The 40,922-nt window shown below is 32.1% G+C and carries 30 protein-coding genes, 7 tRNA genes and 1 pseudogene; 20 read left to right on the top strand and 18 right to left on the bottom strand.

Annotation, left to right across the window (positions count from 1 at the left end; all coding sequences use genetic code 11):
• Positions 1-698 (top strand): transposase (locus tag M2475_RS06300; protein WP_277490315.1); only part of this gene is annotated, 698 nt, incomplete at its 5' end.
• A 53-nt stretch (positions 699-751) separates the two neighbouring features.
• Here M2475_RS06300 and M2475_RS06305 read toward each other — a convergent pair.
• Positions 752-2,095 carry an ISL3 family transposase gene (locus tag M2475_RS06305; protein ID WP_346780382.1) on the bottom strand — a complete coding sequence of 448 codons (1,344 nt, stop codon included), beginning with the start codon at positions 2,093-2,095 and terminating at the stop codon, positions 752-754.
• Positions 2,096-2,348: 253 nt separating this feature from the next.
• Here M2475_RS06305 and M2475_RS06310 point away from each other — a divergent pair, with 253 nt between their 5' ends.
• From M2475_RS06310 to M2475_RS06365, 12 genes are all read left to right on the top strand, one after another.
• A complete protein-coding gene (locus M2475_RS06310) occupies positions 2,349-7,040 on the top strand; it encodes a dockerin type I repeat-containing protein (RefSeq protein WP_277490316.1) in 4,692 nt (1,563 codons plus the stop codon).
• Positions 7,041-7,358: 318 nt separating this feature from the next.
• Complete coding sequence (locus M2475_RS06315; protein WP_277490317.1) at positions 7,359-8,162, top strand: ABC transporter permease; 804 nt, start codon at positions 7,359-7,361, stop codon at positions 8,160-8,162.
• A gap of 8 nt (positions 8,163-8,170) precedes the next feature.
• On the top strand, positions 8,171-8,947 hold the full coding sequence (locus M2475_RS06320) for an ATP-binding cassette domain-containing protein (protein ID WP_277490318.1): 777 nt from the start codon (positions 8,171-8,173) through the stop codon (positions 8,945-8,947).
• On the top strand, positions 8,944-9,342 hold the full coding sequence (tagD, locus tag M2475_RS06325; RefSeq protein ID WP_277490319.1) for a glycerol-3-phosphate cytidylyltransferase: 399 nt from the start codon (positions 8,944-8,946) through the stop codon (positions 9,340-9,342). The genes M2475_RS06320 and tagD overlap by 4 nt, the downstream gene beginning before the upstream one ends.
• 58 nt (positions 9,343-9,400) lie before the next feature.
• Entirely contained in the window at positions 9,401-10,579 is a 1,179-nt protein-coding gene (locus tag M2475_RS06330; protein WP_277490320.1) for a CDP-glycerol glycerophosphotransferase family protein, read from the top strand.
• A gap of 14 nt (positions 10,580-10,593) precedes the next feature.
• Entirely contained in the window at positions 10,594-11,712 is a 1,119-nt protein-coding gene (locus M2475_RS06335) for a CDP-glycerol glycerophosphotransferase family protein (protein WP_277490321.1), read from the top strand.
• On the top strand, positions 11,699-12,163 hold the full coding sequence (locus tag M2475_RS06340; protein WP_277490322.1) for a hypothetical protein: 465 nt from the start codon (positions 11,699-11,701) through the stop codon (positions 12,161-12,163). Before M2475_RS06335 ends, M2475_RS06340 begins: the two co-directional genes overlap by 14 nt.
• Positions 12,164-12,465: 302 nt before the next feature.
• Complete coding sequence (locus M2475_RS06345) at positions 12,466-14,985, top strand: ribonucleoside-diphosphate reductase subunit alpha (protein WP_277490324.1); 2,520 nt, start codon at positions 12,466-12,468, stop codon at positions 14,983-14,985.
• A gap of 13 nt (positions 14,986-14,998) precedes the next feature.
• On the top strand, positions 14,999-16,042 hold the full coding sequence (locus M2475_RS06350; RefSeq protein WP_277490325.1) for a ribonucleotide-diphosphate reductase subunit beta: 1,044 nt from the start codon (positions 14,999-15,001) through the stop codon (positions 16,040-16,042).
• A gap of 62 nt (positions 16,043-16,104) precedes the next feature.
• Positions 16,105-17,169 carry an A/G-specific adenine glycosylase gene (gene mutY / locus M2475_RS06355; RefSeq protein ID WP_277490326.1) on the top strand — a complete coding sequence of 355 codons (1,065 nt, stop codon included), beginning with the start codon at positions 16,105-16,107 and terminating at the stop codon, positions 17,167-17,169.
• Positions 17,156-17,746: an NUDIX hydrolase gene (locus M2475_RS06360; RefSeq protein WP_277490328.1), complete on the top strand. Its 591-nt coding sequence runs from the start codon at positions 17,156-17,158 to the stop codon at positions 17,744-17,746. Before mutY ends, M2475_RS06360 begins: the two co-directional genes overlap by 14 nt.
• A 223-nt stretch (positions 17,747-17,969) precedes the next feature.
• Positions 17,970-18,845 carry a DegV family protein gene (locus tag M2475_RS06365; protein ID WP_277490329.1) on the top strand — a complete coding sequence of 292 codons (876 nt, stop codon included), beginning with the start codon at positions 17,970-17,972 and terminating at the stop codon, positions 18,843-18,845.
• A gap of 37 nt (positions 18,846-18,882) precedes the next feature.
• On the opposite strand, the gene M2475_RS06370 is transcribed toward M2475_RS06365, so the two are convergent.
• From M2475_RS06370 to M2475_RS06400, 7 genes are all read right to left on the bottom strand, one after another.
• Complete coding sequence (locus tag M2475_RS06370) at positions 18,883-20,187, bottom strand: sugar ABC transporter substrate-binding protein (protein ID WP_277490330.1); 1,305 nt, start codon at positions 20,185-20,187, stop codon at positions 18,883-18,885.
• On the bottom strand, positions 20,184-20,858 hold the full coding sequence (locus M2475_RS06375; protein ID WP_277490331.1) for a response regulator transcription factor: 675 nt from the start codon (positions 20,856-20,858) through the stop codon (positions 20,184-20,186). Before M2475_RS06375 ends, M2475_RS06370 begins: the two co-directional genes overlap by 4 nt.
• On the bottom strand, positions 20,851-22,167 hold the full coding sequence (locus M2475_RS06380; RefSeq protein ID WP_277490332.1) for a sensor histidine kinase: 1,317 nt from the start codon (positions 22,165-22,167) through the stop codon (positions 20,851-20,853). Before M2475_RS06380 ends, M2475_RS06375 begins: the two co-directional genes overlap by 8 nt.
• A gap of 2 nt (positions 22,168-22,169) precedes the next feature.
• Positions 22,170-23,180, bottom strand: coding sequence for a sugar ABC transporter substrate-binding protein (locus M2475_RS06385; protein ID WP_277490333.1), 1,011 nt, complete (start codon positions 23,178-23,180; stop codon positions 22,170-22,172).
• A gap of 557 nt (positions 23,181-23,737) precedes the next feature.
• On the bottom strand, positions 23,738-23,947 hold the full coding sequence (locus M2475_RS06390; RefSeq protein WP_277490334.1) for a zinc ribbon domain-containing protein: 210 nt from the start codon (positions 23,945-23,947) through the stop codon (positions 23,738-23,740).
• Between the two features lie 55 nt (positions 23,948-24,002).
• Complete coding sequence (locus M2475_RS06395) at positions 24,003-24,923, bottom strand: DMT family transporter (protein WP_277490335.1); 921 nt, start codon at positions 24,921-24,923, stop codon at positions 24,003-24,005.
• A 97-nt stretch (positions 24,924-25,020) separates the two neighbouring features.
• Positions 25,021-25,356, bottom strand: a complete 336-nt coding sequence (locus tag M2475_RS06400; RefSeq protein WP_277490336.1) for a hypothetical protein — start codon at positions 25,354-25,356, stop codon at positions 25,021-25,023.
• A gap of 370 nt (positions 25,357-25,726) precedes the next feature.
• Here M2475_RS06400 and M2475_RS06405 point away from each other — a divergent pair, with 370 nt between their 5' ends.
• Positions 25,727-26,398, top strand: coding sequence for an MmcQ/YjbR family DNA-binding protein (locus tag M2475_RS06405; RefSeq protein WP_277490338.1), 672 nt, complete (start codon positions 25,727-25,729; stop codon positions 26,396-26,398).
• Positions 26,399-26,879: 481 nt separating this feature from the next.
• Here M2475_RS06405 and M2475_RS06410 read toward each other — a convergent pair whose 3' ends face one another.
• Entirely contained in the window at positions 26,880-27,296 is a 417-nt protein-coding gene (locus M2475_RS06410) for a hypothetical protein (RefSeq protein ID WP_277490340.1), read from the bottom strand.
• A gap of 400 nt (positions 27,297-27,696) precedes the next feature.
• On the opposite strand from M2475_RS06410, the gene M2475_RS06415 reads away from it, so the two are divergent.
• Both M2475_RS06415 and M2475_RS06420 read left to right on the top strand, forming a co-directional pair.
• Positions 27,697-28,710: a hypothetical protein gene (locus tag M2475_RS06415; protein WP_277490341.1), complete on the top strand. Its 1,014-nt coding sequence runs from the start codon at positions 27,697-27,699 to the stop codon at positions 28,708-28,710.
• A 548-nt stretch (positions 28,711-29,258) separates the two neighbouring features.
• A complete protein-coding gene (locus tag M2475_RS06420) occupies positions 29,259-29,390 on the top strand; it encodes a hypothetical protein (RefSeq protein ID WP_277490342.1) in 132 nt (43 codons plus the stop codon).
• 251 nt (positions 29,391-29,641) lie between these two features.
• Here the strand turns inward: M2475_RS06420 and M2475_RS06425 are convergent.
• From M2475_RS06425 to M2475_RS06455, 7 genes are all read right to left on the bottom strand, one after another.
• Positions 29,642-29,717, bottom strand: a tRNA-Phe gene (locus M2475_RS06425).
• 3 nt (positions 29,718-29,720) lie between these two features.
• Positions 29,721-29,797: transfer RNA gene (locus M2475_RS06430), tRNA-Met, on the bottom strand.
• A gap of 26 nt (positions 29,798-29,823) precedes the next feature.
• Positions 29,824-29,914 (bottom strand) — tRNA-Ser (locus M2475_RS06435).
• A gap of 20 nt (positions 29,915-29,934) precedes the next feature.
• Positions 29,935-30,011 (bottom strand) — tRNA-Ile (locus M2475_RS06440).
• Positions 30,012-30,031: 20 nt separating this feature from the next.
• Positions 30,032-30,108 (bottom strand) — tRNA-Met (locus tag M2475_RS06445).
• 10 nt (positions 30,109-30,118) lie between these two features.
• Positions 30,119-30,195 (bottom strand) — tRNA-Pro (locus tag M2475_RS06450).
• A gap of 19 nt (positions 30,196-30,214) precedes the next feature.
• Positions 30,215-30,291 (bottom strand) — tRNA-Arg (locus M2475_RS06455).
• A gap of 149 nt (positions 30,292-30,440) precedes the next feature.
• Between M2475_RS06455 and M2475_RS06460 the strand changes: the two genes are divergently transcribed.
• Positions 30,441-31,334 carry a diacylglycerol kinase family protein gene (locus tag M2475_RS06460; RefSeq protein ID WP_277490343.1) on the top strand — a complete coding sequence of 298 codons (894 nt, stop codon included), beginning with the start codon at positions 30,441-30,443 and terminating at the stop codon, positions 31,332-31,334.
• A gap of 14 nt (positions 31,335-31,348) precedes the next feature.
• Here M2475_RS06460 and M2475_RS06465 read toward each other — a convergent pair whose 3' ends face one another.
• Both M2475_RS06465 and proB read right to left on the bottom strand, forming a co-directional pair.
• Complete coding sequence (locus M2475_RS06465) at positions 31,349-32,593, bottom strand: glutamate-5-semialdehyde dehydrogenase (protein ID WP_277490344.1); 1,245 nt, start codon at positions 32,591-32,593, stop codon at positions 31,349-31,351.
• A gap of 1 nt (position 32,594) precedes the next feature.
• Positions 32,595-33,365: a glutamate 5-kinase gene (proB, locus tag M2475_RS06470; RefSeq protein ID WP_277490345.1), complete on the bottom strand. Its 771-nt coding sequence runs from the start codon at positions 33,363-33,365 to the stop codon at positions 32,595-32,597.
• Positions 33,366-33,916: 551 nt separating this feature from the next.
• Here proB and M2475_RS06475 point away from each other — a divergent pair.
• The 3 genes and pseudogenes from M2475_RS06475 to M2475_RS06485 form a co-directional block, all read left to right on the top strand.
• Positions 33,917-34,972, top strand: a complete 1,056-nt coding sequence (locus tag M2475_RS06475) for a polymer-forming cytoskeletal protein (protein WP_277490346.1) — start codon at positions 33,917-33,919, stop codon at positions 34,970-34,972.
• A 97-nt stretch (positions 34,973-35,069) separates the two neighbouring features.
• On the top strand, positions 35,070-36,437 hold the full coding sequence (locus M2475_RS06480; RefSeq protein WP_277490347.1) for a sigma-70 family RNA polymerase sigma factor: 1,368 nt from the start codon (positions 35,070-35,072) through the stop codon (positions 36,435-36,437).
• Positions 36,438-36,522: 85 nt separating this feature from the next.
• Positions 36,523-40,922: pseudogene (locus M2475_RS06485) on the top strand (hypothetical protein); the annotation flags it as partial.

Here is a 40,922-nt window from a genome sequence, read left to right on the forward strand (position 1 = left end):
ATAACTATGAGGCAAAAGAATATGCAGTATACACAATACTAGGAATCAATTTAAAAGGTCAGAAAGATATTCTAGGGCTGTGGTTAAGTGAAAGCAAAAGCAAGAATCAATGGATGCAGATATTTGATGAGATAAAGAATCGAGGAGTAGAAGATATATTCTTCATTTCTATGGATGGAGTAAGTGGGTTGGAAGCAGGAGCAAAATCGATATTTCCAAATGCATTGGTACAACGATATATCGTACACTTAATTCGCAATTCCTTAAACTATGTACCAAGTAAAGATTATAAGAAATACACACAAGCATTGAAGAAAGTATATGGAGCACCAAACTTAAAAGCAGCGCAAGTAGCATTCGATAATTTTAGGAAAGAGTTCTCCTCTTATCCAGGAGCAATTGATGTATGGGAGCGAAATTTTAAACACGTAGAACAGTTATTTGATTATGGAAGTGACATACGAAAAGTAATGTATACGACAAATGCAATTGAAGCAATTCATTCTAGTTTTCGTAAAGTCACAAAAAAAGGAGCATTCCCAAATGAGAACGCTCTCTTCAAAGTACTCTATTTACGAGTTTGTGAGTTACAAGATAAGTGGCAAGGTGGAACGATTCATAACTGGTCAATGGTAATGAATCAGTTGCTGATCAACGATAAAATCGCTGAACGTATCCGCAAATACTCAGCATTCTAAAAACTACTTACACACTTTTCTTGACAAACCCAGGAGTTCCATCTTTTTGCGACCTATTTTTTGTTGTATGGACCTCGTTTACGTCCTTCCTGTTTGTCGGACTCTAAACGATCACTTATTGAATAAAACACTTTTTTATTAAGTGCTAATAAAACTCTCTTTCGTAATCTTTGAAAGTTCACTGCTCCATAAATCAAGGCTAAGTATGAACGTATTTTACCGTTGATATTTTCTGCTAGTGCATTTGATTGTTTTCTATTATGATAGGGTCTTTCAAATGAGTTAATAATCTGGTCATGCCAGTTAATAAGTGTATTTGTACACTCATTAAGTTCACTTATCCCTGATTCTTGAAACTCTTTAATTAAATGATCTAACCACACTTCACAGTTTTCAATTGTAGCTGTATCATTGAAAAATTGATAGTTGCTTTTTAATTCATATGTAATTTTTAACCTATCAGAAACCTCTAGAAGCATATTGAATAGTTGTCGTTTATTAACTTTTCTTTTAAAGTGTTGATTGTGTTGTGGTTCATTATCTAGATTTATATCCTTTATCTCTAGAAGCTTATGCCAATTTTTCAATAAATAATAGGCATCACTTCCATATGGCGTTTGATTCATAATATTTAATCTCATTCGAGAAAAAGCATCACATACTCCCTTTACCACATGAAAAGGGTCGACAGCTATTTTTGCCTTAGGAAAATGTTTCTTAGCTATATCATAATAAGCTAGCCACATATCAATAGTTACGAATTTCACCTTACTTTTCTCCTTTGATGAATACATTTGAAAATACCGCTCTAACTTACGTTTTGATCTTGAGTTTAAAATATCAATAGGATAACGGTTTGCGTTATCTATGAGAACGCATAAATAAGCGCTGTTAGAAGCAGACATTTTTTTAGAGTGTAGTTCATCAATTCCTAAACATTTAGGGAGAGTGGGTTTCAAAATGCTCACATAACTGTCTAAATATAATTGTACAGAAGTAGGAGATATCTCAGTGAGTTCTGCTATTCGCTTAAATGCTAAATCTAGATCAGCTAAATATCTTATAACACGATTAATTACAGCGAAGCTATTATTGAATCCTTCAAAAGTAAAATGATTCTGTTCAAAAAAGGTCTTTGAACAGTGTTTACAGATATAGCGTCTTGCATGATAATGAATCACGCCATCAAAGTCATGTAGATTAGGATGGTGAATAATACGTTCTTTTTTTCCGTGAGGATTACATGGACCACCACAATATTTACATTCATGCTTTTTAATATGAAGCGTAATATGATAATGAAATGTATTGCCAACTTGATAGCAACTATAATTTTCAATGGTATCAGGGTGGACATTAAAAAGTGCTGTGATAAAATCTTTATTAGGAATATTGATTCCTCCCTTCGTATAATTTTAGATCACAACTATAAATTAGCACGAAGGTTTTTTCTTTTTCAAGGTTACTAGCCACACGATATTTTAGGCATATTAAAAAATGGCCACACTCTATTTTAGAGTCCAACCACAACCACACGATATTTTGGGCGCCATTATTATTATTTTCTATGGTTTCATAGAACGTAAATTATTTTCATTTCGTCATAAATTGTAGGGCGAAAATTATTATAAAGTTTTAAGGAGGAAAAAAATGAAAAAGATTAGTTTATTAACTGTGTTTAAGAAAATATTTCTAGTTTGTATGATTATGTTTATTTCATTATCAGCAATCAGTATACCGCAAAGTGTACAAGCGAATGAAGAAGCATCAGAAACTGAAATAAACGAAGAAACACAAACAGAGCGGAATGAAGTAAAGGAAATTGAAGATACTGTTGAATTAACAGCAAGTGATGGCACAATAAGTGTTTCGCAAGCACAAGATTTGGATAATTTAGGAAGTTTAAAATCGTTCAATAATGTTCATGCGACATTGAATGCGGTAGATAAGACAAGCGAAGTGAGTGTGAGAACCTCTTATGAAACAGCTATTTTATCTGGAGTACCAGGAATTTATAGTGTTATTTATAGTTTTGAAGGCCAAAGTAAAACAGTAAATATAACTGTTTTAAAGAATAGAAACGCAAGAGCAAATGTTATAACAGCAACGAACGCAACTGTAAATTCATTAGAAATGCTTTATACGAATAGAGGGGATATGATATATTATGAAGCATATCTAATACGATCATGTCATAATGTAAAAGTTAATGGAGAGGATACAAGTACTTGGAATCAAAAATTAGTAGAGACAATTGTATCAGAGGCAGATTGGTATTCAATAAAAATGGGAAAAGTAGGAACTTACAACATCACGTTTCAATATAACCCTGTTTCAGAGACGCCAGTAAGTACTACAGTAAAACTTACAATTGAAAATAAAAGTCATAAATATACTTTAGATGCGAAGGATGGGATAATAACTGATTATTATGCGAGATCCTATAGGGAACCTGGGCCATTGCCAATTCCAATAAATGATAATAAGGTTGTTGCTACTAAGGATGGTGTTGATAATACACATCTTGTTGCAGCAAAATTTGATACTTATGAAAATCGCGATAATTTTCGAGCAGGAAAATCAGGAACTTATAGTATAACGTATATCAATGCAAACATAACGAAAACAGTAAAGATTACTGTCGTACCTAGATTTGCTACCATTATAGAAGCAAGCAATGGAACAATAAGTGATACACAAGCAAAAACATTAGGTAATTTGAAAAATTTAAAATCATATAATAAAGTAAGTGGAAGAATAGATGATTATGGACGAAGTGGTGTTTTAAATCCGAACAAAGCAATAGATAGAACACGTGAGGTAATTGTAGAATCAAAGGATACTGATGCTATTTTGGCAGGAATACCAGGAACCTATAGTGTAACTTATACAACGGAAGCATCAAATTATACATATAATAATTCATCCAAAACCGTAACGATTACAGTTACTAAAACAGATTCCTATATTTTAAATGCGAGCAATGGAACAATGAGTGATACGCAAGCGAAAGCACTAGGAAATATAAGTAATCTAAAATCATATAATAATGTAAGTGCAAGTTTGAATGGAGTAAATAAAATAAATGAAGTAAGTGTAAGTACGAGTAATAACAGTGCGATATTAGCAGGGACCCCAGGAACATATAATGTAACATATGGTTATGGAGGACAAAGTAAAACCGTAAGTATCACTGTATCGAAAGATCCAGATGTGATTACTTTAAATGCAATAAATGGAACACTAACATCATCGCAAGCGAAGGCATTAGGAGTTTTAAGTAACTTAAAACCATACAATCAAGTAAGTGCAAGTTTGAATGGAAATGATGTTACATCTTCAGTAAATGTGAGTTCCACAAGTACAAGTGCAATCTTGAGTGGAATTGTAGGAACGTACAGTGTAACGTATACATATGGAGGACAAAGTAAGACCGTAAATATTACAGTGGTAGCAGATCCAGATGTAATTGTATTGAATGCAAGTGATGGAAGCATAAGTGTAAGTGAAGTAAAGAAATACGTAAGTTTAGATAGTTTAAGGAAATATAATAATGTAAAAGCGACACTAAACGGAACTATTGTGACAGGGCAAGTAACAGCAACATCACCAAATGAAATAGATATTTTATTGGGGAAATTAGGAACCTATCCAATAACATATAGTTATGGAGGACAAAGTAAGACCGTAAATATTACAGTGGTAGCAGATCCAGATGTGATTACTTTAAATGCAATAAATGGAACACTAACATCATCGCAAGCGAAGGCATTAGGAGTTTTAAGTAACTTAAAACCATACAATCAAGTGAGTGCAAGTTTGAATGGAAATGATGTTACATCTTCAGTAAATGTGAGCTCTACAAGTACAAGTGCAATCTTGAGTGGAATTGTAGGAACGTACAGTGTAACGTATACATATGGAGGACAAAGTAAGACCGTAAGTATCACTGTATCGAAGGATCCAGATGTAATTGTATTGAATGCAAGTGATGGAACAATGAGTGATACGCAAGCGAAAGCATTGGGTAATTTAAGTAATCTAAAACCATATAATGGAGTCATCGCAAGATTAAATGGAGTGGATAAAACAAGTGAAGTAAATGTAAGTGCAAGTAGCAGTGTAGCAATTTTATCAGGAACTCCAGGAACGTATAGTGTGACATACAGTTATGGAGGGCAAAGTAAAACAGTAAGTATAACAATAACGAAAAGTGAAGAGATAATAGTAATAAGTGCCAAGGATGCGGTGATTACACAAAGTGAAGCGCAAGCATTAAAAGATGAACAAGCATTATTAGCATATAACGATGCAAGAGCAAGTGTAAATGGAACAAGTGTAACACCAATCGCAACAGTAGCAAGTTGGTCAGCAATAAAAGCAGGAATCTTGGGAACGTATAAAGTAGAGTATAGTTATAAAGGACAAAGTAAAACAGTAAATGTAAGAGTAGTTGAAGATGGAGGAGTAATTCCACCGGATCGTTCATTTGTAATCTATGCGAATACAGCAGTAATGCATGCAGCGGAAGCAAAGCAGTTAACGAATAGAAATGAATTGATATCAGTCCATCAAGCAAGAGTAGAATTAGCAAATGGAGGAAGTGGACAACCAAGTGTTTCGGTATTAACAGCAAGTAAAGATAAAGAAGCATGGGGAGAAGTGACACAAGGGAAAGTAGGGCTGTATGCGGTTATATTTGGATATGGAAGTGGAAGCAATCAGGAAACTAAGGAAGTAGGATTATTTGTCATTGAAATAGCAGTAAGCGTGGAAGCGCAAGATGGAATTATGAGCCCAAGTGAAGCACAAGCCTTAGCCGATTTAAATGGAGTAAAGATATATAATAAAGTAACAGCAAAAGAAGGTAGTATAGATAAAACAAGTGAAGTAAGTGCAAGTTCACCATATGAGTCAATGATTTTAGCAGGAGTAGAAGGAACATATCCGATTACATATACATATGGGAATGTGAGTAGAGGAGTGAAGATAACCATCAAGGATGGGAAGATATCACCAGATCGCAAGTTTGTAGTATCAGCAAAAAATAAAGTGATAACCCAAGAGCAAGCAAGAGCATTGAATGTGAAAGAAGATTTAATCGCATACAATGAAGCAGCAGTAACATTTGCAGATGGAACAACTACCGATCCAGTAGTACGAGCACCAGAATTTGCATTGATTCAATCAGGAAACTCATTAGAAAAACCACATATGAATTATTATAGTTATGGAAGTGGAGCGAATGCCGTAGAAGTAGCGGCAAGTGTCACTGTAGTGAAGGGACAAATATCTCCAGATGAAGACTTTATTTTGAAAGCGCAAGATGCATTGATGAGTCAAAGTGAAGCCAAAGCATTATTAGGAAAACAAGAATTGCTACAAATCAATAAAGCAGAGGTAGTCTTTACAGATGGAAGTGGTTCAACGGTACCGAATGTAGATATATTAACATCAAAATGGACAGAGTTAAATAATGGAGTTGTAGGAGTATATGAAGTTACATATAGTTATGGAAACGGGAATAACTATACACAAAAGAAGGTGAAAGTAACAGTATGTCCAGATGGAAGTGAGATATCCCCAGAAAGAACCTTTGCAGTATATGCCAAAGATGCAGTAATTACACAAAGTGAAGCTAAAGGAATAGCGAATGAAAATGGTTTAATAAGATATAATGCAGCGATGGTATATTTTGGTGATGGAACAACAACCAATCCAAGTGTAACGACAAGTGAGTTGGCGAAGATAAAAGCAGGAACTTTGGGAAGTTACAATGTGAAATATTCCTATGTGGAAGATGGAGTAAGTGTAGCGAAGGATGTAAAAGTAACTGTCGTAAAAGATGGGGCACAAATCGGGCCAGAAAGAGATTTAGCAATTTATGCAGAAGATGCAACATTGAGTGTAGACGAAGCAAAAGGGTTGAATGTGAAGGAAGATTTAATTACAAAATGTAAAGCAGAAGTATATTATGCTGATGGAAGAAAAGGAATCCCAGATGTAGTAGCAAGTAAGTTTACAACAATCAAAAATGGAACAGAAGGGAAATATGATGTAAGTTTTGAAAAAGGAAGTGTAAGTAAGGATGTAGTGGTAAGTGTGAGTGTAGATTACTATGAAGCATATTTATTTGACTACAACGGGAATGGAGTTGTAGACTCTTATGATAATGCAATGTTTAATAATTATTTAATGGGAAATATAGCAATGACACCAGAAGCATTATTATTGAGTGATGCGAATGGGAATGGAATGATAGATTCTTATGATTCAGCGAGATTAAGTTATTTCTTGATGAATCCACAAGTAACACCACCAATTGTAAGAATTCCTAAATAGATGAGAAAAGGGATTGGAGAGTAATGAGTAGAATATAAGTATCAAAAGGGCATTGGCCATTTCACAAAGAGGCTAATGTCTTTTTTGTGCAATGATTAACTCATTTTTATAAGTAAAATTAATACATTAAGAAGAATTGAAATTTGCTTCATCAGCCTATCTTTTTTTAATTAAATTAAAATTAGCTTTTATAATTTACAGTTATTATAGAACGTTTTTTCATTTATAGCACTTTCTATTCTAAAAACTTGTTGATATTGTAAATATATAGCAAATAGTATAAAATAAATAGGTGAGGGATTTTGAAAAGGTGAGAAAATGAAAAGTGTTTTTTTTGTTTTAAAAGAGAATATCACAAATCTATATCGGATTTTTTCGATTGCGAAATATGAACTATTAGCAGATATGAGAGACTCTAAATTAGGGATATTCTGGAATATAGCAAATCCACTTATCCAAATGGCAACCTTTTGGTTTGTTTTTGGTATTGGAATACGTAAGGGACGTGGAGTAGGAATCGTTAGTTTTTTACCTTGGATGATTGTTGGAATTACAGTCTGGTTCTTTATAAGTCCATGTATAACAAAAGGGGTAAGTTGTATTTATGAAAAACGTAATATTATAACAAAAATGAAATTTCCTGTTAGTATATTACCAGCTACCATTGTATTGAAAGAGTTATTTAACCATATAATTATGATTACACTAGTGATAACCATTTTGTTTGTCAGAGGTCATCAACCTAACCTAATGTGGTTTCAAATCTTATATTATATGTTCTGTGCAATTTGTTTTTCGATTTCTTTAGGAATGATTACAAGTGTTTTAAACATGTTCACAAGAGATGTGAAAAAATTAGTAACAGCATGTATGCGAATGTTGATGTATTTAACTCCTATTTTATGGACAATGGAAAATATACCTGAGAAATATCAAATTATTATGAAAATGAATCCATTATATTATATTGTTGAAGGGTATCGAGGAAGTTTGTTTTTTCAAGATAGTTTTATGAATCATCCTGCACAGACAGCATTTTTCTGGGGGTTGATTATTGTTATGTTTGTGATAGGTAGTAACTTGATGTATCGTTTTAAACACAAGTTTATCGATATGCTGTAGGTGATAATATGAATGAAAAATATATCGTAGAGTTTAAAAATGTAGATAAAATCTATAAATTAGAAAATAAGAGTAAACGGAGATTTGCTCCTAAAAAACAATTTTATGCATTAAAGGATGTATCCTTTAATATAAAAAAAGGAAGCATTGTTGGTATTTTAGGAACAAATGGTAGTGGGAAAAGTACTTTATCGAATATTTTGGCAGGGATTTCATCACCAACAAATGGAAGTGTTAGCATTCGTGGAGAACAAGCACTTATTGCTATTAAAGCTGGATTGAATAACCAATTGACAGGATTGGAAAATATTAAAGTAAAAGGGGCCCTTTTAGGATTGAGTAAAAAAAGAATTCAAGAGATTACAGAGGGTGTTATAGAGTTTGCTGAATTGGGGGAATTTTTATACCAACCAGTAAAAAAGTATTCTAGTGGAATGAAATCCAGATTGGGATTTTCAATTTCAATATGTCTTGATCCAGATATTATTATTGTTGATGAAGCACTATCTGTTGGAGATAAAGCTTTTGCAGCAAAATGTATGGATAAGATGAATGAACTCAGAACCACAGGAAAAACTATTTTCTTCATTTCCCATTCAATTAATCAAATACGTGAGTTTTGTGAAGATGGTATTTGGATTGAAGGTGGGGAATTAAAAGCACAAGGAAAAATGCAAGAAATTGCAGATTTATATGAAAATTATGTAGAAGACTTTAAAAAGAAAAGTAAGAAAGAGCAAAAACAATTCAAAGAGGAATTGTTTGAAGAGAGGATCGTAAAATGAAAACAGTGATTACATATGGAACATATGATTTATTTCATGTAGGTCATTTAAATATGTTGAAAAGAGCAAAAGAACTAGGTGACTATTTGATTGTTGCTGTTTCTAGCGACCGGTTTAATAAAGAAGAAAAAGATAAAACATGTTATGTTAAAGATGTTGATCGTGCAGCAATAGTAGAAGCAATTAAATATGTAGATAAAGTAATTTTTGAAGATTCTTGGGATCAAAAGGTTGAGGATGTTCAAAAATACAATGCGGATGTCTTTGTCATTGGAGACGACTGGAAAGGAGAATTTGACTTTTTAGAAGAATACTGTGAAGTTGTATATTTACCTCGTACAGAGGGAGTAAGTACAACTCAGATAAAAGCAGAGCTAAAAAATCAAGGGGAGTAATACTTTGAGAATCATTAGGAGAACAAAAAGAAAAATACGGAAAACACTACGGAAAATAATGCGATTTATTAGACGGTGTGTTACTAAAATTTCAAAAATCATTTATAAGAAAATAAATCCAAGAATTTCTGTAGATGATAAAACAATTATTTTTATTGCTTATCATGGGCGCGGATACGCATGTAATCCAAAATATTTGCATAAGTATATGATGAGTCAAGAACGATTTAAAGATTATAAGATGGTGTGGGCAGTAAAAAAATTTAAGATTACCAAAATCGAAGGTGCTAAAATCGTTCGATATAATGGATTAAAATATTTCTATTATATGTCTAAAGCAAAATATTGGGTTATTAATTGTAAGATGCCAAAGCATATTGTTAAAAAACCAGAACAAGTATATTTACAAACATGGCATGGAACACCATTGAAACGTTTGGCTCATGACATTCAAGTAAAAGAAGATACAACGTTCTATCGTAGTGAAATGTCATTTGAACAAATGGCAAACACGTATGATAATGATGTTAAAAAATACAATTATATGATTTCACCAAATCATTTCAGTACGAAAGTATTTCAAAGTGCATTTCGTATTGATCGCAAACGTTTGATTGAAACAGGGTATCCAAGAAATGATTATCTGACAAATATTACGCAAGAAGAAATAGAAGTATTAAAAGAAAAATATCATATTCCTGAAGGAAAAAAAGTTATCTTATATGCTCCAACATGGCGAGATAATACCTATAATGCACGTGGATATACGTTTGAATTGCAGGCAGATTTTCATAAATGGATGGAAGTGCTTGGGGATGAATATGTAGTGTTATTTAAACCTCATTATCTTATTGTTAATAAATTCAAGCGAGATGAAGAAATTCGCGAATTTGTGAAAAATGTGCGAGCTGGAAGAGATATCAATGAATTATATGTTATCGCAGATGTATTAATTACTGATTATTCTAGTGTTTTCTTTGATTATGCGAATTTAAATCGTCCAATGTATTTCTACATGTTTGATTTGGATGCATATGCAGAAGAATTACGGGGATTCTATTTTGATATTTATAAAACTTTACCTGGGGATATTATCAAGAATGAAGATGAACTTTTAATGAAAATTAAAAGTGGTAACTATGATTATAAACGACTTGCGAAGTTTAATGAAGAATTTAATGATTTACAAGATGGACATTGTTGTGAAAAGGTTGTAAATATTATGTTTAATGATTAGAAAGAGGTGTGGCTATGAAACTTAGAAAGATGGTAATCTATTGTATTTTAAGTTTTTGTCGCCTCTTTTTAGTTTTTTATAAAATAAATCCTAAAAAGATAACCTTTATATCTCTGGAGAGTGAGGAACTAACTGGTGACTTTGCTTTATTAAGTAAAGCGTTAGAGCGCGAAGGAACATATGAATTAAATTATGTATTGGTTAAATTTGAAAAGACTTTGAGTGGAAATTTAAAATATTTATTTGTTTGTATTAAACAATTATTTGAAATTAACACATCAAAATTGGTTATCTTAGATTATAACAATTATGTAGTTTCAAAGTTTAAACGAAAAAATGTAAAAGTTTTACAATTGTGGCATGCAACAGGTGCAATTAAGAAGTTTGGAAATGCAGTAAATCGGGATTATCTTATTTCAAATTATGATTATGTGATTAGTAATTGTGATTATTTTGTAGAACCTTTTAGTGAAGCTTTTAATGTAAGACCAGAACAAGTAAGAGTGACCGGTATACCTAAGACAGATCGTTTGTTTGATCGAAAGCGAATTCGTAAAGATGTTCGCAGAATGCAAAATCGTTTTCCTCAAATTATAGGAAAAAAAGTTATCCTTTATGCACCTACATTTAGAGGTCGGTTAATGAAAGGGTTTCAAGATGGATATATTAATTTAGATAAAATTCAAGAAAACCTTGGCGATGATTATGTTTTACTTTATAAGATGCATCCATTATTGGAAGATAAAATAATATCAGAGAACAAAGAAATTATATGTTGTAATGGAATGAGTATCAAACAATTATTCTCAGTTACAGATATCTTGATTTCTGATTATTCTGCCATTATTTTAGATTTCTCAGTATTTGTTAAACCTATGTTATTCTATGTTCCTGATTTAGAGGAATATCGTCATGAAGTAGGCTTGTATGTAGATTATGAAAAAGAAATGCCAGGACCAATCTGCAAAAATGAAACAGAGGTTATTGAGACAATTGTAAAAAATAAGTTTGATATGGGTGATATACAAAGGTTTAAAGATAGGTTCTTTAAATATCAAGATGGGAAATCATTAACAAGAGTAATGAAATTAATAAATGAAATCATGGGTGGTGAGAAGTATGAAAAGAATTAGAAATGTGATTTTATCAATACTTGTAGTTTGTATCACTAGTGGTTGCTTCCTATTAGAAAATGAAAATTTAATGGTTTGTGAATATCAACCATTAAAGGATTATTTAGATTATGAAGTATATTATTCGGATGATGAGATTACAAAGGTTAAAATTATTACGGTTATGAACTATAAAGATTTATCAAAAAAAGAATTAGAAGAAAAAAAAGATGATTGGAAAAAAATCATCAAAAGTTATAATGAAGAAGATGGGATAGATGCCGAAATACAAGTAGATTTGGCAATCATTACAACGACAGTACAAGTCAATATTGATAAATACGATGCAATTAAGGATCCACTGCAAGTATTTAATTTAACATTTGAAGAAAAGGATTTTGAATCTGTTGAATCTTTTAGAAAAAAAGTACAAGATAATTACTTTAAATGTGATCAACTTGTAGAAAATTAAAGAAAAAAAGAAAAGAAGCACATAATTATGAGGAGCGCTTCTTTTCTTTTTGTGTGTGTTTATAAGGGGATAGAAATGTATGTAATAGGGATAACATACATGCAAGGTAACTACCTTGCACTATTACTATATAAAATTGAAACCTTTCAATTATCTTAGCTTTTTGTGAAAGTATGGGAAATGAAATTTTTAATTATGAAAAAAGTATGAAAGAAAATGGAAATCATAAAAAGTTTACAGTGCAAGTCAGTAGAAGGCACATATATACTTTAGTATACTTGATATAAGAATGGAGTATGGATATGAAAATAAAAAAGCGAGATAATACATTACAAGATTATAATAAAGAAAAAATTATGAAAGCGATTAAAGCAGCATTTGCAAGTCAGAATAATGATATTGATGAAACGGTGCTAATAGAAATTGTAAAGTCAATTGAAGATATTCTTATGAATGATAGAACTTTGCACAATGTAGAACACATTCAGGATTTAGTAGAAGAGAAGTTAATGGAGCATCAGTTTTATAAAGAAGCCAAAGCATATATTTTATATCGCCAAAAGCATACGGAAGAGCGTGAACTATTAGTAAAATTTGAAGCGATTGTGAAAGATGAACAATTGATAGAAGTAATGAGAAAAATACAGCGAGATTTTGGAGATGAAGTGTATTCTTTGGAACTTTTGTATCAAAAATTTCAATCTTTTATTAAAGTGGATATGAGTAAAGATGAACAATTGGAAATGTTGATGAAAGCCAGTGCTGAATTGATTAGTAAGCAAGCACCAAAATGGGAATTTATTGCAGCACGGTTTTTAACTTATCAATTAAATGCACAAATTGACTCACAAATGATGAAATTGAATATTCATAGTTTTGCTGAAAAGATAGCATATCTTGAAAGTGAAGGGTACTATGGAAAGTATATAAGAGAAGCATATCAAGATGATGAGATAGCTGAATTGGAAACTTATATGAAAGAAGAACGTAATTATTTATTTACATATAGTGGTTTAGAACTTGTTGTGAAACGTTATCTTATTCAAAATAATGATCATGATGTGCTTGAGAAAGTACAAGAGATGTTTATGGGGATCGCTATGCATTTAGCAATTCCCGAGAAAGAAAAGAAGGTATCGTGGGCGAAAGAAATTTATGACATTCTTAGTACTTTAAAAGTAACGATGGCAACACCAACAATGTCAAATGCTAGAAAGCCTTATCACCAATTGTCTTCTTGCTTTATTGATACAGTGGGAGATTCTTTAACGAATATCTATAAGAGTATAGATAACTTTGCACAAGTATCAAAGTTTGGTGGTGGTATGGGATTGTACTTTGGAAAAGTGCGAGCAATTGGTTCTGATATCCGAGGCTTCAAAGGAGCCGCTGGAGGGGTTATTCGTTGGATTAAGTTAGTGAATGACACAGCAACAGCTGTTGATCAACTAGGAATGCGCCAAGGTGCTGTAGCTGTATATTTGGATGCATGGCATAAAGATTTACCAGAGTTTTTATCATTACGCACAAACAACGGAGACGATCGTATGAAAGCGCATGATGTATTTCCAGCGGTTTGTTATCCTGATTTGTTTTGGAAGCTAGCAAAAGAAAATATTGATGCTGAATGGTCATTGATGTGTCCTCATGAAATTTTGAAAGTAAAAGGCTATGCATTAGAAGATTCTTTTGGCAAAGAGTGGGAAGAAAAGTACTGGGATTGTGTACAAGATATAAGAATTTCAAAAAGAGTAATGAAGGTTAAAGATTTGATTCGTTTAATTTTAAAGTCTGCAGTTGAAACAGGAACACCTTTTACCTTTAATCGTGACCATGTAAATGCTATGAATCCCAATCCTCATCAAGGAATGATTTATTGTAGCAATTTATGTACAGAAATTGCACAAAATATGCATGAAATTGAAATGCTTCCTAAAGAGATTATCAAGGTAGATGATGAAGAAATCATTGTAGAGAAAAGTAAGCCTGGGGATTTTGTAGTTTGTAATCTAGCATCATTAATTTTAGGTAATATTGATGTTGAAAATCAAACAGAATTAAAGCATACAATTGATGTAGTAGTAAGAGCACTTGATAATGTAATTGATTTAAATTATTATCCAGTCCCATATGCTGAGGTAACCAATCAAAAATATCGTTCAATTGGATTGGGAACGAGTGGGTATCATCACATGTTGAGTAAACATGGGATTGCATTTGAATCAGAAGAACATTTAACCTTTGTTGATAAAGTATATGATGATATCAACTATTATACAATTCATGCTAGTATGGAATTAGCAAAAGAAAAAGACTACTATTCGTTATTTAAGGGTAGTGATTGGGATAATGGTGCATATTTTGATAAACGAAATTATACAAGTGAAAGATGGACAGAATTAAGAGCTGATGTAAAACAATATGGAATTCGTAATGCATATCTTATGGCTATTGCTCCTACAAGTTCTACGTCTATTATTGCGGGAACAACAGCTGCGGTAGATCCAATTATGAATAAATACTTTTTAGAAGAAAAGAAAGGTAGCATGATTGCTAGAGTTGCACCAGATCTTGATGGTAAAACATATTGGTTATATAAAAATGCTCATCAGATTGACCAACGATGGGTAATTGATGCGGCAGGAATTCGTCAACGTCATATCGATCAAGCACAATCTGTGAATTTATATGTTACTAATGAGTATCGAATGTCAGAGCTTTTAAATCTATATATTAGAGCATGGGAACGTGGTGTGAAGACAATTTATTATGTTAGAAGTAAAGCATTAGAAGTAGAAGAATGTGAATCATGTGCATCATAATAGGAGGAAAACAATGAGCGACTTACACAAGAAGGCATTATTTAATGAGAATGGAGATAGCAATGTCTTACATCGAAGAATGATCAATGGTAATACTACCAATTTAAATGATTTTAATAATATGAAATATACATGGGTATCAAATTGGTATCGCCAAGCAATGAATAATTTTTGGGTACCAGAAGAAATTAATATGAATCAGGATATTAAAGATTATCGAAATCTTAATGAAGCGGAAAGGACAGCATATGATAAAACGCTCTCATTCTTGATTTTCTTGGATAGCATTCAAACCGCGAATTTACCAAACGTGGCTGAATATGTTACAGCAAATGAAGTAAATTTGTGTTTAACAATACAAGCCTTTCAAGAAGCTGTTCATTCACAAAGCTATAGTTATATGTTAGATACGATTTGTTCTCCAGAAGAACGTAGCGATATCTTGTATCAATGGAAAAACGATGAACATTTGCTATCGCGAAATAAATTTATTGGGGATCTTTATAATGATTTTCAACTTCATAAAGATCGCTTTCATTTAATGAAAACAATAATTGCAAATTATATTTTGGAAGGCATTTATTTTTATTCAGGATTTATGTTTTTCTATAATCTTGGAAGAATGGGAAAGATGCCTGGATCAGTGCAGGAAATTCGTTATATTAATCGGGATGAAAATACACATTTATGGTTATTTAGATCAATTATTTTAGAATTGAAGAAAGAAGAACCAGATTTATTCACTGATGAAAAAGTTGAATATTACAAAGATATGATGCGTGAAGGTGTCGAGCAAGAAATCAAATGGGGAAAATATGTTATAGGTGATAAGATTGAAGGATTAACCATGCAAATGGTTGAAGATTATATTCGCTACCTTGGTAATTTAAGGAGTACGGGTTTAGAGTTTGGTCCTTTATATGAAGGTTATGAAAATGAACCTTCTTCTATGGAATGGGTAAGTATGTATGCGAATGCAAATCTAATCAAAACCGATTTCTTTGAAGCAAAATCGAGTGCATATGCAAAATCAAGTGCTTTGGAGGATGATCTATAAGAAAAGAACATTGTTACAGATACTGTAGCAATGTTTTTAGTCTTATATGGTATAATTTTAATATGCGACATAATAAGGAAACATTTACAGAAAATTTATTACAATGGTATGATGAGAATGCTCGAATATTGCCTTGGCGTAGTGAACCAACGCCTTATCGTGTATGGGTTAGTGAAATCATGTTACAGCAGACAAGAGTAGAAGCTGTGAGGCCATATTTTGAAAGGTTTATGAAAGCATTTCCTTCACTTTATGACTTAGCAGAGGCAACAGATGAGAAGTTGCATAAGATGTGGGAAGGTTTGGGATACTATAATCGAGTGAAAAATATGAAGAAGTGTGCCATTGTTTGTGTTGAACAATATGATGGTAAATTACCAAGCGATTATGAGATGCTATTAACGCTTCCAGGGATTGGAAGCTATACTGCAGGTGCCATTGCGTCTATTGCTTTTAAACAGCCTGTAGCGGCTGTAGATGGGAATGTATTGCGGGTTTTCTCAAGAGTTCTTGTAAGTGAAGATGATATTTTAAAAGAAGCAACTAAAAAGAAGTTTCAAACTATTATAAAATCTTACATTCCAAAAAATCATGCAGATGCATTTAATCAAGCGTTAATGGAAATTGGAGCACTCATCTGTGTGCCAAATGCAGCACCACGATGTAATATATGTCCTCTTGCAAAGGATTGCCTAGGGTATCAAAGTGGAAAAGCTCCACATCTTCCTAACAAAAGCCCTAAGAAAAGACGTAGAATTGAAAAAAGAAGTGTTTTTGTATTTGTTTATAAAAATAAATTACAAATTCAAAAACGCGAAGATAAAGGTTTGCTAGCAGGATTATATGAATTTCCAAACATTAATCAACACTACACTAAAAAAGCATTAGAAGAATATGTAGTAGAAAACTATCCTATGGAAAAAATAATACCTTTAACGAAAGCTAAACATATTTTTTCACATATCGAGTGGCATATGAAAGGGTATTTGATAGTATTAGAAAAACCAAATAAAGGTTTATTTATTACAATAGATGAATTGGAAACAATGTATGCATTACCAACAGCATTTAAAGTTTATTGTGAAGCAGTGATACAATATTTGGAGGATAAAAATGAAACAGATTGATAATATTATAAAAGCTATAGTAGACTATCAGCCCTTTAATGAACAAGAGCAAAAAGATAAAAATTATTTTTTGGATAAGCTACAATATGAAAAGGATTTACTCACTAGGACAAATGAGAACTTTCATCTAAGTGCTTCTGCTTGGGTTGTAAACCAAAATTTTGATAAAGTATTAATGGTCTATCATAACATTTATCAAAGTTATTCTTGGAGTGGGGGACATGTAGATGGATGTAGTGATTTAATTCATGTTGCTAGTAAGGAATTAGAAGAAGAAACGGGTATTCAAAAGTATTCTTTATTAAGCGAGGATCTTTTTGCATTCGATATTCTTGATGTGAAAAAACATAAAAAACATGGAAAGCTTATCAAAGAGCATATGCATATTAATTTTACATATTTATTTCAAGCAGATGATAAACAAGATTTAATAATAAAGCCAGATGAAAATAGTGATGTTTGTTGGATTTCAATTCGCGAGCTAAATGATAAAGTAGAAGAAGCCTATATGTTAGATTGTTACAATAAACTTATTGAAAAAGCAAAGTTGTATAAAACAAAAAGAAAAGAAGTATAAATATTATGATACTTCTTTTCTTTTTGTGTGTGTTTATAAGGGGATAGAAATGTATGTAATAGGGATAACATACATGCAAGGTAGTTACCTTGCACTATTACTATATGAAATCTAATTCATTCAATTATCATAGTTTTTTGTGAAACTATGTGAGCATCGATATTTGGAACTTGTAAGATTATAAATTAACCGATATAATATATGTCATATAAGGGAGATAAAAATGAAAAAATATACAATTGTAACAGACTGTACATGTGATTTATCACTTGATCTTATCGATCGATATGATATCAAAGTAATTCCGATGGAATTTACGATCGATGATGAAAAGCATTTACATAGTGCAGATTTTAAAGTATTTAAGGAAATAAAATTTTATGATCGTCTTCGTAATGGTTCTATGGCATCTACGTCACAAATCAACCCATTCACTTATACTGAATTTTTAACACCATATCTAGAAGCAGGGAATGATATTTTATATGTTGCCTTTTCTTCTGGATTAAGTAGTACATATGAATCATCTGTAATCGCAATCAATGAGTTAACGGAAAAGTTTCCCGAACGAAAGATTATCACAATTGACTCTTTAGCAGCTTCGGCAGGTGAAGGGCTGATGGTATATTATGCTTGCTTGAATCGTGAACAAGGGATGACAATAGAAGAAAACAAAGAATGGTTGGAAAGTCATGTGCAAAATTTTGCACATTGGTTTACAGTGGATGATTTACATCATTTGAAACGTGGAGGACGTGTTTCAGCTGCAACAGCGATTGTTGGTTCAGCATTAAGTATTAAACCAGTCTTACATGTTGATGAGACGGGACATTTGGTAAGTATATCAAAGGCACATGGTAGAAAGAAATCGCTAAGTACACTAGCACAAAAATTGAAAGATACAATTTTAGAACCAAAAGGTCAAGTGATTATGATATCACATGGGGACTGTTTGGAAGATGCACAGTTTTTAAAAGATAAAATTATAGAAAGTGTTCCAGTCGCAGATGTTATTATATCTGATATTGGACCAGTGATTGGAGCTCATTCAGGACCTGGTACAGTGGCATTGTTCTATTTTGGAAAATCTAGATATTAAAAAAAGGTTGAGAACCATATAGTGGTTCTTGACCTTTTTATTCTTTTAGTGAGGTTTCAATTTTATTTTGTAAAGAAACCATTTCCGTTTTAATATCACTTTCACTATTTATGATTCTATATATTTCATTATCAATCAAAGAAGTAACGCTTTCAAATTTTTTGAACCGATATTGTGTCTTTCCATTTTCCATTACTTCATTTAATAGATACATTTGAAATAGGCTATCCCCTGGAGTATCACTGGAAATAATATCAATTGCTTCCTCAGATTTTGTTATCTCACGTAAAACGGATACCCCTTGTGAATGCTTAAAAATTTCTAATTGTGTTTGCTGATCATAGGATAAAAGTTTTAGTAGTTCCCAAGCTTCATCTTTATGCTTTGATTGAGCATTCATACCAATTAATAATGTATCAACCTTTGAAATGTTATCACCATTGGGACCCGAAGGAAGCATTACACAATCCCATTCAAAGTTAGAGTATTTTTTTACTTTCCAGGGATAAGGTTTATAAGTGCGATATTCAGAAAATGGCATGATACAGAAAGCAACATTTCCTTCATCAAACATTTGTGAAGTGACATGAACATTGTCATTCAATTCGTTTAATTGTCGTAAAAATCGAATTGATTCAATCGCGTTGGTATTATTGAAATCATTAACGTCTTCTTTTTCATCAAAAAGAGCAATTCCATTTGCAAACATAGCATCTTCCCATGTGTATCCATAAACGCCAAATTGATCTATTTTTCCATCATTATCTGTATCTTTTGATACCTTTTTACAAATTTCATAAAAATCATTCCATGTCCAATTATTGTTAGGTAGTGAAATACCTTCCTTCTCTAATAATGACTTATTTACAAAGACAAGGTTAGGAACACTTTCATAGGGTAATGCATACATATGGTTATTATCCATTCCAGTAGCGTAAGAGGAAGGGTAATAGGCTTCTGTATCAAAATTATTATCATTAGCAATATAAGAGTCTAAGTTTTCAAGTAAACCAACTTGATGAAAGGTTGTAAAATCATCAGATAGAACAAAGAAAATATCAGGTGCATCACCATTTAAAGTTTCCCCTGCTAACCACTCTGAATAATCACTTTTTCTAATCCCGCTCATAAATTTTACACGAACATTAGGATGTTCCTTTTCGTAGCGCTCTATAACATTTTGAACAATTTGATAAGAGTCTGCCGTAGGGACATCCCAATTACTTCCCGCAAAAACCCCAATGGTAATTACTTTATGAGAACTTTGGATGATCGCATATCCAACTCCAACGCATAAACAGATAGCAATTGCTATAATTGATATTATATATTTTCGTTTCATTCGTGTGAACTATTTTTGCGATTTCCGCTTTGTAGATACCAAATTGCCAACTGCGTGCGATCGCGAAGTTGTAATTTGTCTAGAATAATACTTAAGTAATTGCGAATAGTACCTTCTGTAAAATGAAGTTCATGAGCAATTTCTTTATTTGAAAGACCTAAACCAACCTTTTCGATTACTTGCCATTCTTTATCACTTAAATTTTGAACACCACTTTCATCAGTTTGGATATTTACTTGGCTATGATTTGCCATTTCTGAAAATAAGTTGATAGCCTTTGTTGCAACATTAGGATGAATGATGGAACCACCATTATGCACTGTTTTAATAGCAGAAGTTAGTTCATTAGGAGATACTTCTTTCAATAAATATCCATCTGCTCCATATTTTAATGCGTTATAGATATATTCATCATCATCAAAAGTAGTCAACAAAATGATTTGAATATCAGGATACGTTTCTTTGATGATCTTTGTACACTGCACACCATCCATCTCAGGCATTCTAATATCCATTAGAATTAGATCAGGTTTCTTTTTTTGGATACTATTTAATACCTCAGCACCTGTTTTAACTAAATCAATAACTTGAAAATCATCTTTTGCATTCAATAAGATATTTAAACTTTCTCTAATTAATTCTTGATCATCCGCAATAATAATATTAATCATTCATATTCTCCTTCCGCAGTGGAATTTCAGCGACCACAACAAACCCATCTAGACCATAGACACGCATCGTTCCATTCAACAAATCAATTCTCTCTTTCATATGATGTAAACCAAATCCATACTGTATTTTTTTACTTCCGATTCCATTATCTTCAATTAATAATATTATATTATTGTTATCCAGTGCAATCGAAACAAATATTTTTGTTGCATTCCCATGTCGAACGGAGTTTGTTATAGATTCCTGAATAATACGATAAATAGTATCTTCTTCATCAGGTTCAAAAGCTAAGGTTGGCATATGGCAAGCAAAGCGTATTTCAATATCAGAAAGTAATTGAAAATCGGCAATCATCTGTTCAATGGCTTCTTTTAAAGTATGTCTTTCAAGGGCATCAGGACGTAGCTTGTTGACTGATCGACGTACATCGGTAAGACCTTGTCTAGCCGTTTTAGATAAACGCTCTAATTGCTTTTTAGATGCCTCTGGATTATCATCAAGTAACATCATTGATGCATCAATGCCCATAGACAAACCAGTTAGTGTATGCCCTAAAGTATCATGTATTTCTCTAGCCAAACGATTTCGTTCTTTTGTTTCTCCCATTTTTTCTTGAATACTTGCATATTCTTGTAATTGTTTATTCAAAAGCTGTAATTCACTATTTAATTGTAAAACCCTTCTACTTTCATTTACTTCTTTTAAAATCATCATCACCATGATTAATAAAAATAAAACAATGCTAATCGTATTTAATGAATTCATAATTACATTTAAAATATTTTGTGTATCACTACCAAAAAAAGAAGTATAATCATTAAATGAAACCATTGGTATAAAAGATAACAGATTGAAATTACATAGCATATAAATAATAACAGTAATGAATAAATATAAATAACGTTTTTCATTAAACCTAGCATATACAAAAAAATTGGTCATTACTAGTAGTAAGATGGAATTATTTGCAAAACTGGTATAGTACATAATAATCATGCTTAAGGAAATTACTGTGATATAAATAAAAACATTCATGAAACGTGTTAATTCTTGAATTTTTTTGATTTGTAGCAAACATAATAAAATGCCAAATGAAATAATAGAAAAGACAATTATTTGATAGGGTGGAGAAGGAGGTAAGGTACTTAATTTTTCCAAAAAATAAAGTGAAGAATGATTATCAATCATTCTTTGGATACAAATGTACATAACTCCAGAAATAAAAGAAATGATAATGAAGTTAATACAGCATAGAACTAGATATGCCAAATCCAGGCGCTGATTAAGTTTATTTGTATTATTTTTCATAATTACTGCCACCCTTCGATTGTATAATTATGAATCGTTTCTTTGGTGATCAACTCTACATCGATGAGTTCTGTTTTTTGTGGTATATCATCATTTAGTAGTTGGTATCCGATTTCAGCTGCCCTTCTACCCATTCTGATGGGAGATTGAGCAACGGTACCACGCATTTTATTATCTCGAATTAATGCTTTTGTCTCTGGTGTGCCATCAACTCCATAAACTAGAATGCCATCTAATAGGTCATGTTCTTGAAGCGCGGCCATTGCACCCATTGCACTAGGGTCATTTAAAGCCATAACAACATCAAATTTAATTCCTTCTTCAATCGCTTCATTTACGATAGGTGTTGCATTTTCTAATTGTCCCTCACAGTTTTTCCGATAAACAATATGGTAATGTTCAGGGTCAATTGTATCTGTAAAACCTTGAATCCGTTGGATAGCAGATTGTACATTGCTATGTTCTAACAGCAAGATGTTTGCTTCATCTAATTGTGACATCATATCTTCAGCAGCTTGAACACCAGCATTGTAATTATCAGAAACAACTGTATAAGACACTAGTTCATCGTCTTTAATATTTGTATCCACTACGACGACTTTCACATTTTCTTCTTTGCAACGTTTTAATACATCACTTAATCCTTCCCAATCAATTGGATTCACAAAAAGAACTTCAATCCCTTTATCAAGCATATAATTAATTTGCTTGATTTGCTCATCCAATGACAATGCTGGATCTAATGTAATAAGAATATCACCGTTTGCTTCCACCACACTTTTTATTTCATCGTTTATAATTTCAAAAAAAGGGTTGTTCATAGTCATATAGGAAGCACCAAAGTAAACAGGTTCTTTGATACGGTCTTTAATATGCGTTTTTGAATAACTATCAAAACTCAGCAAGCCAATTACAGTAATGGCAAGCGTAAGAATAATAATTGCTACAGCTTTAAAAGAAAAAGAGCTATTATTTACCATCTTTAAAAAGGCCTCCTTTTTCTTTTTTATCATACCATATTTCCTCCTGTTAATACATTTAAAACAAGTCTATAAACCGACTTGTTTTTACGAAAATAAATTGTATATTTTGTTAAACAATACAGCTTATGAATGCTTATATCATTATTATAGTAAAGGAAAAAGGCTAAAACACTTGATGGATGTCATTGATTTCTTTGACAATTGTCATAAATGTTGAAATATAAATATGGTATTATTATGTATATGATGACAATCATTACCTTTTTATTATTTTTACAAGTATATGCTTTTTTATCTAGCTTGGTAACTTTAGCAATCTTTTTCGTATATAAATTTATGCGATACCCAAACTACGATATAGATCGTTTTTTTCTTGTTGTAAATCGAAATGTGCTACTTCTTTTACTTGGTAGTGGTGAGATTATACAATGCTCTTTAGCAGCATTTTTTGTTTACTATTGGTATGGCAGTGTTAAAATAACCAGTGTTTTTATAGTGATTGTTGTTATTTTTTCGATTATAAAGTTCTACTATTTACAAAAACATAAAAATTATGACGGCAGTTAAAAAAAGAGCATTCGCTCTTTTTAATTTGTGAAGAAGTCAAGGATGTTCCATCCATCACTTGTTTGACCTTTATATAGTTCTGTAAATCCACACTGTGTACAAGAAATTGTTATGAATTTCTTGTTTTGAACATCAAATATTTTAGCGAAGTTTCCTCCAGTAGCTTGAAATTGATCATGCTCATAAGATGTATTTCCACATTTAGGACAAACATAAGGTTTCTTTTCCATTGGATAATCTCCTTTCCTTACGATATTTCTAATATAACATACAAGAAAGAAAAAATTAAACTTTTTCTTCCTCTAATATAATATTTTCCTTTGCTGGAGTAGCTTTCTTTTCTGACAAATATAAACCTAGCAATGTACAGATTGTTCCAACAACAATTGACCAGGTAAGTGGTTCATTTAAAATGATTGCTGAAAAAGCAACGGTAACAACAGGAACTAAATAAATATAAGCACTAGAACGCAATGCTCCTAAAACTTTAATTGTATAATTCCAAGAAACAAAACATACTGCTGAGGCACCAAACCCCAAATACAATAAGTTTAATACCATAATAGGATCACTAAACTTATCTGGTGTGATATGAAAATCCAAAAAGAATAAGAAAGGAATCATAAAGAGGATACCGAAACTAAAGATTCGTCTTGTTGATTGAATGGTTGTATATTCAAAGGTACTAATTCGTTTCATGATGATAGAGTAAAAAGCCCAGACAATGGCTGCAAGGATAGCAAGAATATCACCAATAGGGTTCACTGTAAGTGCAGAAGAGCCATTAAAACTGATAAGAAAAATACCAAGTATTGCAATGATAAAACCCAGCATGAAATTGCGATGAATCTTTGCATCCTTAATTAAGATATGAGCTAAGATGGCAGTGAAGAAAGGTGCAGTTGATACGATTACACCAATATTTGAAGCAAGGGAATATGTTAATGCTATATTTTCAAATAGAAAATATAATGTAACTCCACTTAACCCAGCCCCGATGAAATAGAGGTTGTGTCTTTTATCTTTTATTTGCATTCGCTTTGGTTGAATAATATAAAGAGCAATCAAACCGATACAAAAGCGTATAAACAAGATTTCGATTGGAGTAAAGGTATCAAGTAAAACTTTTGTGGAAATAAAAGTAGACCCCCAAATAATGACTGTGAAGATAGCTGTGATATGTGCGAAGTATTTTGAGTTTAACATTGCGTCCTCCATTTTGTATAATATAAGAATTATACTATTTTTCGAACAAATAAACTAGATAAAAAAATAACCTTTACTAAGGTTACTTTATTTCTTATTAATCATAAATTGTAAAACCTTCTTGAAGAAATACTTCATTAAAGGAATCTAATAATAATCGTTCATGATGGCTATGTTGGTATACATCTTCTTTTGGTGCTCCACCAATAGCGACATGTGCTTCGATATTGTTGTTTTCAATATCAAATGTTATTAGAAACATAAGGTTACTTTCATCATCATGATGTTCACCTATGATATTGATTAAAACATTATCTAATGTCATTTTTGATGAAAGAATACGTCTTCGATTTGTAATAGGTAACTTATCTTGAATTGCTTTCACTTTGTTTGCAAGGCGTTCTCCTTCATATTGATAATATTGGTTAATCATAAATATCCCCCTTTTTCTTTCCAGCTTTATCATATCATTAAACGCTAGTTTCATCTATTGAGGTACATGGATAAAATAAAAAGTCATTGGCTTAGGGGAACCAATGACTTTAAACTTCTATTTTTAGAGGGAACTATCTGAATATTAATACTTTAGTAAAATCATTATGAGAAAAATTAAGGGAACAAATTAATATTCATTAATAGAAGTTTCTCCACTTTCCTATTATATAAGTGGTATCTATATAATATCATAAAATAGGATATTGTCATTTCTAACGCACGAAAGAATAAAAAAGTTTTTAGGGCATGTTATAATGGGGTTAATATATATTATGTGATGCTATTTATATTATATAGAAAGGACTTATATGTTAGATACAGAAAGCTTGTTTAAAAACAAAAAGATGAATATCGAAGCATTGCTTACCTATGGATTTAAAAAGCATAACGAAGCATATGTTTATAAATCAAGCTTAGGAGAAGAACAGTTTGATATGATTGTTACAATTACAAAAACAGGTGAAGTATTAAGTGAGGTAATTGATGTAGCGACAGATGAAACCTACATACTTCATCTTTTAAAATCTGCACAAGGATCTTTTGTAAGTGCTATTCGTGAAGAGTATGTAGCAAAACTTAGTGAAGTTGCAGAGTGTTGTTTTGATATGGATGTTTTCAAAAGTGAATATGCAAAGCAAGTTATTCAATATGCTAAAGAAACGTATCAGGATGAATTGGAATTTTTGTGGAAGAAAACCCCAAATAATGCAATTCTTCGTCGTAAAGAAACAAATCAATGGTATGCGGCATTATTAACAATAAAGAAATCAAAATTAGGAATTATGGAAGATGGATTGATAGAAGTTATTGATCTTCGATATAATCCAGAAGAACTTGTAACTTTAATAGATAATAAACGATATTTTCCTGGGTATCATATGAATAAAAAACATTGGTATACGATTTGCTTAGATGGATCTGTTCCAATTGAAGAAATATATCAGCGTATCGATAAAAGTTATGTATTAGCAAATAAGTAAGAAAAAGGTGGAGAAGTTGATAAACTCTTTGTATCTCTAAATAAAATAGTACCTAAACCATAAGGCTTAAGTACTATTTTTTTAAAATGGTGGTCCTGATCGGAATCGAACCAACGACATAACTTGAAAATAAACCAACTATAGAAGTGATTGAAGACTTAATTATGAAAATGTATTTATGTATATAAATCCACCATATTTATTGAATACTAGGGCAGAAAACAATATAAACACGAAATGACAAAAGTTGACCACATTGATTTGTTAAAAGTCATATTAAAAAGTAATGCAAAAACAATGATCAGTGGTTATACCAATGAACTATATAATTCCTTTTTAAAAGACTGGTATCGAATTGAATTTGATTCTTGTGCTGAATTTGGTAAAAAGAGAATCGAGGTTATTTAGTGGAATTATCCAATTGATGAACAATGAAATTATTTTAGGAGGAATAGAAAATAAAAAAAGACTAATCATAGTCTTAAAAAACGTTTCCTTTCTTAGTGAGTTTCATTTTCTGTTTATCTGTATTTTGATTGTAATTAGCTAAATAACCTATTAACCTTTTTCGGATTATTAGATCTCGAAATAACAATGCAGAGAATGCAAATGCAAAAAGTAATGCAATAGTTAGAATCATTTCTAGTAAAGTGGTTGAAATACTAGTTTGTATTAAATTATTGAGAAAAAGAAAAATTGGTACAAAAATCAAAACCGTTAAACAAACTATAACAAAGTAATCAACTTTATTTATAGCGATTCTGCTTTTTTTACCACAATGAGGGCATTCCTTATTTCCCTTGACTTTCTTAACGCGATTTTTCACATAGCTTAAAGCAATGTGATTACCACAATGGGGACATGTGAAGTATAATTCATCATTATTTAAATCAGACATATGATATCTCCTTATATGCAAGAATTATAGCATAATAGAAATAAAGAAAGTAGAGGAATAGGAAAAGAAAAGGATATTAGAAAAAGTAAATGGTGGTTAGGATGTTCTTAAAATAAAGCTTGATAGTAGAGGTTGGACAAAATAGGTTGCATATGCACATATAGAGAATAAAGCTCCATATGTCTACAGAGGAAGCTTTAATTACTTTGAAAACAAATGCTGGAAAATATATGGATAAATGGCTATGTTATGTTTTAATATATGAAGTAAAAGACTAAAAAGACTTACTCTCATAATTGTTGAGGGTAGTTTTTTTTGAATGTTCAATATATTCTTGTTTTTTGGATTAATAATACCGTATAATTAATATGCATAATACAAAAAGAAAGGATATAATATTATGAAAAAAAGAATAATGATTATGTTTTCTGCTTTTTTGGTTTTTACATTAGTGCTTACAATGAATAGTGCTACTTTGAGCGCAAGTAACCAAAATGTTTATGAATTCGCAGGGGGAAAGTTTACTCTGGAACGGTTTGATATAGTTGAAACTGATACAGAAATAATTGTGACTGAAATAGCAAAATTAGAAGTAGAAGACGGTTTGGAAATTGGAGAAAGATTCAATTTTCTTAGTGGATATTTGCCCAAAAATGGATTATTCACTCAAAGGATGCCGAGAATTACACTAATATACAATGATATAATTGTCCTGGATTGTGACAACACAAATACGTATGTTAATAAGCTTTATGATTATGGTTACTCTAATGGTGCAGCAATAAATGGTAATGTGGAGAGCTATGGATGGTGTTTAAATAGAGATGGAAAATTAAAATCTGGAATATATAAAAAAACATATACTTATAGCAAAGATTATTTTAGTAGGAATCAATTTGATAATTTAGTATCATGTGTTTCAAATGGCTTTGATGTGGTAAAAACAGAAGGAATTAAATACACTTCTCCAAACGCAGGTAGCTTTACACCAGATATGACAATCAATCATGTCAATGGAGATACTTATACAGGTGAACAACCATATATAACTAGTGTTAATTATGATAAAGATTTATTTAGTAATGTATTGATTGATGGTGAAGTGGTAGATTCATCAAACTATGAAGTTACATTGGGAAGTACAGTGGTAACTTTTAAGGATGAATATATGAAATCATTACCTTATGGGGAACATAATATAGCAATTCAATATTCAAATGGTTTAGCAGCAGAAGGAGCATTCAACATGAATTATATAGTTCCAAAGCCTGCACCAACTCCAACACCTAATAAAGCATCAGGAAAAGATGCTCCAGAAACTAATGATACATCAAATGCAAAACTTATGATTTCGTTGTTATTAGTAGCAGGGTTGATTAGTATAAATACTATAAAAAGAAAAATAGAACAATAATAAAAGCTACTCATTCGTAGCTTTTTTATTTACTTCCTTTTAAAAGCCCTACTGTATGATCTCCTTTAGGTTTTACTCCACTTAGTTTTCCAAAAATTCCATCAATTTGCAGATTTTTCCATAGGCGCTACCAAATGTCACGTTTCACCGACTATTTTTACACAAATGTATAAAAAGATGATATATTATAACTATTAAATGATAGATGTAGCCATATAGGATTTGATAAAAAGAAAAGAAGGAAAAAATGAAAAAACTTAAAATTAATTCATACTCAAAAAAAGATATTCAGGAGGCACAGCAACTTATGTTGTAACTTTAACTAGATCTGCTATGGGAAGTATCCAGATAAAGTAGATTATACTTTTACTTATAAAACAACGGATAGCGGAACTCCATTCTCTGTAGGTGGAGACAATGACTCAAATATACTTGTTACAGTAAGCGAGGGTGAGCCATATGATATTGTAGAATTTGGTGTTCCACAAAGTAACATGATATTGGAATAGAATAGAAATAGTAATAGAATTTTGAAAAGAGGAATATTTATGAAAAATCAGAAATTTTCAAATAAAATGAATCAATTGAATAATGATAATAAGTCTTATGCACTTGGCAGATTACTAATTACATTAGGGATCATCATAGTAATTTTTATCATATGGTTGTTTACTAATTAGAGAATATTTTAGGATTTCTTTTCTATATATTATGTATACTATTGAGGTGATAATATATACGATATATTGATAGACTTGAGCGATGGCAATATATCATATGAAGAGGCGTTTGAAATCATTATTGATGCGATTTGTTTTGACGACATTTATGTGATAAAACATGATAAAAATTTAGAAATTAACAATTCTATTAGATAAATAAAAAAAGTGTTTAAACCTTTAAATTAAGGATTAAGCACTATTTTTTCAAATGGTGGTCCCGGTCGGAATCGAACCAACGACACAAGGATTTTCAGTCCTTTGCTCTACCGACTGAGCTACGGGACCATTTGGTTGCGGGGACAGGATTTGAACCTGCGACCTCCGGGTTATGAGCCCGACGAGCTACCGAACTGCTCTACCCCGCGATAAATGGTATACTAAATTTTAAGAATGGCGGAGGAACTGGGATTCGAACCCAGGCGCCAGTTTCCCGACCTACCGGTTTTCAAGACCGGACCCTTCAGCCACTTGGGTATTCCTCCAAATAGATTCTTTTTTTAAATGGTGGACCCTACAGGACTCGAACCTGTGACCCACCGGTTATGAGCCGGATGCTCTGACCAACTGAGCTAAGGGTCCAGCTTAAGCATTAAATAAAATGGTGGCTGAAGTGAGACTCGAACTCACGACCTTCCGGGTATGAACCGGATGCTCTAGCCAGCTAAGCTACCCAGCCAAAATTTTAATGGTCGGGAAGACAGGATTCGAACCTGCGACCCCCTGGTCCCAAACCAGGTGCACTACCAAGCTGTGCTACTTCCCGAATACTCTAAATAAATAAATGGCGCGCCCAGCAGAAATCGAATCCACAACCTTCTGATCCGTAGTCAGACGCTCTATCCAGTTGAGCTATGGGCGCATTAATAACATGCTCTTTACAGCGCTTTATCATAATATCAAACTTCCATGTGCTTTGCAAGTCTTTTTTCGATAAAAACAAGGAAAATTATACTTCTTTCATTGATATTTTTGCTTTCTTCAATTACACTTAAAAGCAGAGGATGATATATGAAACATGTATTTATAATTAACCCAATTGCAGGGAAGCGTAATCAAAGCGTTGCATTGAGTGGTGAAATTAAAAAAGTTTTTAAAGATTGTGAATATTATATTGAATTAACTAAGCAAGAACATCATGCTACAGAGATTGCAAAGCAATACGCCTCTGAAGGTGAGGATGTTCGTTTTTATGCTTGTGGCGGAGATGGAACACTTCACGAAGTGTTAAATGGAATGTACGAGTATCCAAATGCAAGTTTAGCTATTATTCCAATCGGGACAGGAAATGATTTTATAAAATATTTTGATGCATATACACATGAAGATTTTTTAGATTTAAAAGCTATTAAAGATGGGTATTTGATGAAAAGTGACCTTTTGAAATGTAATAAGCGTGTATGTATGAATATTGCTTCAGTAGGGTTTGATGCTCAAGTTGTACAAAAGGTTGCAAAATTCAAGCGAGTTCCTTTCGTTAATGGGAAAATGGCATATCTTTTAGCTGTATTCAATAGTTTTTTTTCTTCTATGAAATTTAAGCACAGTTTGCAAATTGATGATGAATATATACCAGAACAAAACTATATATTTGTTGTGGCTGCGAATGGACGCTATTATGGTGGTGGATTCAATCCCACCCCAGATGCAACGATTGATGATGGATGTATGGATGTATTAACCATTACTTCATTGCCCCGTTATCGAGTTATGGGGTTAATTAGTACTTATAAGGCTGGCGAACATATGAAATATGATTTTGCTTATCATCGACAATGTAAGAAAATAAAAATTATAGGAGAGAAAGCCGTTGCATTAAATATGGATGGGGAAACGACATTGGAAAAAGATCCTGAAATTTATGTAATACCAAAAGCTTTGAATCTTATATTACCAAAAAAATAATATCCGCAAGGATATTATTTTCGTATTGTTCCATCTCCATATACAAGATATTTATAGGATGTTAATGCGGTTAGTCCCATAGGACCACGGGCATGAATTTTTTGTGTAGAGATTCCAATTTCTGCTCCAAAACCAAACTCTTCACCATCTGAGAAACGACTAGAAGCATTTTCGTACACAACTGCACTATCTACTTGATTCAAGAATTTTTCTGCACGCTTCTTATCTTCCGTAATAATAACATCGGAATGATGTGTTCCATAATGATTAATATGTGAGATAGCGTCGTCTAATGAAGAAACAACTTTCACAGATATTTCCATAGCAAGATACTCTTTTCCATAATCTTCTTCATCTGCTAGTAAAATACTATCGTCATATGAAGTAGTTAAAGCATCTCCATGAATTAACACCTGATTTGCTTTTAAGTTCTCAATTAACAGTGGTAAAAAGTTAGCTTGTATATCGTTGTGAACTAAAACACTTTCACAGGTATTACAAACACTGATTCGTTGACACTTTGCATTGATAATAATATCAATTGCTTTTTTGAAGTCAGCATCTTTGTCAACATATACATGACAATTTCCAGTTCCTGTTTCAATAATAGGAACACTTGCATTTTCAACTGTTGCTTTGATAAGGTTTGCTCCACCTCGAGGAATTAGCAAATTTAAATATTCTATTAATTTCATAAAAGCAACAGCACTTTCTCTTGATGTATCTTCTAGCAGTTCAATAAAATGTTCATTGTAGCCTGCTTTTATGATACCTTCCTTCATAGCTTGGACTAAAGCTTTATTAGAATGTATGGTATCTTTACTACCGCGTAAAAAACAAACATTTCCAGCTTTTAAACAAAGTGTCGCAGCATCTACACTAACATTAGGTCGTGCTTCGTAAATCATTCCTATAACACCAATTGGGACACTTTTTTTGATAATCTTTAAATCATTTCTTTGCCATTCGTCCAATATAACATTGCAAGGGTCTGGTAAGGAAATAACTTGCTTAACACCAGCGATGATAGCATCCATACGTGATGGAGTCAGGGTTAAACGATCAATAAATGAAATTGGTTTCTTATTTAGTTCTGCTTGTTCAATATCTTTTTTATTAGCTTCTAAAATTGTACTTGTATGTATTTTTAAGCTTTGAGCAATTGCATCTAAAAGATTGTTCTTACTTTGTTCATCTAAATTCATTAATTCATAAGAAGCATCTTTACAAGCTTTTCCTTTACATATTAATTCACTCATTTTATACCTCCTTTTTAAATAGTGTACCTACTTTTTTGTTTTCAATAACATCATAGATAACATTTAAGTCTTTACTGTTACAAATTACCATATCACATCCAGCACTTGTAGCAATTTTTGCTGCTGCTAATTTTGTAATCATACCACCAGTACCAACTTTATTTGTAGTGTCTTCAGCCATATCTTCAATCTCTTTAGTTACCTTTTCAACTATTGGGATAAGTTTAGCATCAGGATAACAACTTGGATTTTTATCATAAAGACCATCGATATCACTTAAAACAATCAACATTTCTGCGTTAATTAGCTGTGCAGTGATTGCTCCCAAGGTATCATTGTCTCCATATACAAGTTCTTCTGTTGCTACACTATCATTTTCGTTAATAATAGGAATACTACGATATTGTAGTAGTGTTTCCAATGTATTGGTAGCATTTTCTCTTAAGGTACTATCTACAACAACGCGTTTTGTCATTAGCATTTGTCCTACAATTTTTCCAAATTGTGAAAAAAACTTATCATATATATACATTAATTCACATTGTCCAATAGCAGCAACTGCTTGCTTGTTAAATAAAGTTGAGGGGGCTGAGGTCATTTGCATTTTTCCCATACCAGCAGCAACGGATCCGCTGCTAACTAGGATTACTTCCATACCTTGATTACTCAAGTCACTAATAATCTTTGTGAGTTCTTCAATTTTTCTTAGGTTCAACAAACCATTCTCATAAGCAATGGTACTGGAACCAACTTTAATTACAATTCTTTTCATAATAAGTTCACCTCAACTATAATTTTAACCATTATACCGTAAGATATAAGGAATAACAACGAAAACTAAAAATTCATAGAATCATACTATATATAGGAAAGAAAATATTTAATTATTTCTTATATATTGATGATTTGTGACAATTCATGAAACACTTATAACAAATAATATTTATTTTGGTAAAAAAGGCGTATAGTATAATCATAAATAATCATCTATTATTTGAGGGCGTAAATGATAATGAGTATTTCATGAAGGACATTATTTTAAGACAGGTTAGGCTTCGTTGAATTTTTTTATAAATTATTATATTTAATAAACTGAAACTACAGTTTATTTTAATTTTTTTAAAAGTAATAAAAACAAAATGAACTTATTCACTGTAATTTACGACTATAAATTGAGAGGGTGTGTATCCAAGGAAGATAGTGGCGTATGTATTATGGGATAAGTTCGTTTTTTTAGTATATTAAAGTATTTATAATAACAAAGTTATCAGGTTATTATGAAAATAGCATATTTCTTATATTGGGAGCAAGAGGAGAAAAGACATGGATATATTGACAGGGGCTAACATATTTTCGTTTAATGTAATAATTGCAATTTTATCATTTGTAATCGCAGTATTAATAATTACGTATATCATACGTAAGATTCTTTTATATCAATTGAAAAAGGAAATCGAATTAGCAGTAGATGTGTATGAAACTCTTTATCAAGAAGTAAATAGTAGTGAATGGGAATATTTGTCAAACTTAGCGAAACATGATAAGCAAATAGACATGTTGCTTGAACAAAGTAATATGCATGATAATTATAATAGGTTATCTGAAGATTTAAGAGCTTGTAAGTTGTTACTTAATGATTTTAATGCACAAAACCTAGGAGATATGGATCGAAGAACAGTAAACTCTACGTTAACATTTATCAATGGATTGATGGATAATATGGAAGATACGATTTCAGATTTTTATCATGCTTGTATCCAGCAAACACAGTCTTTAAAATTAGATTCTAAAGTAGATGTGATTCAAAAACATGAGCAAGTGGAACCAAAACGTCAACCAGTACAACAAAGCGTAAAATCTTTAAATAAAGAAATAGTGAAACCAAAAACTAGCAATGAAGAACCAAAGCCTAAAGTTGATCAACGACCAAATATAATAATGCAGGATTTAAAAGGAAATGAAGGTGTTTCAATAATTTCATCACAAACAAAGATAGATGGAAATATTATTGCGAAAGAAGAAGTAATGATACTAGGAAAGGTAAATGGATCTGTAAAATCAGAAAAATATATAGAAATTGATGCAGATGCGCAAATCAAGGGAAAACTTATTGCTCCTATGGTGCATATAAAAAGTGGTAGTTTACTTTGTGATATTTTAGCTTCAAAACAAATATTTATATCGGAAAAGGGATATATAAAAGGAAATATTGAAACGCAAGACATTGTAGTTGCTGGAACTATTGAAGGGAATATGAAGACAAGTAGTTTAAATGTAAATGAAAGTGCAAAGATTTTTGGTGATATTTATACCAATGTAATTGAAATAGAAAAAGGTGCACAAATCAGTGGGGAATTTACGATGACTCAAGAAGCATAATGCAAAGAATAGAATAAAGCGAATAAGATATAAGGATAGTTACATATGTATATAGAAGATGTCAGTAGAATATTTTATAAATAATAAGGGGGACAATATGGAAACTAAAAGAATAAGTCATGAAGTCATTCAAGCATTCAAAGATGGAAGTGAAGAAGCGTTTGCGAAAATTTATGATCACTATTTTAATCGAGTGTTGTTTTTTGCTTATAATCATTTGAGTGATACGGATTTAGCACAAGATGTGGTGCAAAATACTTTTCTCTCTGTATATCGAGGTATTAGCAAATTGCAACACCTTGAAGCTTTTCATGCTTGGATTATGCGAATTGCATATTGTGAGTGTCAGAATATATATAGAAAGAATAAAATCAAAACCGTTGATTTGCCAGAGTATATGGACATTGATGCTCTAGAGGATAATAAGAGTGATACAATTGATGAACAGATGGAGGATAAGGTTCTTCAAGATATTGTTTCTAAAGAAATAAAAATGATGAATAATAAGATAAAAGATGTTGCCATTCTTAAATATTTAGAGGGATTAAGTGAGAAGGAGATATCAGGAATTTTAAGAATTCCTAAAGGAACTGTTAAAAGTAGAACATATAAAGCTAAGGTTATTCTTCAAGATAGTTTAAAGAAAAATGGAATAACTCCAGGTACATATAAAACATATGGTTTTTCAATTCCTACTATTTTTGTTTCTGCTTGTTACTACATGCAAACGCAAATACCTACTGTACAGCCAGATTACACAACGATTGTGAACACTGCAAAAGGAATTGGTGGTGGAATAGGATTAGCAACTGGAATTAGTGCAGTTAATGGTTCAACAGCTAAAATTGGCGGATCTATGGCAAAACGATTAATTACAGGAGGAGTTGTTGCCACAATTACAATTTCTGGAGGTCTTTTATTGAATAGAGCCCCAACTGTTGCAGTCGGAGTGAATCCAGTTCATCTAGATAAAAAAGCTCCTGCTGTTGCACCAGAGAAGTGTCAAATACAAGATGTTATCTATAGTGAAGAATTTACAAATCAACTTGTACATGTAGAAGTGAAAGTAACCAATGATAACTACGATGAGATATTAATTAATGGTGTACAAACTCAAGAGATTCATGAAAATGGGGATTATGTAATCCAAATTATGTTTGAAGGAAACGTTGTAGATGAAAGAGTTATTTCGATAAACAATATTGATAGAACACCAACGGAATATCTTGGCTATTCTGCTGATGGAAACGTATATACAGTTTATTTAAATGATACCCAATCGAAAATAAATCCAGCCATGATTAAATATTATAAAAATGGACAATTGAATACGAACTTTACTTTTAATCAAGAAACGCAAACCATTCATTTTAATTATGAAGATTATACGGAAAATATTTTTGAAATACATGATAACGCAGGAAACGTAGTGGATGTTACAGTTGTTTCTAAATATTTGAAATAATTTCGAACCTTTTAAAATGAAGTAGCGACTTTAATACTGAGATGGATTAAAAATTCCATTGAGTATTGTAAGGATGGAGGAAAAAATGGTCAAAAGAGAAAAGAAAAAAGGAAACTTAACATCTTATTTCTACAAACTTTTTGTTGTGTTCTTGGCAGCATTTATGATGCTTACAAGTTTACCAACAGAAATATTTGCGAGTGCTAATGAGACATCTTCGCAAACAGTTGAAAAAACAGATGCTAGTGTTTCTAATTCAAATGAAAGCAATTTGAATGAAACAACGAATCTTCATGATGAAGATTCTAATGGTAATTTATGGCTTAGCTTTATGCGAAGTCCGCTTAAACCTAGAGGAAATGGAGATGCTCCCGATTATGGGCAAGTATCTGCAGTTCGTTTTACACAAGCCGATCAAGGATTGTTGAGTGGACTTGCATTAGATACCAATGGAAAAGTATGGACATGGGGATATAATGAACATGGTATCCAAGGGTGTGGCTATACTGCTACTGGTATGTATAATGGTGGTATGAAACGTATCCCATACTTTACAGAAAACGATATTAATATTGTTTCTATTGAAAGTGGATATTATACTGCATATGCAATTGATGATAAAGGTCAAGTATATGTATGGGGACGTGGAATTGAAGGTCAGATGGGAGATGGTTCAAACCGTAGTGTTAACCAAACTCCAAAACCAATCGCAGCATTATCAGGTGTTAAAATTAGAAAAATAGTAACTGGTATTGAAGCGGCATCTCATACGTACGCAATGGCTGAAGATGGTCGTATTTTTGCATGGGGATATGCAGATAACAATAGAATTCCAAATAGTGGTGTTTATGTTACTACACCAAAAGAAATGACAAGTTTAAATGGGTTAAATATTGTTGATATATCATTAGGTGATGCACACTGTATGTTCCTTAGCAAAGATGGAAAAGTGTACACACAAGGATATGGTTATCAAGGTCGACTTGGACATGGAAACACAACAAATGTGAATTATCCTAAAGAAGTTGAATGGTTTGCAAATAACAATAAAAAAGTTGTGCAAATTTCAGCTTCAACAAATTCAAGTTTAGCCCTTACTGAAGATGGTAAAATTTACCAATGGGGTCATATAGCAACAAGTGTTGGTGGATTTACAACAATGTTAACACCTACAGAAGTAGGTATAGATTTAACAAGTAATCCATATGGATATACACCAGAGTGGCAAAAAATTATCTGTGGGCGTTATACAAGCTATGTAATTGATACACATGGTCGTGTTTGGAGTTGGGGATCAAATGTTTTCTATTCTTTTTCAACCGATGGACCGATGGCACCAGCAAATGTTGGAGCAGGAAATCCAGATCCAACTAGATATGGGAAATTACATGAAGTTCGTTTAAAAGCGACAATGCAACCTCTTACCATGGGTGATGGAGATACTCAAGAATATATTCAAGCAGTAAAGGGACCAGTTTTTTCAAATTGGCCTACAAGCGGTGCTTATGGTACATACATGAATGAAACGATAAATACATATCGTTGGTGGGGGAATTTCTCTGATATAGCAAATGGAATGCATCCTACAATTTATGATAAAAAATATTGTAAAACCGTTGGGGAGTTTTCAAATAATAATCCAACAACTTTAGCTGCGTTAGCAACAGCGCATTCAAAAGTGTATCTAGTGGATGAGAAGGACAGAAGACTAGTATATGTAGTTAGAAAAGATGGAGCTAGTACAATTTCGGGAAACTATTATGTAGCTGAAGATAGTTATACTGGGACTTGGTTGGTAGACAATCGTTCAACATATGATCTTCCATCAGGAGTAACAGAAGAAACAAGTGTTCCAGCAATTAAAGAAAAAGAAAAAGGTTGGATTGGTCTTGCAGTCGACTTAGAAACTCATAATTGGACTGGACATAATATGAAACAAACTCCTTATATGATAGATATTAGTACATATCAATCTTCAAGTTTATATGTTGATGCTTCAGGTAACTTGTACAAAACAACGTATGATGGCGCCGGAGCTATTGCTTGGGGTTGGGATAATGAACTTTATGATTTACATACAGGAAGTGTTAGACCAGGAGAAGGATTATATAATAAGTATAATCATGAGTTAGTATTTATGAGAGGTGCACCAATGGTAACGCCTGTAGATGTTACCATTCAAAAGAGTACATCAAAAATTTACCAAACAGAGGGTAATACAAAAAGTGATAAAGTAACTGTAAAAGCAGATATTCCAGCAGCATATGTAGATGAAGATATGAATATTAAATTTACATCGGATTTACGAGATGTAAAATATGTATTTGTTCCATATGATAAATCAAATCCAGATTTTAATATTGCTGATGATGAATTGACAATTGATCAATTTAATGCAATGTATAATAATTCCGCATATACGAAGAAAGCAGATTTATTAGACGACACGATCAGTGGTGGTGATGATGGTAAAGAATGGAAAGATGAAATAGAAATAACTGAGAATGGTAGAATTTATGTGTTAACAGTAGATAATGCTTATGGTAAAGTTACAAATACTTTAAAAGCATATACTGCAGATAACTTCTATACACCAGCAGTTATTGAACATGTTGGAAATGGATATGTAGATGGAAAAATCTATGAAGAAATTTATGCTCCAACAAGTGAAAATGTTACTAAGACAAAAGAGGGAACAGATACTTCGGATGTATATGGAGTGCCTTTAGATGCTAAAGGAAATGTAATTGAAAACCCTACTTTTGGATATGATAAAGTGAAAGTCGAAAAATATGATGTTCTTCCAAATGGTGAAGATAAATATTGGTTATTTAGTACACCACAAGATGGCTCATTATCATTGACATTGGATGATAAAAAATATGTTGATGAAGATTTTACACATGAGTTTAAATACGAAAGAAATCCATCAGGATGGATAACAATTAGTTATGAAGGAAAAGATATAGATTCAGGTCTAGCTTTACCTGCATTTAGTATGGATCCAAATCCTGAGATTGTAAAAATTGATAAAGAATTAACTAGAACTCCTCCAGAAATTTCAGATTATGAGATATTAGGATACAATGTAAATACAGATAAGACAATCTATAATTTAGACAGTTCTGGCGACCTTGTGTATACGCCTACTGAAGATACAGTAATTACATTCTTATATGGAACATGGAGCGAAAATAGTGAAAAAACAGTTGTAGATAAAAATGGAGATGGATATGCATCTCCTGGAGAAGAATTAACGTATACTCTAACTTATGAAAATGAAGGTAGTGGATCAGCAAAAAATGTTCTTATCCAAGATGAATTAAAAACCGTATTACCATATGTAGAGGATCCAAAAGCAGGATCTGTTACAGTTAATAATAATGGTGCTATTACAACACACACAGTGCAAGATTTAATTGATGGAATCCCTATTGATAAAATTGCTGGGAAAACAAAAGTTACTGTTGTATTCAAGGTAAAAGTAAAAGCAGACTTAGATGTAGATACAGTAAAAGAAATTGTGAATAAATCAACAGTTGGTGAAAGCATTATTCTAACAGGAAAAGCAGAACTACAATCAGCTAAGAAAGTAGTGGATGCAAGTGGAGATGGAGTAGCATCACCAGGAGAAAAACTGACATATACAATTATCTCGAAAAACAATGGACCAGCAGATGCAAGCGATTTATTGGTAAAAGATGAAATGACTGGAGTGGTAGGACACATTAACGAAACACCATCAGCAGTAAACATCAACGTGACAATAGATGGAGCACCAGTAGGAAATTATACATTACAAGACTTGATTGATGGAATCACAATTGACAAGTTAGCGAAAGATAAGACATTGAGTGTAAGTTTCGCAGTAACAGTAAAAGATGATTTAGATGTAAGTAAAGTAAACAAGATAGCGAACACAGCAACAGTTGGAGATACAAAACCAACGATTGAAATTCCAACGGGAAAAGTTGAACTTTCTACAAGCAAAACAGTAAGTGATGCAAGTGGCGATAATATTGCAGCTCCTGGAGAAGAATTGACATATGTGATTACCGCTAAAAACTCAGGTGCAGCTACGTCAAGCGAATTAACACTAAAAGATGAACTAACAAATGTGTTAGGAAATGTAGACGAGAGTGCGGCAAGCATCGTAGTAACAGTGAAGAGTGACAAGGATGCAACTAAGAATGGAACAGTAAGTGGAAGTGAGTTAGTAACAGGATTGAAATACAAGTTACAAGCAAATGAAACACTGACATTGACATTCAAAGTAAATGTAAAAGCAGACTTAGATACAACGAAAGTTAAGAAGATAGCGAATAAAGCTACCATTGGAGATCAAAGTCCAACTGCAGAAATTCCAACCGGAATAAGTGATCTTACATCAGCAGTGAAGAGTGTAAGTGACGCAAATGGGGATGGATATGCATCACCAGGCGAAGAATTGACATACACAATAACAGCTACAAATGAAGGAACAGT

Source organism: Breznakia sp. PF5-3 (assembly GCF_029504745.1).
GTDB lineage: Bacteria > Bacillota_I > Bacilli_A > Erysipelotrichales > Erysipelotrichaceae > Breznakia.

Excerpts from the sequence above, each read along its gene's own strand:
- M2475_RS06375 (WP_277490331.1), bottom strand. The coding sequence starts at position 20,858 with ATGATTAATATTATTATTGCGGATGATCAAGAATTAATTAGAGAAAGT.
- M2475_RS06380 (WP_277490332.1), bottom strand. The coding sequence starts at position 22,167 with ATGAAAAATAATACAAATAAACTTAATCAGCGCCTGGATTTGGCATAT.
- M2475_RS06420 (WP_277490342.1), top strand. The coding sequence starts at position 29,259 with ATGAAAAATCAGAAATTTTCAAATAAAATGAATCAATTGAATAATGAT.
- proB (WP_277490345.1), bottom strand. The coding sequence starts at position 33,365 with ATGAAAAGAATTGTAATTAAAGTTGGTTCCAGTACCATTGCTTATGAG.
- tagD (WP_277490319.1), top strand. The coding sequence starts at position 8,944 with ATGAAAACAGTGATTACATATGGAACATATGATTTATTTCATGTAGGT.
- M2475_RS06365 (WP_277490329.1), top strand. The coding sequence starts at position 17,970 with ATGAAAAAATATACAATTGTAACAGACTGTACATGTGATTTATCACTT.
- M2475_RS06315 (WP_277490317.1), top strand. The coding sequence starts at position 7,359 with ATGAAAAGTGTTTTTTTTGTTTTAAAAGAGAATATCACAAATCTATAT.
- M2475_RS06480 (WP_277490347.1), top strand. The coding sequence starts at position 35,070 with ATGGAAACTAAAAGAATAAGTCATGAAGTCATTCAAGCATTCAAAGAT.
- M2475_RS06335 (WP_277490321.1), top strand. The coding sequence starts at position 10,594 with ATGAAACTTAGAAAGATGGTAATCTATTGTATTTTAAGTTTTTGTCGC.
- M2475_RS06395 (WP_277490335.1), bottom strand. The coding sequence starts at position 24,923 with ATGTTAAACTCAAAATACTTCGCACATATCACAGCTATCTTCACAGTC.
- M2475_RS06415 (WP_277490341.1), top strand. The coding sequence starts at position 27,697 with ATGAAAAAAAGAATAATGATTATGTTTTCTGCTTTTTTGGTTTTTACA.
- M2475_RS06465 (WP_277490344.1), bottom strand. The coding sequence starts at position 32,593 with ATGAGTGAATTAATATGTAAAGGAAAAGCTTGTAAAGATGCTTCTTAT.
- M2475_RS06320 (WP_277490318.1), top strand. The coding sequence starts at position 8,171 with ATGAATGAAAAATATATCGTAGAGTTTAAAAATGTAGATAAAATCTAT.
- mutY (WP_277490326.1), top strand. The coding sequence starts at position 16,105 with ATGCGACATAATAAGGAAACATTTACAGAAAATTTATTACAATGGTAT.
- M2475_RS06410 (WP_277490340.1), bottom strand. The coding sequence starts at position 27,296 with ATGTCTGATTTAAATAATGATGAATTATACTTCACATGTCCCCATTGT.
- M2475_RS06475 (WP_277490346.1), top strand. The coding sequence starts at position 33,917 with ATGGATATATTGACAGGGGCTAACATATTTTCGTTTAATGTAATAATT.
- M2475_RS06400 (WP_277490336.1), bottom strand. The coding sequence starts at position 25,356 with ATGATTAACCAATATTATCAATATGAAGGAGAACGCCTTGCAAACAAA.
- M2475_RS06405 (WP_277490338.1), top strand. The coding sequence starts at position 25,727 with ATGTTAGATACAGAAAGCTTGTTTAAAAACAAAAAGATGAATATCGAA.
- M2475_RS06340 (WP_277490322.1), top strand. The coding sequence starts at position 11,699 with ATGAAAAGAATTAGAAATGTGATTTTATCAATACTTGTAGTTTGTATC.
- M2475_RS06350 (WP_277490325.1), top strand. The coding sequence starts at position 14,999 with ATGAGCGACTTACACAAGAAGGCATTATTTAATGAGAATGGAGATAGC.
- M2475_RS06460 (WP_277490343.1), top strand. The coding sequence starts at position 30,441 with ATGAAACATGTATTTATAATTAACCCAATTGCAGGGAAGCGTAATCAA.
- M2475_RS06360 (WP_277490328.1), top strand. The coding sequence starts at position 17,156 with ATGAAACAGATTGATAATATTATAAAAGCTATAGTAGACTATCAGCCC.
- M2475_RS06385 (WP_277490333.1), bottom strand. The coding sequence starts at position 23,180 with ATGATAAAAAAGAAAAAGGAGGCCTTTTTAAAGATGGTAAATAATAGC.
- M2475_RS06310 (WP_277490316.1), top strand. The coding sequence starts at position 2,349 with ATGAAAAAGATTAGTTTATTAACTGTGTTTAAGAAAATATTTCTAGTT.
- M2475_RS06390 (WP_277490334.1), bottom strand. The coding sequence starts at position 23,947 with ATGGAAAAGAAACCTTATGTTTGTCCTAAATGTGGAAATACATCTTAT.
- M2475_RS06345 (WP_277490324.1), top strand. The coding sequence starts at position 12,466 with ATGAAAATAAAAAAGCGAGATAATACATTACAAGATTATAATAAAGAA.
- M2475_RS06370 (WP_277490330.1), bottom strand. The coding sequence starts at position 20,187 with ATGAAACGAAAATATATAATATCAATTATAGCAATTGCTATCTGTTTA.
- M2475_RS06330 (WP_277490320.1), top strand. The coding sequence starts at position 9,401 with ATGCGATTTATTAGACGGTGTGTTACTAAAATTTCAAAAATCATTTAT.